The sequence below is a fragment of the Xanthobacter oligotrophicus genome (assembly GCF_008364685.1).
In the GTDB taxonomy this organism is placed as follows: Bacteria; Pseudomonadota; Alphaproteobacteria; order Rhizobiales; family Xanthobacteraceae; genus Xanthobacter; species Xanthobacter oligotrophicus.
Map to the genome: position 1 here is coordinate 170,609 of NZ_VTTL01000008.1, position 57,356 is coordinate 227,964.

At 68.4% G+C, this 57,356-nt stretch carries 51 protein-coding genes (1 of these 51 cut by a window edge); 27 read left to right on the forward strand and 24 right to left on the reverse strand.

The window, feature by feature from the left end:
- The first annotated feature begins 411 nt into the window (after positions 1-411).
- From ybaL to serA, 8 genes are all read left to right on the forward strand, one after another.
- Entirely contained in the window at positions 412-2,364 is a 1,953-nt protein-coding gene (ybaL, locus tag FZ033_RS14750; RefSeq protein WP_149576873.1) for a YbaL family putative K(+) efflux transporter, read from the forward strand.
- 99 nt (positions 2,365-2,463) lie between these two features.
- Positions 2,464-3,474, forward strand: coding sequence for a metal ABC transporter substrate-binding protein (locus FZ033_RS14755; protein WP_232847488.1), 1,011 nt, complete (start codon positions 2,464-2,466; stop codon positions 3,472-3,474).
- A complete protein-coding gene (locus FZ033_RS14760) occupies positions 3,471-4,373 on the forward strand; it encodes a manganese/iron ABC transporter ATP-binding protein (protein ID WP_149576875.1) in 903 nt (300 codons plus the stop codon). Before FZ033_RS14755 ends, FZ033_RS14760 begins: the two co-directional genes overlap by 4 nt.
- A complete protein-coding gene (locus FZ033_RS14765; RefSeq protein ID WP_188079499.1) occupies positions 4,373-5,233 on the forward strand; it encodes a metal ABC transporter permease in 861 nt (286 codons plus the stop codon). The genes FZ033_RS14760 and FZ033_RS14765 overlap by 1 nt, the downstream gene beginning before the upstream one ends.
- Positions 5,233-6,063, forward strand: a complete 831-nt coding sequence (locus FZ033_RS14770; RefSeq protein WP_149576877.1) for a metal ABC transporter permease — start codon at positions 5,233-5,235, stop codon at positions 6,061-6,063. Before FZ033_RS14765 ends, FZ033_RS14770 begins: the two co-directional genes overlap by 1 nt.
- Before the next feature lie 502 nt (positions 6,064-6,565).
- Complete coding sequence (locus FZ033_RS14775; protein ID WP_232847499.1) at positions 6,566-6,973, forward strand: DUF6968 family protein; 408 nt, start codon at positions 6,566-6,568, stop codon at positions 6,971-6,973.
- A gap of 158 nt (positions 6,974-7,131) precedes the next feature.
- A complete protein-coding gene (locus tag FZ033_RS14780; RefSeq protein WP_149576878.1) occupies positions 7,132-8,307 on the forward strand; it encodes a phosphoserine transaminase in 1,176 nt (391 codons plus the stop codon).
- A gap of 411 nt (positions 8,308-8,718) precedes the next feature.
- Positions 8,719-10,305 (forward strand): phosphoglycerate dehydrogenase, encoded by a 1,587-nt coding sequence (gene serA, locus FZ033_RS14785; protein ID WP_149576879.1) that lies wholly within the window; start codon positions 8,719-8,721, stop codon positions 10,303-10,305.
- A 108-nt stretch (positions 10,306-10,413) separates the two neighbouring features.
- Here the strand turns inward: serA and FZ033_RS14790 are convergent, their stop codons facing one another.
- From FZ033_RS14790 to FZ033_RS14810, 5 genes are all read right to left on the reverse strand, one after another.
- Positions 10,414-10,941: a GlcG/HbpS family heme-binding protein gene (locus FZ033_RS14790; RefSeq protein ID WP_149576880.1), complete on the reverse strand. Its 528-nt coding sequence runs from the start codon at positions 10,939-10,941 to the stop codon at positions 10,414-10,416.
- A gap of 107 nt (positions 10,942-11,048) precedes the next feature.
- The gene (locus FZ033_RS14795) at positions 11,049-11,984 is read right to left on the reverse strand and encodes a DMT family transporter (RefSeq protein WP_149576881.1); all 936 of its coding nucleotides are present in this window, start codon (positions 11,982-11,984) and stop codon (positions 11,049-11,051) included.
- 173 nt (positions 11,985-12,157) lie between these two features.
- A complete protein-coding gene (locus FZ033_RS14800; RefSeq protein WP_149576882.1) occupies positions 12,158-13,036 on the reverse strand; it encodes a VOC family protein in 879 nt (292 codons plus the stop codon).
- A gap of 263 nt (positions 13,037-13,299) precedes the next feature.
- On the reverse strand, positions 13,300-15,273 hold the full coding sequence (locus FZ033_RS14805; RefSeq protein ID WP_149576883.1) for a protein meaA: 1,974 nt from the start codon (positions 15,271-15,273) through the stop codon (positions 13,300-13,302).
- Positions 15,274-15,468: 195 nt separating this feature from the next.
- Positions 15,469-15,705 (reverse strand): GlsB/YeaQ/YmgE family stress response membrane protein, encoded by a 237-nt coding sequence (locus FZ033_RS14810; RefSeq protein ID WP_012113216.1) that lies wholly within the window; start codon positions 15,703-15,705, stop codon positions 15,469-15,471.
- A 266-nt stretch (positions 15,706-15,971) separates the two neighbouring features.
- On the opposite strand from FZ033_RS14810, the gene ccrA reads away from it, so the two are divergent.
- Entirely contained in the window at positions 15,972-17,255 is a 1,284-nt protein-coding gene (gene ccrA, locus FZ033_RS14815; protein ID WP_149576884.1) for a crotonyl-CoA carboxylase/reductase, read from the forward strand.
- Between the two features lie 145 nt (positions 17,256-17,400).
- Here the strand turns inward: ccrA and murC are convergent, their stop codons facing one another.
- The 4 genes from murC to FZ033_RS14835 form a co-directional block, all read right to left on the reverse strand.
- Positions 17,401-18,813: a UDP-N-acetylmuramate--L-alanine ligase gene (murC, locus tag FZ033_RS14820; RefSeq protein WP_149576885.1), complete on the reverse strand. Its 1,413-nt coding sequence runs from the start codon at positions 18,811-18,813 to the stop codon at positions 17,401-17,403.
- Positions 18,810-19,943 carry an undecaprenyldiphospho-muramoylpentapeptide beta-N-acetylglucosaminyltransferase gene (murG, locus tag FZ033_RS14825; protein WP_188079500.1) on the reverse strand — a complete coding sequence of 378 codons (1,134 nt, stop codon included), beginning with the start codon at positions 19,941-19,943 and terminating at the stop codon, positions 18,810-18,812. The genes murC and murG overlap by 4 nt, the downstream gene beginning before the upstream one ends.
- 243 nt (positions 19,944-20,186) lie before the next feature.
- The gene (ftsW, locus tag FZ033_RS14830) at positions 20,187-21,386 is read right to left on the reverse strand and encodes a putative lipid II flippase FtsW (RefSeq protein WP_149576887.1); all 1,200 of its coding nucleotides are present in this window, start codon (positions 21,384-21,386) and stop codon (positions 20,187-20,189) included.
- 62 nt (positions 21,387-21,448) lie between these two features.
- Entirely contained in the window at positions 21,449-22,324 is an 876-nt protein-coding gene (locus FZ033_RS14835; protein WP_149576888.1) for a hypothetical protein, read from the reverse strand.
- A gap of 279 nt (positions 22,325-22,603) precedes the next feature.
- On the opposite strand from FZ033_RS14835, the gene FZ033_RS14840 reads away from it, so the two are divergent.
- From FZ033_RS14840 to nadC, 8 genes are all read left to right on the forward strand, one after another.
- Positions 22,604-25,372, forward strand: coding sequence for a ligase-associated DNA damage response DEXH box helicase (locus tag FZ033_RS14840; RefSeq protein ID WP_269152392.1), 2,769 nt, complete (start codon positions 22,604-22,606; stop codon positions 25,370-25,372).
- 601 nt (positions 25,373-25,973) lie between these two features.
- Complete coding sequence (locus FZ033_RS14845; RefSeq protein WP_149576889.1) at positions 25,974-26,414, forward strand: metallopeptidase family protein; 441 nt, start codon at positions 25,974-25,976, stop codon at positions 26,412-26,414.
- Positions 26,415-26,491: 77 nt separating this feature from the next.
- Positions 26,492-27,049 carry a cytochrome b gene (locus FZ033_RS14850; RefSeq protein WP_232847490.1) on the forward strand — a complete coding sequence of 186 codons (558 nt, stop codon included), beginning with the start codon at positions 26,492-26,494 and terminating at the stop codon, positions 27,047-27,049.
- A gap of 131 nt (positions 27,050-27,180) precedes the next feature.
- Positions 27,181-27,786 carry a 3-isopropylmalate dehydratase small subunit gene (gene leuD, locus FZ033_RS14855; RefSeq protein WP_149576890.1) on the forward strand — a complete coding sequence of 202 codons (606 nt, stop codon included), beginning with the start codon at positions 27,181-27,183 and terminating at the stop codon, positions 27,784-27,786.
- 399 nt (positions 27,787-28,185) lie between these two features.
- Positions 28,186-29,160, forward strand: a complete 975-nt coding sequence (locus FZ033_RS14860) for an NUDIX hydrolase (RefSeq protein ID WP_188079502.1) — start codon at positions 28,186-28,188, stop codon at positions 29,158-29,160.
- Positions 29,161-29,218: 58 nt separating this feature from the next.
- Entirely contained in the window at positions 29,219-30,262 is a 1,044-nt protein-coding gene (gene nadA / locus FZ033_RS14865; protein ID WP_149576891.1) for a quinolinate synthase NadA, read from the forward strand.
- Positions 30,259-31,815: an L-aspartate oxidase gene (locus FZ033_RS14870; protein ID WP_149576892.1), complete on the forward strand. Its 1,557-nt coding sequence runs from the start codon at positions 30,259-30,261 to the stop codon at positions 31,813-31,815. Before nadA ends, FZ033_RS14870 begins: the two co-directional genes overlap by 4 nt.
- Positions 31,816-31,826: 11 nt before the next feature.
- The gene (nadC, locus tag FZ033_RS14875; protein WP_149576893.1) at positions 31,827-32,678 is read left to right on the forward strand and encodes a carboxylating nicotinate-nucleotide diphosphorylase; all 852 of its coding nucleotides are present in this window, start codon (positions 31,827-31,829) and stop codon (positions 32,676-32,678) included.
- Positions 32,679-32,748: 70 nt separating this feature from the next.
- Here the strand turns inward: nadC and leuC are convergent, their stop codons facing one another.
- The gene (leuC, locus tag FZ033_RS14880) at positions 32,749-34,191 is read right to left on the reverse strand and encodes a 3-isopropylmalate dehydratase large subunit (protein WP_149576894.1); all 1,443 of its coding nucleotides are present in this window, start codon (positions 34,189-34,191) and stop codon (positions 32,749-32,751) included.
- Between the two features lie 105 nt (positions 34,192-34,296).
- The gene (locus FZ033_RS24055) at positions 34,297-34,467 is read right to left on the reverse strand and encodes a hypothetical protein (RefSeq protein WP_188079520.1); all 171 of its coding nucleotides are present in this window, start codon (positions 34,465-34,467) and stop codon (positions 34,297-34,299) included.
- A gap of 145 nt (positions 34,468-34,612) precedes the next feature.
- Between FZ033_RS24055 and FZ033_RS14885 the strand changes: the two genes are divergently transcribed.
- Positions 34,613-35,329 (forward strand): MgtC/SapB family protein, encoded by a 717-nt coding sequence (locus FZ033_RS14885; RefSeq protein ID WP_149576895.1) that lies wholly within the window; start codon positions 34,613-34,615, stop codon positions 35,327-35,329.
- 5 nt (positions 35,330-35,334) lie between these two features.
- On the opposite strand, the gene FZ033_RS14890 is transcribed toward FZ033_RS14885, so the two are convergent.
- Complete coding sequence (locus FZ033_RS14890; protein WP_149576896.1) at positions 35,335-36,141, reverse strand: TrmH family RNA methyltransferase; 807 nt, start codon at positions 36,139-36,141, stop codon at positions 35,335-35,337.
- A complete protein-coding gene (locus FZ033_RS14895) occupies positions 36,138-37,220 on the reverse strand; it encodes a LacI family DNA-binding transcriptional regulator (protein WP_149576897.1) in 1,083 nt (360 codons plus the stop codon). Before FZ033_RS14895 ends, FZ033_RS14890 begins: the two co-directional genes overlap by 4 nt.
- Before the next feature lie 105 nt (positions 37,221-37,325).
- Between FZ033_RS14895 and FZ033_RS14900 the strand changes: the two genes are divergently transcribed.
- Positions 37,326-38,234 (forward strand): NAD(P)-dependent oxidoreductase, encoded by a 909-nt coding sequence (locus tag FZ033_RS14900; RefSeq protein ID WP_149576898.1) that lies wholly within the window; start codon positions 37,326-37,328, stop codon positions 38,232-38,234.
- Positions 38,235-38,320: 86 nt separating this feature from the next.
- On the opposite strand, the gene FZ033_RS14905 is transcribed toward FZ033_RS14900, so the two are convergent.
- Both FZ033_RS14905 and FZ033_RS14910 read right to left on the reverse strand, forming a co-directional pair.
- Positions 38,321-38,860 carry a hypothetical protein gene (locus FZ033_RS14905; RefSeq protein WP_149576899.1) on the reverse strand — a complete coding sequence of 180 codons (540 nt, stop codon included), beginning with the start codon at positions 38,858-38,860 and terminating at the stop codon, positions 38,321-38,323.
- Between the two features lie 146 nt (positions 38,861-39,006).
- On the reverse strand, positions 39,007-39,435 hold the full coding sequence (locus FZ033_RS14910; RefSeq protein ID WP_149576900.1) for a Rieske (2Fe-2S) protein: 429 nt from the start codon (positions 39,433-39,435) through the stop codon (positions 39,007-39,009).
- Positions 39,436-39,675: 240 nt separating this feature from the next.
- Here FZ033_RS14910 and FZ033_RS14915 point away from each other — a divergent pair, with 240 nt between their 5' ends.
- The 3 genes from FZ033_RS14915 (at position 39,676) to FZ033_RS14925 (ending at position 43,093) form a co-directional block, all read left to right on the forward strand.
- Complete coding sequence (locus FZ033_RS14915) at positions 39,676-40,812, forward strand: OpgC family protein (protein ID WP_188079503.1); 1,137 nt, start codon at positions 39,676-39,678, stop codon at positions 40,810-40,812.
- Between the two features lie 83 nt (positions 40,813-40,895).
- Positions 40,896-41,507: a hypothetical protein gene (locus tag FZ033_RS14920; protein ID WP_149576902.1), complete on the forward strand. Its 612-nt coding sequence runs from the start codon at positions 40,896-40,898 to the stop codon at positions 41,505-41,507.
- A gap of 467 nt (positions 41,508-41,974) precedes the next feature.
- Complete coding sequence (locus FZ033_RS14925; protein WP_149576903.1) at positions 41,975-43,093, forward strand: site-specific DNA-methyltransferase; 1,119 nt, start codon at positions 41,975-41,977, stop codon at positions 43,091-43,093.
- Between the two features lie 18 nt (positions 43,094-43,111).
- Here the strand turns inward: FZ033_RS14925 and mutY are convergent, their stop codons facing one another.
- Positions 43,112-44,290 (reverse strand): A/G-specific adenine glycosylase, encoded by a 1,179-nt coding sequence (gene mutY, locus FZ033_RS14930; protein WP_232847491.1) that lies wholly within the window; start codon positions 44,288-44,290, stop codon positions 43,112-43,114.
- 72 nt (positions 44,291-44,362) lie between these two features.
- Here mutY and FZ033_RS14935 point away from each other — a divergent pair, with 72 nt between their 5' ends.
- Both FZ033_RS14935 and FZ033_RS14940 read left to right on the forward strand, forming a co-directional pair.
- Positions 44,363-44,860, forward strand: a complete 498-nt coding sequence (locus FZ033_RS14935) for a DUF721 domain-containing protein (protein ID WP_232847492.1) — start codon at positions 44,363-44,365, stop codon at positions 44,858-44,860.
- Positions 44,861-45,080: 220 nt separating this feature from the next.
- Positions 45,081-45,746 carry a DsbA family protein gene (locus FZ033_RS14940; RefSeq protein ID WP_232847493.1) on the forward strand — a complete coding sequence of 222 codons (666 nt, stop codon included), beginning with the start codon at positions 45,081-45,083 and terminating at the stop codon, positions 45,744-45,746.
- A 184-nt stretch (positions 45,747-45,930) separates the two neighbouring features.
- Here the strand turns inward: FZ033_RS14940 and FZ033_RS14945 are convergent, their stop codons facing one another.
- Positions 45,931-46,338 carry a tautomerase family protein gene (locus tag FZ033_RS14945; RefSeq protein WP_149576905.1) on the reverse strand — a complete coding sequence of 136 codons (408 nt, stop codon included), beginning with the start codon at positions 46,336-46,338 and terminating at the stop codon, positions 45,931-45,933.
- A gap of 96 nt (positions 46,339-46,434) precedes the next feature.
- On the opposite strand from FZ033_RS14945, the gene FZ033_RS14950 reads away from it, so the two are divergent.
- A complete protein-coding gene (locus tag FZ033_RS14950; RefSeq protein ID WP_149576906.1) occupies positions 46,435-47,310 on the forward strand; it encodes a LysR substrate-binding domain-containing protein in 876 nt (291 codons plus the stop codon).
- Between the two features lie 98 nt (positions 47,311-47,408).
- On the forward strand, positions 47,409-48,893 hold the full coding sequence (locus tag FZ033_RS14955) for a protein adenylyltransferase SelO (RefSeq protein WP_149576907.1): 1,485 nt from the start codon (positions 47,409-47,411) through the stop codon (positions 48,891-48,893).
- An 89-nt stretch (positions 48,894-48,982) separates the two neighbouring features.
- On the opposite strand, the gene groL is transcribed toward FZ033_RS14955, so the two are convergent.
- Both groL and groES read right to left on the reverse strand, forming a co-directional pair.
- Complete coding sequence (gene groL / locus FZ033_RS14960) at positions 48,983-50,629, reverse strand: chaperonin GroEL (RefSeq protein WP_149576908.1); 1,647 nt, start codon at positions 50,627-50,629, stop codon at positions 48,983-48,985.
- A gap of 63 nt (positions 50,630-50,692) precedes the next feature.
- Positions 50,693-50,983: a co-chaperone GroES gene (groES, locus tag FZ033_RS14965; protein WP_149576909.1), complete on the reverse strand. Its 291-nt coding sequence runs from the start codon at positions 50,981-50,983 to the stop codon at positions 50,693-50,695.
- A 357-nt stretch (positions 50,984-51,340) separates the two neighbouring features.
- Between groES and FZ033_RS14970 the strand changes: the two genes are divergently transcribed.
- Complete coding sequence (locus FZ033_RS14970) at positions 51,341-51,841, forward strand: hypothetical protein (RefSeq protein WP_188079514.1); 501 nt, start codon at positions 51,341-51,343, stop codon at positions 51,839-51,841.
- Between the two features lie 92 nt (positions 51,842-51,933).
- On the opposite strand, the gene glsA is transcribed toward FZ033_RS14970, so the two are convergent.
- The 5 genes from glsA to FZ033_RS14995 form a co-directional block, all read right to left on the reverse strand.
- Positions 51,934-52,914, reverse strand: coding sequence for a glutaminase A (glsA, locus tag FZ033_RS14975; protein WP_232847494.1), 981 nt, complete (start codon positions 52,912-52,914; stop codon positions 51,934-51,936).
- A 114-nt stretch (positions 52,915-53,028) separates the two neighbouring features.
- On the reverse strand, positions 53,029-53,211 hold the full coding sequence (locus FZ033_RS14980) for a YegP family protein (protein ID WP_149576910.1): 183 nt from the start codon (positions 53,209-53,211) through the stop codon (positions 53,029-53,031).
- 92 nt (positions 53,212-53,303) lie between these two features.
- Positions 53,304-55,109, reverse strand: coding sequence for a translation elongation factor 4 (gene lepA, locus FZ033_RS14985; RefSeq protein WP_149576911.1), 1,806 nt, complete (start codon positions 55,107-55,109; stop codon positions 53,304-53,306).
- A gap of 182 nt (positions 55,110-55,291) precedes the next feature.
- Positions 55,292-57,049 (reverse strand): heme biosynthesis protein HemY, encoded by a 1,758-nt coding sequence (locus FZ033_RS24555; protein ID WP_149576912.1) that lies wholly within the window; start codon positions 57,047-57,049, stop codon positions 55,292-55,294.
- Positions 57,046-57,356: the 3' end of a hypothetical protein gene (locus FZ033_RS14995; protein ID WP_149576913.1), read on the reverse strand. It continues 1,339 nt past the right edge of the window; 311 of the gene's 1,650 nt are visible here — the last part of the coding sequence; its start codon lies off the right edge, out of view; its stop codon occupies positions 57,046-57,048. The genes FZ033_RS24555 and FZ033_RS14995 overlap by 4 nt, the downstream gene beginning before the upstream one ends.

Below are 57,356 nucleotides of genomic sequence, written 5' to 3' on the forward strand. Positions count from 1 at the left end.
AGCCGGAGGGCGACGATAGCGAGAAGCGGCCCAGCCCCTCTCCCGCTTGCGGTAAGGACCTTTCGGTAAGGACAGGGTGGGGGCAGGCCCTCTCCGCCCTGCCGCCCCGTCGGGCCATGTCACCCAGCCGCTTTCCCCCTCCCCAACCCTCCCCCGCAAGCGGGAGAGGGAGTTAAAGCTGCGCTCCTTCCACTGCTCTGACGCTCCGCTGCAGCCGGCCGGGGCACGATCACCCGCCCCCCGAAAACGGAAAAACCTCCCCCATCGGCATCTGTGCCATGACAGTGCCGCGTTCCTGCGGGATACTGCGTCGGCTGGCAGGGGCATTCGCCTGAACTGCCCTCATCCCAAATCCGGGCTCCCGCGCGCATCCGGCGCGAGACGCCCCCTTTGCCTGACGGAGGACGACCCTTGCCCCACGAAACGCCGCTCATTGCGACACTCGTCGGGGCCTTCGTCCTCGCCTTCGTCTTCGGTGCCATCGCCCAGCGCTTCAAGCTGTCGCCGCTGGTGGGCTATCTCCTCGCCGGCGTCATGGTGGGGCCCTTCACCCCCGGCTTCGTCGCCGACCAGAGCATGGCGCTGGAACTGGCCGAGATCGGCGTCATCCTGCTGATGTTCGGCGTCGGCCTGCATTTCTCCCTGAGCGACCTGTTGTCGGTGAAGGCCATCGCCATTCCCGGCGCGGTGCTGCAGATCGGCGTCGCCACCCTCATGGGCCTCGGCCTCACCTATGCCCTCGGCTGGGGGCTGGGCGCCGGCATCGTGTTCGGCCTCGCCCTCTCGGTGGCGAGCACCGTGGTGCTGCTGCGGGCGCTTCAGGAGCGCCGGCTGGTGGAGAGCGAGCAGGGCCGCATCGCGGTGGGCTGGCTCATCGTGGAAGACCTCGCCATGGTGCTGGCGCTGGTGCTGCTGCCCGCCCTCTCCGGCGCCCTCGGCGGCCGCGTGGTGACCACCTCCACCGCCGCCTGGCTGGGCGGGGAGGATGTGTGGGTGACGCTCGCCATCACGCTGGCCAAGGTCGCCGGCTTCGTGGTGCTGATGCTGGTGGTGGGCCGGCGCGTCATTCCCGGCATCATGCACTGGGTGGCCCATATCGGCTCGCGCGAACTGTTCCGCCTTGCGGTGCTGGCCATCGCGCTGGGCGTCGCCTTCGGCTCGGCCAAGCTGTTCGGGGTGTCGTTCGCGCTCGGCGCCTTCTTCGCCGGCATGGTGCTCAGCGAATCGCCCCTGTCCCACCGTGCGGCGGAAGAGACGCTGCCCCTGCGCGACGCCTTCGCCGTGCTGTTCTTCGTCTCCGTGGGCATGCTGGTGGACCCGTCCATCGTCATCAAGAGCCCGATCCCGCTCATCATCACCGTGCTGATCGTGCTGTTCGGCAAGTCGCTGGCCGCCTTCCTGCTGGTGCGGGCGTTCGGCTACGGCAACATCACGGCGCTCACCATCTCCGCCTCGCTGGCGCAGATCGGCGAATTCTCCTTCATCCTGGTGGCGCTGGGCGTGGACCTCCAGTTGCTGCCGGAGGAAGGGCGCGACCTCATCCTCGCGGCGGCGATCATCTCCATTCTCATCAACCCCTTCTTCTTCCTGGCGCTGGACCGCTACCGGGCGAAGGCGGTGACGGCCCAGGCCGCCAAGGCGGCCGAAACTCCGAGCCCGGCGGCAAAGGCGCCGGCGCCGGCGGCCGCCCTGCCCCGCACCACCCAGCAGGCGCACACGGTGCTGGTGGGCTACGGCCGGGTGGGTCATCTGGTGGCGGACGGGCTGAAGGCCGCCGGCCTGCCCTTCCTCGTGGTGGAGGACCAGGACGACCGGGTGGAGGAGCTGCGGCGCAGCGAGATCGAGGTGATCGACGCCAACGCCGCCTCTCCCGCCGCCATCACCGCCGCCAACGTGGCGGGGGCGACCCGGCTCATCCTCGCCATTCCCGACGGCTTCGAGGCCAGCGGCGTGCTGCGCAAGGCCCGCCAGATGAACCCCGGCATCGAGATCATCGCCCGCGCCCATTCGGACGCGGAGGTGGAGCATCTGCGCCAGGGCGGCGCCAATTTCATCATCATGGGCGAGCGCGAGGTGGCGCGCGGCATGCTCGCCCATGTGCTGGACCGCAGCGACGCCGACCTTGCCGCCGCCGTCGAAGCCGCGGGGATCGTTGCTCCCGGCTCCGAGGCTGCGACGACCTCCCCGGACGCGCCCGTGGCCGAGGTCCGGGTGAGCGCGGTGACGCCCTCCCCCGCCACCGTGCCGACCCCAAGCGTGGCCCCTGCGGCAACGCAGCCGCCCCTTTCGGCGCCTGAATCCGCCACCAACCCGGTCCCCGCCCTTGCGGAGAGCGCTGCAGCGGAGCAAAACGACAAAGGCTAGGCCGACTTAAATGCGAATAAGTTGCAATTGCAGTTTGGTGGGCCTATTTTTGCAAATGGATCGCAAATTGATGCGATGATTGGATTGGAGCGCTGCTTCATGCGCTGCCCTGATGGTTTGGTGGCCGGTTCTTCGGCTCATTCTTTGGTTCGTCGCTTCGCCGGGTTCCCGGCCCGCTTGTTGGCCCGTCCCTTGGGCCGCGCATTTTCGCCGGCCGGCGCCGTGCTTCTCGCTTGCCTGGTGGCGGCATTGTCGTCCGCAGGCCCGGCCCGGGCCGCGGACAAGCTGAAGGTGGTCACCACCTTCACCATCATCGCCGACATGGCGAAGACCGTGGCCGGTGATGCGGCGCAGGTGGACAGCATCACCAAGCCCGGCGCCGAGATCCACAATTACCAGCCCACGCCGGGCGACCTCATCAAGGCCCAGGGCGCCAACCTCATCCTGTGGAACGGCCTGAACCTGGAACTGTGGTTCGAGAAGTTCTTCAGCCGCCTGAAGGGCGTGCCGAGCGTGGTGATCTCCGACGGCGTCGAGCCCATGGGCATCACCGAGGGCCCCTACAGCGGCAAGCCCAATCCCCATGCCTGGATGTCGCCCGCCGCCGCCATCATCTACGTGGACAACATCCGCGACGCGCTGGTGAAATACGATCCGGCCAATGCCGCCACCTACAAGGCCAACGCCGAGGCCTACAAGGCCAAGATCACCGCCACCATCGCCCCCATCCGCGCCGAGCTGGAGAAGGTGCCGCCGGACCAGCGCTGGCTGGTCACCAGCGAGGGCGCCTTCAGCTATCTGGCGCGGGATTTCGGCCTGAAGCCGCTTTACCTGTGGCCCATCAACGCCGACCAGCAGGGCACGCCCCAGCAGGTGCGCCGCGTGGTGGACCGCATGCGGGCGGACAAGATCCCCGCCATCTTCTCCGAGAGCACCATCTCCGCCGAGCCGGCGCGGCAGGTGGCACGGGAGACCGGCGCCCGCTACGGCGGCGTGCTCTATGTGGATTCGCTCAGCGACGCCGCAGGCCCGGTGCCCACCTATCTCGACCTCCTGCGCGTCACCTCCACCACCATCGCCGATGGCCTCACCGGAGGCGCCCCGCGATGAACGCGCCCCTTGATCCCGCCCTGTCGCATGTGGACGCCGCCGGCGCCGGCCTGCGCGTCGCCCACGTCACCGTCACCTATCGCAACGGCCACACCGCCCTGCGCGACGCGAGCTTCGAGATCCCCACCGGCACCATCACCGCCCTGGTGGGGGTGAACGGCTCGGGCAAGTCCACCCTGTTCAAGACCATCATGGGCTTCCTCTCGGCGTCGAAGGGGTCCGTGAGCATCCTCGGCATGAGCGTGCGCGAAGCCTTGAAGCGCAACGTGGTGGCCTATGTGCCCCAGGCCGAGGAGGTGGACTGGACCTTCCCCGTGCTGGTGGAAGACGTGGTGATGATGGGCCGCTACGGCCACATGAATTTCCTGCGCATGCCCCGCCGCGCCGACCACGAGGCGGTGACGGCAGCGCTTTCCCGCGTCAACATGCTGGAGTTCCGCACCCGCCAGATCGGCGAGCTTTCCGGCGGGCAGAGGAAGCGCGTGTTCCTCGCCCGTGCGCTGGCGCAGGACGCCCGCGTGATCCTGCTCGACGAGCCCTTCACCGGCGTGGACGTGAAGACCGAGGACGCCATCATCGCCCTGCTGAAAGCCCTGCGCGACGAGGGGCGGGTGATGCTGGTCTCCACCCACAATCTCGGCTCGGTGCCGGAATTCTGCGACCGCACGGTGCTCATCAAGGGCACGGTGCTGGCCTATGGGCTGACCTCCGAGATCTTCACCCAGGTCAATCTGGAAAAGGCCTTCGGCGGCGTGCTGCGCCATTTCGTGCTGGACGAAAGCCACTCCACCGCCGCCGGCACGCTGGGCGTGCTGACCGACGACGAGCGCCCCCTGGTGCTCTACAAGGACCGCCCCGCCGCCAGCGGCACCGCCGGCTCCTCGGAGGGGATCGGGTGATGTCCCTCCTCCTCGAGCCGTTCGGCTATTCCTACATGGTCAACGCCATGTGGGTGAGCGCACTGGTGGGGGCGGTGTGCGCGTTTCTCTCCGCCTTCCTCATGCTGAAGGGCTGGTCGCTCATCGGCGATGCGCTGTCCCATGCCATCGTGCCGGGGGTGGCGGGGGCCTACATGCTGGGCCTGCCGTTCTCGCTCGGCGCCTTCTTCTCCGGCGCGCTGGCGGCCGGGGCCATGCTGTTCCTGCAGGAGCGCACCAAGCTGAAGGAAGACGCCGTCATCGGCCTCATCTTCACGTCCTTCTTCGGCCTCGGCCTGTTCATGGTGTCGCTGTCGCCCACCTCGGTGAATGTGCAGACCATCGTGCTCGGCAACATCCTCGCCATCTCGCCGACCGACACGCTTCAACTGGCGCTCATCGGCTTTGTCTCGCTGGGGCTCTTGCTGGTGTTCTGGAAGGACCTGATGGTGACCTTCTTCGACGAGAGCCACGCCCGCTCCATCGGCCTCAACCCCACCTTCCTGAAGATCATGTTCTTCACGCTTCTGTCGGCCTGCACGGTGGCGGCGCTGCAGACGGTGGGGGCCTTCCTCGTCATCGCCATGGTGGTGACTCCGGGAGCCACCGCCTATCTGCTCACCGACCGCTTCCCCCGTCTTATTGCCCTGTCGGTGCTGATCGGCGCGGGCACGAGCTTCGTCGGCGCCTATCTCTCCTATTTCGTGGACGGGGCCACGGGCGGCATCATCGTGGTGCTCCAGACCCTCATCTTCCTCACCGCCTTCGTCTTCGCCCCCAAGCACGGGCTTTTGGCGGCGCGGCGGCAGGCGGCGCTGGCGCTGAGGGAAGGCGGGCTGTGATGGACACCCTGCTTGCCCCCTTCCAGTTCGATTTCATGCAAAGCGCGCTGGTGATCTCGGCGCTGGTGGCGGTGCCCATGGCGCTGCTCTCCTGCTTCCTGGTGCTGAAAGGCTGGTCGCTGATGGGGGACGCCGTCTCCCACGCCGTGCTGCCCGGCGTGGTGCTGGCCTATATGGCCGGCCTGCCTTTGGCAGTGGGCGCCTTCGTGGCCGGCATGGTGTGCGCGCTCGGCACCGGGTATCTCAAGGCCAACAGCCGCATCAAGGAAGACACGGTGATGGGCGTGGTCTTCTCCGGTATGTTCGGGCTAGGGCTGGTGCTCTACACCAAGATCCAGTCGGACGTGCACCTCGACCACATATTGTTCGGCGACATGCTGGGCGTGACCTGGGGCGACATCGCCGAAAGCGCCATCATCTGCGGCCTCGTGACTTCGGCGCTGCTGGCCAAATGGCGCGACCTGCTGCTGAACGCGTTCGATCCGGCGCAGGCGCGCGCGGTGGGCCTGCGCGTCGGGCTGCTGCACTACGGGCTCTTGGTGATGCTGTCGCTGACCATCGTGGCAGCGCTCAAAGCGGTGGGCATCATCCTCGCCGTATCGCTTTTGATCGCGCCGGGGGCCATCGCGTTTTTGGTGACGCGCCGCTTCGGCTGGATGCTGGTGGTCGCGGTGCTGGTGGCGGTGGGCTGCGCGCTCTGCGGCGTCTACCTCTCCTTCTTTCTCGACAGCGCGCAGGCGCCCACCATCGTGCTGCTGATGACGGCGGTGTTCATCGCTGCCTTCGTAAGGGTGCGGGTGAAGGCGGGGCGGGTGGAAGCGGTGGGCTGAAGAAAAGTGACGCAACGTCACATTTCTTGCAACAACGTCCAAATTTTGAATCGATTGCAAAGCCCGTTATAACTGGTCGATCGTCACGCGTGACGAAACCGCTCAAAACCCGGCTTGAAAAATGCCTTTCACCGTGGGCGAATTTCTAATGACTTCCGTTCCGCTACTTGTCTGGCTCTTGACAGGCAGAACGTTTGTTGGACGGGCAAAACAGAGAGTAGAGCACTGGACCCATCGACATACGTTTATTTTTCTATCAAATATATGCTATTATAAGCCGGATCAAAATAAAGCTTGGATCAAGATTGGAATAAATAGTGACGAAAATTTGGAATATTTGGTCGATTTACAATGGGAATATATGTTGATGAGTTTTATTTATATGATAATTAGCACTTTTGTGGCTTTAATTATTCTGAAATCGACTCATTTATTATGACGTATTCGCCGTGTTCCTACCCAACCTTTTTTTTCGGCGCCGGCCCCCACCATCGTGCTGCTGATGACGGCGGTGTTCATCGCCGCCTTCGTAGGGGTGAGGGCGGGGCGAATGGTGGGAAAGCATGCCATGATGATTGCGGAACGGGTGCTGATGCTCTTTGTGGGCGGCACCGAGGTGGGGGTCCCCATCCGCATCTTCGCGCCGGTGGAAGACGAGGAATGCTGGAGTTGCCGCGCCGAGATTCACTGGCCGGACGAGGTCCGGGGCGAAACCCTCTACGGCATCGATGCCGTACAGGCGCTCTATCTCACCCTGCTTGCAGTCGGTTGTCACCTCTACATGAGCGACGCTCACAAAGAAGGCCGGCTGCGCTCGGGCGAACCCGGCTCGGGATATGGCTTCCCCGTACTGAAGATGATGCGGGATGAGCTGATCGGCTACGACGCGCACTTCGACGGGAATGGGTGAGGCCGCGCCTTTCCCGCCCGCTTCCCGGTTGCCCGCACCTTGAGCACCACGCTCAGGCCTTCGGCATCACCCCTTGACGCCCCCGCCCCCTCGGGCGTAACCCCATCCGCGGGACACCTCCCCCCAACGGGAGGCGCCCATCTGTAAGGATGGACTAAATGACGACGAATCCTGCTCCGGCCACCCGTCCGGAGAACCCGAACTTTTCGTCCGGCCCCTGCGCCAAGCGTCCCGGCTGGACGCTGGAAGGCCTCTCGGATGCGCCGCTGGGCCGCTCGCACCGCGCCAAGGTGGGCAAGGCCAAGCTGAAAGAGGCCATCGACCTCACCCGCGACGTGCTGGACGTGCCGGCCGACTACCGGATCGGCATCGTCCCCGCCTCCGATACCGGCGCCGTGGAAATGGTGCTGTGGTCCATGCTGGGCGCCCGCCCGGTGGACATGCTGGCCTGGGAAAGCTTCGGCGAAGGCTGGGTGACCGATGTGGTCAAGCAGCTCAAGCTGACCGACGCCCGCGCGCTGACCGCCCCCTATGGCGCGCTGCCGGACCTCGCGCAGGTGGATTTCTCCCACGACGTGGTCTTCACCTGGAACGGCACCACCTCCGGCGTCATGGTGCCGGACGCGGAGTGGATCCCGGCCGACCGCACCGGCCTCACCATCTGCGACGCCACCTCGGCGGCCTTCGCGCAGAAGCTGGATTTCGCCAAGCTCGATGTGGTCACCTTCTCCTGGCAGAAGGTGCTCGGCGGCGAGGGCGCGCACGGCATCCTCATCCTCTCCCCACGCGCGGTGGAGCGGCTCGAGACCTACAAGCCGGCGTGGCCGCTGCCCAAGATCTTCCGCATGACCAAGGGCGGCAAGCTCATCGAAGGCATCTTCGAGGGCGAGACCATCAACACCCCCTCCATGCTGTGCGTGGAAGACTATCTCGACGCGCTGAAGTGGGCGAAGAACGTGGGTGGGCTTGAAGCCCTGCAGGAGCGCTCCAACCGCAACTTCGAGGCCATCGCCCAGTGGGTGCACCGCACGCCGTGGGTGGACTTCCTGGCCACCGACCCGGTGACGCGCTCCAACACTTCGGTGTGCCTGAAGGTGGTGGATTCCGACGTGACGTCGCTGCCCGCCGAGGCGCAGGCGGCCTTCGCCAAGGCCATCGCCTCCGGCCTCGAGAAGGGCGGCATCGCCTACGACATCGGCGCCTATCGCGACGCCCCTCCCGGCCTGCGCATCTGGTGCGGCGCCACCGTGGAACGGGCCGACGTGGAAGCCCTGACCCACTGGCTCGACTGGGCCTTCACCGAAGCCAAGGCCGCGCTGCCCAAGGCTGCATGAGGTCGGGCGGGGTGACTGAACCGCCCTGCCCCCTCTCCCGCCCAAACTCGGCTGTTGCCGAGTTTGGTTCCCAGCAGCCGAAGCCGGAAACACCCGGCTTCGGGCGGGGGAGGGCTGGGGTGGGGGCCTTCCGCCCTCTCCTATCCTGAAGCGCCTTCCGCAGCACGCCCGCCTTCCCCCTCCCAACCCTCCCCCGCAAGCGGGAGAGGGCTTTCATCGGCAAGAGCCGCGGGAGTGGCCCTCCCCCATAGCGATCGTCATGCCCGGGCTCGACCCGGGCATCCACGCCGAGCCGCCCGTGCACGCGGCCGAAAGCTGCTCCCGGCCTCCCCGCGTGGATGGCCGGGTCAAGCCCGGCCATGACGGCAGCAAGAGCGGCACGGCTTATCCGCGCAATTTCCGGAGCCCACCATGGCACCCCGCGTTCTCATTTCCGACAAGCTGTCGCCGGCCGCCGTCCAGATCTTCAAGGATCGCGGCATCGAGGTGGATTTCCAGCCCGACCTCGGCAAGGACAAGGACAGGCTGGCCGAGATCATCGGCAATTATGACGGCCTCGCCATCCGCTCGGCCACCAAGGTCACCCCGAAGATCCTGCAGAAGGCCGACCGCCTGAAGGTCATCGGCCGCGCCGGCATCGGCGTGGACAACGTGGACCTGCCGGCGGCCACCGCCAAGGGCGTGATCGTGATGAACACGCCGTTCGGCAATTCCATCACCACCGCCGAGCACGCCATCGCCATGATGTTCGCGCTGGCCCGCGAGATCCCAGCGGCGGATGCCTCGACCCAGGCCGGCAAGTGGGAGAAGAACCGCTTCATGGGCGTCGAGGTCACCGCCAAGACGCTGGGCATCATCGGCTGCGGCAACATCGGCTCCATCGTCGCCGAGCGCGGCGTGGGCCTGAAGATGAAGGTGATCGCCTTCGATCCCTTCCTCTCGGTGGAGCGGGCGCTGGATCTCGGCGTGGAGAAGGTGGAGCTGGACGACCTGCTCGCCCGCGCTGATTTCATCACCCTGCACACCCCTTTGACCGAGAAGACCAAGAACATCCTCTCGGCGCAGAACATCGCCAAGACCAAGAAGGGCGTGCGCATCATCAACTGCGCCCGCGGGGGCCTCGTGGACGAAGCCGCCCTGCGCGCCGCGCTCGACAGCAAGCATGTGGCCGGCGCCGCCTTCGACGTGTTCGCGGTGGAACCGGCGGAGCAGAATCCCCTGTTCGGCCATCCCAACGTGGTGTGCACGCCGCACCTCGGCGCCGCCACCAACGAGGCGCAGGAGAATGTCGCCCTCCAGGTCGCCGAGCAGATGAGCGACTATCTCCTCACCGGCGCCATCTCCAACGCGGTGAACTTCCCCTCCATCACCGCCGAGGAGGCGCCGAAGCTGAAGCCTTTCATCGAACTGGCGGAAAAGCTCGGCTCGTTCGCCGGCCAACTCACCGACACCGACATCAAGACCGTGCACATCGTCTACGAAGGCGCCGTGGCGGACCAGAAGGTGAAGGCGCTGACCTCGGCCGCGGTGGCAGGGCTGCTGCGCCCGATGCTCTCAGAGGTCAACGTCGTGTCCGCCCCCACCGTCGCCAAGGAGCGCGGCATCGTCATCGAGGAGACCACCCGCGCCGCCACCGGCGACTATGACAGCCTCATCAGCATCACGGTGGTGACGGACACGTATGAGCGCGCCATATCCGGCACCGTGTTCGCGGATGGCCGCCCGCGCATCGTGAACATCAAGGGCATCAATGTGGACGCCGAGTTCGCGCCCTCCATGATCTACGTCACCAACGAGGACAAGCCCGGCTTCATCGGCCGCTTCGCCGGCCTGCTCGGCGATGCGGGGCTGAACATCGCCACCTTCGCCCTGGGCCGCGACCATCTGGGCGGCGACGCCATCGCGCTGGTGGCGGTGGACGGCACGGTGCCGGCCGACGTGCTCGGCAAGGTGCAGGCTCTGCCGCAGGTGAAGGCGGCCAGGGCACTTGTGTTCTGAGGCGCTGGTGTTCTGAACAACCCGCAACGGCCGCCCCTCGGGCGGCCGTTTTCTTGTGTGCGTGATGCGTTCGGCGCTGGTCGAAAACCGGGCCCGCCCGCTCTTGCTTCAATGCGGCAGGCGGTCGGCGATCCTGGCAAGGCCGGCGGCGGCGCAGGCCTCGTCCTTCTCTCCGCCCGGCGCCCCGCCCACGCCGATGGCGGCCACGATCTCCCCCTTCGCCTTCACGCCGACGCCGCCGGCCAGAAGCAGGATATCCGGCAGGGAAGCGAGCGCCTGGGTGCTGGGCCCGCCGCGGGTCTTCTCCACGAAGGCCGAGAGGGTATCGAAGCCGAACACCGGCCCAAGGGTCGCGATCGTATAGGCCTTGCGGAAGCTGGAGGTGCGGGTGTGGGTGGTGGAATGGTCACCCTTCACCAGCACGCGGGTCTCGCCGGACACGTCCACCACCGCGACCGAGACCGGCCAGCCCTTCTCGGAGCAGGCGCGCACCGCCTCCAGCGCGGCCTCGTTGGCGAGCGTCAGCGGCAGCTCCCAGCCGGAACCGCGCACCTGCGCCGCCGCCGGCGCGGCCAGCCCCGCCAGCACCAGCGCCAGCAGCGCGCCAACACCCTTGGTCGAAATCCCCTTGCTCATGCTCATCACCTCCTGCCGGGTCATCCGGCAGGACCGCTCCTAGCAGAGGGGATGTAACCTCTTAATATCAAATTTATCGGTTTCACGCAGGCGTGACGGGACGGCCTTCAGGCTGGCGGCCGGCCCTTGGCCCGCGCGGCCAGCGTCGCCAGGGCGATGCCGGTGATGACCAGCGCATAGCCCGCCATATGGTACCAGGCCATGGTCTCGCCCAGGAAGACGATGGCAAGCGCGGTGCCGAACACCGGCATGAGATGCAGGAACGGCGCGGCGGCGTTGGCCCCCACCAGTTCCACCCCCCGGTTGAAGAACAGGTAGGCGACGATGGACGGCCCCACCATCACATAGGCCAGCACCCCCAGCGTCATGTGGTCGAACTGCAGGATGCGCCCCTGCGCCGCTTCCCACAGCGCGAACGGCGCCAGCAGCACCGAGCCCAGCGCCATGATCGCGACCAGGAAGGAGAGCGGCCCCAGCGCCGGCCGCTTGCGCAGGATGGCGGCATAGAAGGCATAGATGACCAGCGCGCAGATGATCCACACGTCGCCGATGTTGGGCTTCAGATGCAGGAAGGTATCGAGGCTGCCGTGGCTGATGATCACCAGCACGCCGACGAGCGAGGTGACGATGCCGGCCAACTGGCCAAGGCTCAGCCGCTCGCGGAAGATGAAGAAGGTCCACAGGGCCACCAGCAGCGGCGCGGTGGACTGCACCAAGAGGCCATTGAGGGCCTGGGTGTATTGCAAGCCATAATAGCTCATGGCGTTGTAGCAGGCGATGCCGGTGGCCGCGAGCAGCACCAGCAGCCAGAAATGGCGGCGGATGAGCGGCAGGTCGCGCCGCACCTGCCCGAGGGCGAAGGGCAAAAGGATAAGCGTCGCCCCGGTCCAGCGCACGAAGGCGAGCGTCACCGGCGGCACGTGGCCGGCGACGACGCGCCCGAGCACGATGTTGATGGCCCACAGCAGCGCCGTGACGGTGAGCAGCAGGTAGGGCGCGTCATACAGGGCAAATCCGGACGAGCGCGAGGGCCTCACCGACATCTTTCCTCCCGCATGATCCGATCCACGCCTTCGGCGCGGGCTTGGAGCCAACTCCGGTGGGAGCGGGCTCGGCAGGCGACCGCTGTAGCGTCATCCGACGCGCGGGGGAAATCGATTTTGTCGCACGCACCCATCAGCGGGCGTGATGGATCGCGCCCGCGCCGGCCCGCGCCTCAGGCCGGGCGGAACACCGCCGTGTTGCCGGAGGGATCGCGCACCGTGAGGCCGCCGCCCTCAAGCGCCGCGAATGCGACACCCGCTGCGGCAAGACGTTGGCCGAGGGCTTCGATGGAGGCCAGCGGCAGCCGCACGGTGAAATGATCCAGCCCCGCCGTGCCGGCCGCCGGCGCGGGCGCGCCCGAGGACTGCCAGGTGTTGAGGCCGAGATGGTGGTGGTAGCCGTCCGCGCTGACGAACAGGGCGCCGGGATAGCGCGCCATGATGGTGAGGCCCACCGTATCCACCCAGAAGCGCCGCGCCGCATCGAGGTCGGACACCTTCAGGTGCACGTGGCCCATATCCGTGCCCGCCGGCGCGGGTTGCGCGGCGGGCGGCGCCTCGCGGGCCAGATCGTTCAGGTCGAGGGGCAATGTCGCCATGGCGATGGTGCCGTCGGCGGAGCGCGGCCATTCGTCGGCGGGGCGGTCGCGATAGATCTCGATGCCGTTGCCGTCCGGGTCGTCCACGTAAAGCGCCTCGCTCACCAGATGGTCGGAAGCACCCATCCTTAGGCCCATGTGGTGGAGGGCGAGCAGCCGCGCAGCAAGGCTCGCGCGATCGGGCACGCGGATGGCCATGTGGAACAGGCCGGGAGCGCGGACCGCGGCGCGGGCCGCATCCGGCCGGCGCGCGATCTCCACCAGCGGGCGGCCGCCGGCGCCGAGCACCGTGGTCTCGCCGGTGGAGAGCACATCAAGGCCCACGCCATCGCGATAGAAGGGGATGAGGCGCTCAGGGTCGCGGCTCGACAGGGTCACGGCACCGAGGGCGAGGCCGTGGGGCGCGGTTTCAGGGGGCACGGTTTCAGGGGAAAGGGAGAGGGCGGCGGTCATGGTGAAGCTCCTTGCAGGGCGACGGGCTCCTTTCGGGGCCGTCGCCTGCGTTGCTTCAAATATGGTGGAAGTCGCAGGCCCACGCCATTGCACCAACGCAAGCAACGCGCAGCGCCGCCGCATGTCCGGCCCGATGCGCCACCGGCTCCGCTTCGACCATCGGCTGGCGATACCCCGCATGGCGCGCCGACCAGCCCACCGCACCCGTTGAAAACCCGGGCGGTTGATCCCCCGCCCGGGTTGAAGCCATAGGCACGCCCGGCTCAGGCCGCCTTCTGGCTCTGCCGGTCCACGATGGCGACGATGTCGGCCATGATGCGGTTCAGCTCGAAATTCTTCGGGGTGTAGACCGCGGTCACGCCAAAGCCCTTCAGCTGCACCTCATCCTCCGGCGGGATGATGCCGCCCACCACCACCGGGATGTCGGAAAGCCCCTCGGCCCGCAGCCGGTCCATCACGTCGCGCACCAGCGGCACGTGGGAGCCGGAGAGGATGGACAGGCCGATGACGTGCACGCTCTCTTCCAGCGCGGCGTTCACGATCTCGGCGGGGGTCAGGCGGATGCCCTCGTAGACCACTTCCATGCCGCAGTCGCGGGCGCGCACGGCGATCTGCTCGGCGCCGTTGGAATGGCCGTCGAGGCCCGGCTTGCCCACCAGGAACTTGATGCGCCGGCCGATCTTCTCGGACACCGCGTCCACGCCCTTGCGCACCTCGTCCAGCCCCTGCGTATCCACGCGGGCGGCGCGGCCGACGCCGGTGGGGGCGCGGTATTCGCCGAACACCTCGCGCAGGCAGGTGCCCCATTCGCCGGTGGTGATGCCGGCCTTGGCGCAGACGATGGAGGGCTCCATGATGTTGCGCCCCTCCTGCGCCGCGCTCTTGAGCGCCGCCAGCGCCGCCGCCGCCGCCTTGCCGTCGCGCGCCTCGCGCCAGGCCTGAAGGCGGGCGATCTGCTCCGCCTCCACGCCCTCGGGCACGGTGAGGATGGCGCCTTCGCCAGTGGTCAGCGGCGAGGGCTCGGTCTCGGTCCAGCGGTTGACGCCCACCACCACCTGCTCGCCGCGCTCGATGGCCTCCAGCCGGCGGGTGTTGGATTCCACCAGTTGCTGCTTCATGTAGGAATTCTCGATGGCCGCCACCGCGCCGCCCATGGCGTCGATCTGCGCCAGCTCCGCGCGCGCCTCTTCCTTCAGTTGCTCCACCTTCTTCGCGATCTCGGTGGAGCCGTCGAAGATGTCGCCGTAGTCGAGCAGGTCGGTCTCATAGGCCAGCACCTGCTGCATGCGCAGCGACCATTGCTGGTCGAACGAGCGCGGCAGGCCCAGCGCCTCGTTCCACGCGGGAAGCTGCACGGCGCGGGCGCGGGCGCCCTTCGACAGGGTGACGGCCAGCATTTCCAGCAGGATGCGGTAGACGTTGTTCTCCGGCTGCTGCTCGGTGAGGCCGAGGGAATTCACCTGCACGCCGTAGCGGAACAGCTTCTGCTTGGCGTCGGTGATGCCGTAGCGGTTGACGCAGATCTCTTCCCACAGATCCACGAACGCGCGCATCTTGCACATCTCGGTGATGAACCGCATGCCGGCGTTCACGAAGAAGGAGATGCGCCCCACCACCTCGCCGAACACCTTGCCTTCGGCCTCGCCCGACTTCTTCACCGTGTCGAGGATGGCGATGGCGTTGGCGAGCGCGAAGGCCAGTTCCTGCACCGGCGTCGCCCCGGCCTCCTGCAGGTGGTAGGAGCACACGTTCATCGGGTTCCACCGGGGCAGATACTCGGTGGTGAAGATGATGGTGTCCTTGGTCAGCCGCATGGACGGCGCCGGCGGGAACACATAGGTGCCGCGCGACAGATATTCCTTGATGATGTCGTTCTGCGTCGTGCCCTGCAGCTTGGTGCGGTCCGCGCCCTGCTCGTCGGCGGTGGCGATATAGAGCGAGAGCAGCCACGCCGCGCAGGCGTTGATGGTCATCGACGTGTTCATCTCGGCCAGCGGGATGCCGTCGAACAGGGTGCGCATGTCGCCGAGATGAGAGATGGGCACGCCCACCTTGCCCACCTCGCCGCGCGCCAGCGGGTGGTCTGAATCGTAGCCGGTCTGGGTGGGCAGGTCGAAGGCGACCGAGAGGCCGGTCTGGCCCTTGGCGAGGTTGGAACGGTAGAGCTTGTTGGACTCCGTGGCGGTGGAGTGGCCCGCATAGGTGCGGAAAAGCCAGGGTTTGTCGCGCGCCACCATTCCTGTTCCCCCATCTGGTCGTTCTGGATTGGACGCGATTGTGCGTCGCAATGGCCCGGACGTCGATGGGAAATTGGTGGAGGTCGATGGCCCCCCTCCACAAACGCGTGCCCCGATCGCGCATGCTGCGGCGCCGCGCGCGCCCCTCGCAACTTCAGGCGCTCGAAGGATCGCGCGCGGCCGCCGGCTGTGCCCCTACCGTTTCACCAGCGAGATGATGAACAGCAGGATGATGGCGCCGATGGTGGCCGAGATGATCTGGCCGATCATGCCGCCCACCACGAACACCCCGCCGAACAGGAAGCCGCCGATGAGGGCGCCGACGATGCCCACCGCGATGTTGCCGATGAGGCCGAAGCCATAGCCCTGGAAAATCTGCCCCGCCAGGAAGCCGGCGATGGCGCCGACGATGACCATCCACAAGATACCCATGTCCCGTCCCCTTTCGTTGTCGCTGCCCCGGCCCGTCCGCCCCGGCGGCCGGCCCATCCCGCAACGCCCCAGCCTAGCGCCTGTAGCGCGCCGCGTGAATGACAACGCGAGCGTGGCCTTGCGGTTCGCAGAACGCGGAAATTGTCCCCCGATGGTCCAAAGTGGGGGGTATCGCTTTGGAATTTTTCTCTGCTACGCTGCAACGCAAGAAGCCCCCAAAGACGCGACCGAACGGTCCGCAAAAATGCCAGGAGAGGACGAAAGCCATGGCCCAGACGGCAGCCGCCAACGCGAACGAGGGACCGGTGAAGGACCTTTATGAGCTGGGCGAGGTTCCCCCCCTCGGCCACGTCCCCGCGCAGATGTATGCCTGGGCCATCCGCCGCGAGCGCCATGGGCCGCCGGAAGACTCGTTCCAGCTCGAGGTGGTGCCCACCTGGGAACTGGGCGAGAACGACGTGCTGGTCTACGTCATGGCCGCCGGCGTGAACTACAACGGCATCTGGGCCGGCCTGGGCCAGCCGATCTCGCCGTTCGACGTGCACAAGGCGCCCCTCCACATCGCCGGTTCCGATGCCTCGGGCATCGTCTGGGCGGTGGGCTCCAAGGTGAAGCGCTGGAAGGTGGGCGACGAGGTGGTCGTGCACTGCAACCAGGACGACGGCGACGACGAGGAGTGCAACGGCGGCGACCCCATGTTCTCGCCGTCCCAGCGCATCTGGGGCTATGAGACGCCGGACGGCTCGTTTGCCCAGTTCTGCCGGGTGCAGGCGCGCCAGCTGATGCCGCGCCCCAAGCACCTGACCTGGGAAGAGAGCGCCTGCTACACCCTCACCATGGCCACCGCCTACCGCATGCTGTTCGGCCACCCGCCGCACACGGTGAAGCCGGGCGACTACGTGCTGGTGTGGGGCGCCTCGGGCGGCCTCGGCGTGTTCGGCGTGCAGCTTGCCGCCGCCTCCGGCGCCCATGTGATCGGCGTGATCTCCGACGAGACCAAGCGCGACTACGTCCTCGGCCTCGGCGCCAAGGGCGTGATCAACCGCAAGGATTTCAAGTGCTGGGGCCAGCTGCCCAAGGTCAACTCGCCGGAATACAACGAGTGGACCAAGGAAGCCCGCAAGTTCGGCAAGGCCATCTGGGACATCAGCGGCAAGCGCGACGTGGACATCGTGTTCGAGCATCCCGGCGAGCAGACCTTCCCAGTCTCGACCCTCGTGGGCAAGCGCGGCGGCATGATCGTGTTCTGCGCCGGCACTACCGGCTTCAACATCACCTTTGACGCCCGCTACGTGTGGATGCGGCAGAAGCGCATCCAGGGCTCCCACTTCGCCCACCTCAAGCAGGCTTCCGCCGCCAACCAGTTCATCATCGACCGGCGCGTGGACCCCTGCATGTCGGAAGTGTTCCCCTGGGACCGCATCCCCGAGGCGCACACCAAGATGTGGAAGAACCAGCACGCCCCCGGCAACATGGCGGTGCTGGTCAACGCCCCCCGCACCGGCCTGCGCACCCTCGAGGACGTGATCGAGGCTGGCGCGAAGAAGTGAGATTCGCCCCTCCGCGGGCATTCGCATCCCTAAAACGCAAAGCGGCGGCCCCCGGGCCGCCGCTTCTGTTTCGGAGCACGGTCCGATCAGCTTGCACGATAAGCCGATCGGCCTTTGCGACAGGTTGGCGGTGCGCGCCGCCGCCTCACGCCGCCGGCTCGAGGGCGGCCAGTTCCCCCGGCAGAGCATAAGCCCAGCCGCTGATGGAGCCGGCGCCGAGGCAGATCACGTAATCACCGGGCTTGGCCAGCGCGCCCACCACGTCGGCGAGCTTCTCCGGTCCGTCCAGCGCCGTCACCGAGCGGTGGCCGTGGGCGATGAGGCCCTGCACCAGATGGTCCCGGTCCGCGCCCTCGATGGGCGCCTCGCCGGCGGCATAGACCGGGGCCACCACCACATGGTCGGCATCGTTGAAGCAGGTGCAGAATTCGTCGAACAGGGAGGCGAGGCGCGAATAGCGGTGCGGCTGCACCACCGCGATCACCTGTCCCTCGCTCGCGGCCCGCGCCGCCTTGAGCACGGCGGCGATCTCCACCGGGTGGTGGCCGTAATCGTCGAACACGGTGACGCCGTTCCATTCCCCGGTGCGGGTAAAGCGGCGCTTCACGCCGCCGAAGCTGGCGATGGCCTCGATGATCTTGTCGTCCGGCACCTTCAGCTCGTGGGCCACCGCGATGGCGGCGGTGGCGTTGAGCGCATTGTGCTTGCCGGGCATGGGCAGCCTGAGGCCGGAAATCTCGTGCACCGTCTCCCCCGCCCGGTTGCGGAAGACGACGCCGAAGCGGGTGATGCCGCCCTTCAGGTCCACGTCCACCAGGCGCACGTCGGCCTGCGGGTTCTCGCCATAGGTGATGACGCGCCGGTCCTCGATGCGGCCCACCAGGGCCTGTACCACCGGATGGTCGATGCACATCACCGCGAAGCCGTAGAAGGGCACGTTCTCCACGAAGGCCTTGAAGGCGTCCTGCACCTTGTCGAAGGTCTTGAAATGGTCGAGGTGCTCGGGGTCCACATTGGTGACGATGGCGACTTCCGTGGGCAGCTTCAGGAAGGTGCCGTCGCTCTCGTCCGCCTCCACCACCATCCAGTTGCCGTCGCCGCGGCGGGCATTGGTGCCATAGGCGTTGATGATGCCGCCGTTGATGACGGTGGGGTCGAAATTGCCGGCGTCGAGCAGGGTGGCCACCAGCGAGGTGGTGGTGGTCTTGCCGTGGGTGCCGGCGATGGAAACGCAGCTCTTCAGCCGCATCAGTTCGGCCAGCATCTCGGCACGGCGCACCACCGGCAGGCGCTTGGCGCGGGCGGCCACCAATTCGGGATTGTCGCGCTTGATGGCGGAGGAGACCACCACCACGTCCGCGTCATCCACATTGGCCGCGGCATGGCCGATCATCACCTTGATGCCGAGGTCGCGCAGGCGCTTCACGTTGGCGCTGTCCGCCACGTCCGAGCCCTGCACCTCGTAGCCGAGATTGTGCAGCACCTCGGCGATGCCGCTCATGCCGATGCCGCCGATGCCGACGAAATGGATGGAGCCGAGGCCGGACGGCAACTTCATGCCAGTTTCCCCTGAAAGGTTGCGACCGCGCCTTTCGCCGCCAGATGCCGGACGAGATCGCCCAGTCGTTCCGCTGCGTCGAGCACGCCTTGGCTTCTGGCCTTATCCGCCATCTGCGTCAATGATCGAGGTTCGCTGGCAAAGCTGTGAAGCTCCAGCGCCACCCGGTCGGGATCGAACTCCACCTGCCGCAGCACCAGCGCCGCGCCCACGTCCGCCAGCGAGCGGGCGTTGGCCGCCTGGTCCTGGTCGAGGGCGTGGGGCAACGGCACCAATATGGAGGGCCGGCCGATGGCGGCCAGTTCCGCCACCGTGCCTGCGCCGGAGCGCGACACCACCAGATGGGCCTGCGCCATGCGCGCCGGCAGGTCGTCGAAGAAGGGCGCCACCTGCGCCCGCACGCCGAGGCGCGCATAGGTGGCCTTCACCCGCTCCAGATCCTCCTCCCGCGCCTGCTGGGTGAGGACGAGGCGCGATCGCAGGTCGCCGTCGAGCCGCTCGATGGCCTCCGGCACCACATCGGACATCACCCGCGCGCCCTGGCTGCCGCCGAACACCAGCAGGCGCAGCTCGCCCCCCGCCAGCGGCGGATCATAGGGCGTGGCTGCGGCGGCGATGGCGGAGGGACGCAGGGGATTGCCGGTCCACACCGCCTTGGGGGCAAGCGCCGGATCGGCCGCGACGATGCCGGGAAAGCCGGTGGCGATGGCGCTGACGCGCCGCGCCAGCATGCGGTTGGCCCGGCCCATGACGCCGTTCGCCTCATGGATGAGGGTAGGCACGCCCAGCAGCGCGGCTGCCAGCAGGGGTGGGACGGTGGGATAGCCGCCGAAGCCCACCACGGCCACCGGCTTCACCCGCCGGAGCAGCGCGAGGGAGGAGACAAGCCCGGAGGCGAGGGCAAATCCGGTGCGCGCCAGCGCCACCGGGGAGCGGCCGCGCACCGTGTCGGCGGGCAGCACATGGAGTTCGCGCGCGGGGAAATGGCCGGCATAGCGCGCGGCGCGGGCATCGGTGGCGAGATCCACGTCGAACCCGCGCCGGCCGAGCGACGCCGCCAGCGCCTCGGCCGGAAACAGGTGGCCGCCGGTGCCGCCGGCGGCGAGAAGAACAATCTGCGTCACATCCACCTCGCATGGCCGATGGAATCCGCCCCGCACCTGGAGCGGCCGCCCGGATCGGCCGGATCGGGGGCTTGCTGCCCCGCCAATGCGGCCATTCCGGGGAAGGAAGGGCTCTCTTGGCGGGATCGCAAGGATGCTGTCGCATCCCGCAATCCCCTTCGCTCAGGCGCCGCGCGGGCTTTTTGGGCCGGATCGCAAGGATGCTCACGCATCCCGCGATCCCCCTCGCTCAGGCGCCCCGCGGGCTTGTCAGGCCGGGTCCGGCATGGCGCCGGCGGGCGGCGCGACCGGCCGCGCCACGGGCTCCACCGCCGGCTTCTCGGTGAGGGCCGCCAGCGCCGCCGCGCCCGGCCGCTTGCGCGAGAGGGCCAGCAGCATGCCCATGCCGAAGGCGATGGAGATGAGCGAGGAGCCGCCATAGGAGATGAAGGGCAGCGTCATGCCCTTGGCGGGGGCGATGTGCACGTTCACCGCCATGTTGATGGCCGCCTGCAGCCCGAACAGCAGCGCAAGGCCGGTGATGGCGAAGCGGGAGAAGGGGTCGCTCTCCTTCGAGGCCCGCGACAGCGACCGCAGGATGATGAAGGCGAACAGGGCGAGGATGATGAGGCACAGGATGATGCCGAACTCCTCACCCGCCACGGCGAAGACGAAGTCGGTGTGCCCGTCCGGCAGCATGCGCTTCATGGTGCCCTCGCCCGGCCCCTGGCCGAACCAGCCGCCGTTGCGGAAGGAGTTGAGCGCGGCGTCGATCTGGTAGGTGTCGCCCGAATCGGGATTGAGGAAGCGGTTGATGCGCTTCTGCACGTGGGACACGGTCATGTAGGCGATGAAGCCGCCGCCCGCGCCCACGCCCACCAACCCCACCATCCAGATCCAGCGCAGCCCGGCGAGGAAGAATAGGGACGCCCACACCAGCGAGATCAAGAGGCTCTGGCCGAAGTCCGGCTGCTTGATCAGCAGGCCCAGCACGCTGCCGAGCAGGCCGAAGGCCAGCAGGGTGGCGGGCATCTCCGGCCGCCTTGTGCTCTCGGCGAACAGCCAGGCGGCGAGGATGACGAAGGCCGGCTTGATGAATTCGGACGGCTGCACGGTGACGCCGGCGATGGTGAGCCAGCGCCGCGCGCCCTTCACCTCCGGCCCCACCACCAGGGTGGCCATGAGCAGCACGAAGAAGATGGCGAACACCACCATGCAGATGCGCCTGAGCGCGCGTGGCGACAGGAAGGAGGTGGCGATCATCACCACCGCGGCGGGCACCAGGAACAGCACCTGCCGGTTCACGAAGTGGAACGGGTCGGCGATGCCGAGGCGCGCGGCCACCGCCGGGCTCGCGGCAAGGCACAGGATGATGCCGATCACCATCAGGCCGCAGAGGGCGGCCAAGAGGGCGCGGTCCACCGTCCACCACCATTCGCTCAAGACGGTGCGGTCGGCGCGCGACATCATGGGACGGGAACTCCGGTGCGGGACATCTGCCGCACCATGCGTCCGGGACGGTTGACGAGCGATTAAGACCCCATCCCCTTGCCACGGACGAAGCGCCACAGGCGCCGCGGCAGCGACCGCCGCGGCAGAGGCGGGGGTGGCGGCGGGGGCGGCAAAAGCGGCATGTCCGGCTTGACCGGGTGGAACAGCCAGTCGCCCTGCGGAAAGTCCTCGGGGCGCTCCGCGAAATACTCGGAGCGCCAGGGGCGACAGACGAATGAGCCGGGCCTGAGACCTGGATCGAGCGGCGTGTTTGAATAAAGCGTTCCGCGCCGTTCGGGGGGACAGAACGGCCCCTCGCCGCCCATATCCTCGATCTTGAGGCCGAGATGGCGGGCGACGGTGGGCAGCACGTACTCGAAATGGCCCTGCCAGCCGGGATCGCGCACCTCGTCCGCATAGGCCTCCATGAGCCGCCGCGACATGCGCATCAGCGGGTTGAACGACCGCATGCGGCAGGCCGGGTCCACATGGGCCGGCGCCAGGGCCGTGTCCATGAAATACCAGTCCGGATCATCGGCGAGGGGCAAAAGCGTGGTGGTCAGGAGGTCGGCGTCGTTGGCGGCGAAGCGCGCGAACAGGGTGCGCCAGTCGCCGGTGTAATCCACGTCGAATTCCATGATCCAGGTATGGTCATGGGGCAGCGGCCAGGCGGCAGCCATGACGAGAACGTCCACATGGCCGGGAACGAGGCCGCCATTGCGTTCCAGCTGGCGCAGGCGCTCTGGCAGCACCTGATCCGGCGGCGGATCGAGGCGTGGCTCCACCGGGATCACGTGGTTGCCCGGATTGTGGACCAGGCGCCACTCCACCAGCCCCTCGGTCTGCCGACGCACCCGCTCGAAATGGGCCCTGATGCGGTCCGTGCACTGGGTGGTGATGAAGAGCCCGTTCGCCAAGCGCCCTGCGCCGTCTTGCACCGCGCTGTCTTGCGGCACTGCTGAAGCTTCACCTGCAACGTGAACCGTCATCCATGCCCTTCCCTCCGCCCCAGATCGCGACGCCCCCATCGAAACGGGCCGCACTATAAGGCGACCGCCCCCTGACGTAGCGTCCTCCTGATACCGCCGCCCACCAAGGCGCGGCATCGCCGATGCCGGTTCCCAAGCCGCGCCGCCATCGCGCAATCGGCCCGGAATGCCTATCTTGAGACGGTGCCGCGCTCCCCCAAAAAGCCCCTGCCCCCCGCGCCCAAATCTAAAGCGCGCCCTTCCCACACCGCGGATGCTGCGCTGCCGGAGGTGTTCCGCCGCTGGTTCCGCGCGCGGGGCTGGACGGCACGGGCGCACCAGATCGATCTCGTCACCGCCGCCCAGGCCGGGCGCTCGGTGCTGCTCATCGCCCCCACCGGCGCCGGCAAGACCCTCGCCGGCTTCCTGCCCACGCTCATCGAACTGAGCGGCGGGCGCGCGAAACGCGGCGCTGGAAGCAAGCAGGGAAGCAGCTCCGCCGCCGGGGCTTCTCCCCCTCCAACGTCCGTGCCCCATCCGGACTCCGTTCCCCCTCCCCAGCCCTCCCCCGCAAGCGGGAGAGGGAGCAAGCCGGCGCGGGATGTCGGCAAAGGGCAAACGGTCAGTGCCGACATCACAGCGGACCCGACCGACACCGCCCCCCTGCCCTTCGCCCGCTGGCAGGCGACGCAGCCGGCCTCGCCGCTGCACACACTCTATATCTCTCCGCTGAAGGCGCTGGCGGTGGACATCGCGCGCAATCTGGAGACGCCCATCAGCGAGATGGGACTGCCCATCCGCGTGGAGACCCGCACCGGCGACACCCCCTCCTCCCGCCGCCAGCGGCAGCGGCGCGACCCGCCCGACATCCTGCTCACCACCCCCGAGCAGATCTCCCTGCTGCTCGCCTCGAAAGATGCCGAGCACCTGTTCAGCGGCCTCAAGCGCGTGGTGCTGGACGAGTTGCACGCCCTCGTCACCTCCAAGCGCGGCGACCTGCTGGCGCTGGCGCTGGCGCGGCTGCGGGCCATCGCGCCGGGGCTGCAATGTGTCGGCCTCTCCGCCACCGTGGCCGAGCCCGACGACCTGCGCCGCTATCTGGTGGCCCAGGACGAAGGCGCCCCCGCCCCCCTTGCCGACCTGGTGGTGGCGCAGGGCGGCGTCGCGCCCGACGTGCGCATGCTGGAGACGGATGTGCCCATGCCGTGGGCGAGCCACATGGCGCTCCATGCCGTGCGCGACATCTATGCGCTGCTGAAGGTGAACCGGCTCAGCCTCGTCTTTGTCAACACGCGCCGGCAGGCGGAATTCATCTTCCAGGAGCTGTGGCGCATCAACGACGACAACCTGCCCATCGCCCTGCACCACGGCTCGCTGGCGGTGGAGCAGCGGCGCAAGGTGGAGGCGGCCATGGCTGCCGGCCGGCTGAAGGCGGTGGTGGCCACCTCCTCCCTCGACCTCGGCATCGACTGGGGTGACGTGGACCTCGTCATCAACGTGGGCGCGCCCAAGGGCTCCTCGCGGCTGCTCCAGCGCATCGGCCGCGCCAACCACCGGCTGGACGAGCCTTCTCGCGCCGTGCTGGTGCCGGCCAACCGGTTCGAGGTGCTGGAATGCCGGGCCGCGCTGGAGGCGGTGGCGATCGGGGCGCAGGATACCCCGCCGGAGCGCCTCGGCGCGCTGGACGTGCTGGCCCAGCACATCCTCGGCATGGCCTGCGCCGCCCCCTTCGCCGCCGACGCGCTGTTCAAGGAAGTGCGCTCGGCCGCGCCCTACCGGACCCTGCCCCGGGAAGACTTCGACGCCGCCCTGGAATTCGTCGCCACCGGCGGCTACGCGCTGAAGGCCTATGAGCGCTACGCCAAGATCCGCCCCACCCGCGACGGCCTGTGGCGGGTGGCCAACCCCATGATCGCGCAGGCCTACCGGCTCAACGTGGGCACCATCGTGGAATCCACCATGCTGAAAGTCCGCCTGGTCTCGGCGCGGGGCGCGGCCAAGACCGGCGTGACCGGGCGGGTGCGCTTCGGCGGGCGGATGCTGGGCGAGGTGGAGGAATATTTCGTGGAGACCATGGTGCCCGGCGACACCTTCGTCTTCGCCGGCGAGATCCTGCGCTACGAGACATTGGTGGAGGACGAGGTCTATGTCTCGCGCACCACCGCCACCGAGCCCAAGGTGCCGGCCTATGCGGGGGGCAAGTTCCCCCTCTCCACCTTCCTCGCGGCGGGGGTGCGGGCGCTGCTCGCCGCCCCCGAGCGCTGGGCCGCGCTGCCGAAGCAGGTGCGCGAGTGGCTGGAGCTGCAACGCCTGCGCTCGCGCCTGCCGGGCCGCGACGACCTGCTGGTGGAAAGCTTCGTGCAGGGCGGGCGCCATTATCTCGTCACCTACCCATTCGAGGGGCGCCTCGCCCACCAGACCCTCGGCATGCTGCTGACGCGGCGGCTGGAGCGGGCGCGGCTGAAGCCGCTGGGCTTCGTCGCCAACGACTATGCCCTCGCCGTCTATGCCGCCGGCGACATGGGCGCCGCCATCTCCCAAGGCCGGCTCACGCTGGCGGACCTGTTCGACGAGGACATGCTGGGAGACGATCTTGAGGCGTGGCTGGCGGAAAGCGCTCTGATGAAGCGCACGTTCCGCTATTGCGCGGTGATCGCCGGGCTGATCGAGCGGCGGTTTCCCGGCAAGGAGAAGACCTCGCGGCAGGTCACCGTCTCCACCGACCTGATCTATGACGTGCTGCGCCGGCACGAGAGCGACCATCTGCTGCTGCGCGCCGCGCGGGCGGACGCCGCCACCGGCCTGCTCGACGTGAAGCGTCTTGCGCAGATGCTGGCGCGCATCAGGGGGCGCATCGTGCACATGGCGCTGGAGCGGGTGTCGCCGCTGGCGGTGCCGGTGCTGCTGGAGATCGGCCAGGAGAGCGTGGGGGGCGAGGCGAGCGAGGCGCTGCTCGCGGAGGCGGAAGAGGAACTCATCCGCGCCGCCACGGGTTGATCATGGGTTGGTCAGGCGGATTGAACCGCGAACGGCTGATTCGCCGATCTGCGGCGGGTATCCGGAAACAGGGCGCGCCGAAACGCTCCCGCGGCACTCTCACAGAGCGCGGCGAAAGGTCTGGTGACCCATTTCGCAAGTGCGAATGCGCCAACTCAGCTGTTGCACTTCGGAAACGGGCAACTTTGAATGGCCTCCATTCCCATCACGATCACGTGATCAGACGGCGCGCAAAAAGCTCGCCGCCGAACCCGGATATCAGAACATCACGCCGCCGAGCATGCCGAGCGTGGCGGCATTGGCCTCGTGAGGGGCAAAAAACGCAGCAATTCCAAGGATGGTCACCAGAGCGCCGGTGACAGCAAGCTTCCGAACCATGGCCACTCTCCAAATTCGTCGTCTACAGGGTTAACGATGCAGGTCGATTAAGAGTTCCTTAACCAAGTCTCCCTGAACCCCCTTTGATGCTCCCGTTCAGAAAGTGTTCAGGAAAGTCACGGCTGCGTGACGATTGCCCCCCGGGGAGGGTCAGGACGATTGACCTTTGCCCCGCATGATGTTGCATCGCAGCAGCAAGGGTTCCGCCGAAGGAGGTACAGGCATGTCGCAGAAGAGCGCGGGGGAAAGCGAGGCGCTGACGGTCTGGCGCGATCTTGAGGCGCCCGGCATCGCCGTGTTCGAGGAACTGGCCCGCGACGCCTTCTCCCGCCTGCCCGATTCCTTCCGCGCGCTGTGCGAGGGCCTCGTCATCCGCATCGAGGATTTTCCCACCGACGAGGTGCTGGACGAGATGGACGCCGAGACGCCGTTCGACCTGCTCGGCCTGTTCCAGGGCGTCGGCCGCGCCCAGGCGGATGCGGTGGCCCACACCGGGCAGATGCCCAACATGGTGTCCCTCTATCGCCGCCCCATCCTCGACTACTGGGCCGAGAACGAGGAAACCCTCGGCGACGTGGTCACCCACGTGCTGGTGCACGAGATCGGCCATCATTTCGGCCTCTCCGACGGCGACATGGAGGCCATCGAGGACCGGGCCAATTGACCGCAGGGCAAGCTGCGCCTTCGCGCTGGACCTGGGCGGCACACATTTTTAGAATTAATCAAAACAAGGAGGCTCATGTGGCCGTCGATCCCAAACTGTCGCGCTATGGGGCGCCGTTGCGCGCCATCCACTGGCTCACCGTTCTGAGCATCATCGTCGTCTTCGGCATCACCTATTTGGAGGGTTTCTTCGCGCGCGGCACGCCGGCGCGGGGCCTCATCTGGTGGACCCACATCTCGGTGGGCCTCCTCCTCATCGCCCTGGTGGCGGTGCGCATCCCGGTGCGGATCTTCGGGCCCACGCCGCCCGCCTCGACGCAGATCAGCCGGCCGGTGGCCATCGCCTCGCACATCGTGCACGGGCTGCTCTACCTGCTTTTGATCGCGACCCCGTTTGTGGGCATCTATCTCGCCTTCCTGCGCGGCAACGAGGTGAGCTTCTTCTCGCTCTTCACCATTCCCTCGCCCATCGCGCCGGACCGCCCCACGGCCCGGCAGGTGCAGGAGGTGCACGAATGGCTGGCCAACGCCCTCGTCATCCTCGCTTTCCTGCACGCGGCCGCCGCCGTGGCCCACCACGTGCTGCTCAAGGACGACGTGCTGAAGCGCATGCTGCCGGAACGCGTCGCCCCCTGATCGGCAGCCCCCTCGGGCCGGCGCGCGGGCTTTCGCGCGCCGGTCTTCTTGACTGGGCAAGGGCGGATGCGCCTGTTATGGAGGGGCCTCAGGCAGGAAGCCTATAAAGACAAGCCGAGGCTCAAGGTCCCATGGAGAAGTTCACCGTCCTGGAGGGCGTCGCCGCCCCGCTGAAGCTGGTCAATGTCGATACCGACATGATCATCCCCAAGCAGTACCTCAAGACCATCAAGCGCACGGGCCTGGGCACCGGCCTGTTCTCGGAGATGCGGTACAAGGACGACGGCTCGGACAATCCCGACTTCGTGCTCAACCAGAGCGCCTACAAGTCCGCCAAGATCCTGGTGGCCGGCGACAATTTCGGCTGCGGCTCGTCCCGTGAGCATGCGCCGTGGGCGCTGCTCGACTTCGGCATCCGCTGCGTGATCTCCACCTCGTTCGCCGACATCTTCTACAACAACTGCTTCAAGAACGGCATCCTGCCCGTGGTCGTCTCCAAGGAGGACCTGGACAAGCTGTTCGACGATGCCGACCGCGGCGCCAACGCCACCCTCACCATCGACCTGCCGGCGCAGGAAATCCGCGGGCCGGACGGCGGCGTGGTGAAGTTCGAGATCGACCCGTTCCGCAAGCGCTGCCTCATCGAGGGGTTGGACGACATCGGCCTGACCCTGGAGAAGGCCCCCGCCATCGCCGCCTACGAGACCGCCAAGAACGCCGAACAGCCCTGGCTGTGAGTGGCGCCGGCCTCCTGCGGGGCTGATCGCGAGACGGGCGGACCAGAACCACCGCACCCCCTCTCCCGCTTGCGGGCCACAGTGTGTGGCCGTCGTTACGCCGAGACCTTGAACCAGAGCCACCGTGCCCCCTCTCCCGCTTGCGGGGGAGGGTTGGGGTGGGGGCTGGTCGGCTGGGTTCCGCCCCATCATAGGGTTACAGATGGAGAGGGCTTCCCCCTCCCTGCCCTCCCCCGCAAGCGGGAGAGGGTTCCCGCCTGCTCCAAGTTCTTCTGGCAGGGCTTCAAGACAACAGGCATCGAGCAAAGTGCTTCGAGCCGGGACGCAAAGACCCGCCCCACTCCCCCTTTTGCCGCGCTTCCGTCCCGCGCGGTCGGCGTGCTATCGGGGGCGCAGCGGATGGCATCGCTATTCCGCGAGGCCTTCCCCCCTGCCGTGAGCATCATGCCGGGTTCCCAGCGCGCCAGCCGATCCGTTGTCGTGGATCTCATCGCCGTGCTCGCGGCGGTGACCGCCGGCGAGCCGCGGGTGATGACGGTGACAAAGGGCAGCGCCCTGCCCTCCGGCCCGTTCGAACTGGCCCACCGCTCGCTCCAGCAGGGCCTGCGCGACTGGGTGGAGCAGCAGACCCACCATCCGCTCGGCTATGTGGAGCAGCTCTACACCTTCGCCGACAAGGACCGCGCCGATGCGGATACCGCGCCCCGCACCATCTCCATCTCCTATTTGGGGCTGACGCGGGAGCACGATGCGGCCGAGGCAGGCTGGCACAGCTGGTATGAATACTTCCCGTGGGAGGACCACCGCGCCGGCCCGCCGGCGGTGATCGCCAGGGTGCTGGCGCCCGCGCTGTCCGCCTGGGCGGAGGATGCCTCCACCGCCGGCATGCGGAGCGAGCGGCGGCTGCGGGCGGCGGCCACCTTCGCCCTCGACGGCGCGCGCTGGAACGAGGAGCTGACCCTCCAACGCTACGAGATGCTGTACGAGGCCGGCATCGTCGCCGAGCGCCTGCGCCGGGAAGGCCACAGCGAGGAAGGGGGCGCCGGCCGCCCCATGATCGCCGACCACCGGCGCATCCTAGCCACCGGAATTGCGCGGCTTCGGGCCAAGATCAAGTATCGCCCGGTGGTGTTCGAGCTGATGCCGCCCACCTTCACCCTACTCCAACTGCAACGCTGCGTGGAAGCCATCGCCGGACGCACCCTGCACAAGCAGAATTTTCGCCGGCTCATGGAACAACAGGAGCTGGTGGAGGAAACCGGCGGCACCACCTCCGAAAGCCTTGGGCGGCCAGCGAAACTCTTCCGTTTCCGCCACGCCGTGGTGGAGGAGCGGGCGCTGGCCGGAACGAAATTGCCCCTCGCGCCCACTTGACAGTGCTTATGCTCAGTATAAGCATATGCCGGACATATGCTCAAACTGAGTATAGACAATGGTCTCACTTGCACAGCCAGCCTTCCGCCAGCCTGCCCCCCAGGATGCCGCTCTCCGAGAGGCCGCCCTTTCCGAGGCATTCGCCCGCACCGCCTCGCTCTATGAGCGCGTCCGGCGCGTGGTGCCGCCCGCCGACTGGGCCTTCTTCGCCGAGGATGCCGAAGCCATCCTGCGCCTGAAGCGCGAACGCAACGCGGTGATCCTGGCGCACAATTACCAGACGCCGGAAATCTTCCACTGCGTCGCCGACATCGTGGGCGACAGCCTGGCGCTGGCCCGCGAGGCCATGCGGGTGGATGCGGACGTGATCGTGCTCGCCGGCGTCTACTTCATGGCCGAGACGGCGAAGCTGCTCAATCCCGGCAAGACCGTCCTGATCCCGGACCAGGGCGCCGGCTGCTCGCTGGCCGATTCCATCACGGCGGAGGACGTGCGCCTCATGCGGCAGGCCTATCCCGGCCTGCCCGTCATCGCCTATGTGAACACCTCGGCTGCCGTGAAGGCGGAGGTGGACGTGTGCTGCACCTCGGGCAACGCGGCGCGCATCGTGAAAAGCTTCGGCGTGCCGAAGGTGATCATGCTGCCCGACCAGTACCTGGCCAAGAACGTGGCCGCCGAGACCGGCGTCGAGATCATCTCCTGGGCCGGCCAGTGCGAGGTGCACGAGCGCTTCACCGCGCAGGACGTGCGCGAGCTGCGCATAGCCAATCCCGGCGTCACCGTGCTGGTGCATCCGGAATGCCCGCCGGAGGTGGTGGCGGAGGCGGATTTCGCCGGCTCCACCGCCGCCATGAGCGATTATGTGGGCCAAAAGCGCCCGCCCCGCGTGGTGCTGCTCACCGAATGCTCCATGAGCGACAATGTCGCCGTGAACTATCCGGACATCGACTTCGTGCGGCCCTGCAATCTCTGCCCGCACATGAAGAAGATCACGCTGTCCAACATCCGCAAGGCGCTGGAAGGCAATTTGCACGAAGTGACCATCGCGGCGGACGTGGCGGACCGCGCCCGCGCCTCGGTGGAGCGGATGCTGGCGCTGTGACCGGCTTCGAGCGGCTGGAGGGCCGACCCGTCATCGTCGGCGGCGGCATCGCCGGGCTTGCCGCCGCCCTCTTCCTCGCGCCCGAGCCGATGGTGCTGGTCACCCGCGCGCCGCTGGGCGCGGACGGCTCCAGCCCGCTGGCCCAAGGCGGCATGGCCGCCAGCGTCGGCACGGATGACGATGCCGACCTCCACCTCGCCGACACGCTGAAGGCCGGCGACGGCCTGTGCGATCCTGAAGTCGCCCGCCGCATCCTTGCCGATGGCCCCGCCGCCGTGGCGGAGTTGGAGCACCTCGGCGTCGCCTTCGACCGGGCCGCCGACGGCAGCCTCGCCCTCGGCCTCGAGGCCGCCCACAGCCGGCGCCGCATCGTCCATGCGGACGGCGACGCCACCGGCCGCGCGCTGGTGGATGCCCTCACGGCTGCCGCCCGCGCCTGCCCGTCCATCACCGTGGTGGAAGCCGAAGCCCGCCGCATCCTCATGGAGGATGGCGCGGTGGCGGGCCTGCTGGTGGCGGGCCGCGAGGGCGGCGCTGTGCTGCGCACTCGCCGCCTCATCCTGGCGACGGGGGGCGTGGGAGGCCTGTTCGAGCACACCACCAATCCCGCCTCGTCCTTCGGCGTCGGCCTCGCGCTTGCCGCCGAGGCCGGGGCGGAGCTGGCGGACCTCGAATTCGTGCAGTTCCACCCCACCGCGCTCGCCACCTCCGCCCGCCCGCTCTCCCTCATCAGCGAGGCGGTGCGCGGCGAAGGCGCCCTCATCGTGGATCGTGCCGGCCGCCGCGTGCTGGAAGCCGTGCCCGGCAAGGAGCTTGCCCCGCGCGACGTGGTCGCCCGCGCCGTGTGGCGGGAACTGGTGGCAGGGCGCGAGGTGTTCCTCGACGCCCGCGCCAGCCTCGGCGCGCGCTTTGCCACGCGCTTTCCCTCGGTCGCCGCCGGATGCCGGGCGGCGGGCATCGACCCCGCCACGGATCTCGTACCCATCCGCCCGGCGGCCCACTACCACATGGGCGGCATCAGCGTGGATGCGGACGGCCGCAGCTCCGTTCCCGGCCTGTGGGCGGCGGGCGAAGTGGCGGCCACAGGCCTCCACGGCGCCAACCGGCTCGCCAGCAATTCCCTGCTGGAGGCGGTGGTCTGCGGCCGCGCGGCAGCCCTGAGCGTGGCTGGAACCCCGGCCCGCGCCCCCGCCCGCCGAATGGCCGTGCACCTTTTGGCCGCGCATCTGCCGGCGGCGCCGGATGCGACCTCAGTCCGTCCCATCGTCTCCCGTCATCTCGGCGTCACCCGCGATGCGGCGGGCCTTGCCACCGCCATCGGCCGCCTGCTGCCGCTGGCGGAAGGCGCGGGACCGGCCTCGGCGCCCGCGCGCGTGGGGCTCATGATGGCGGTGGCGGCGCTTTCCCGGCAGGAAAGCCGTGGCGCCCATGCGCGCACCGATTTCCCCGCTCCCGCCGCCGTGGCCCGGCGCTCCCGCACCACCCTTGAGCGCACCCTTGCCGAGGCCCGCCGCCACGCCGCGCCGGCCCTCGCCCTCGCCTCATCCAGCTGACGGACCGCATCATGCCTCTCGACCCGCTCCCCGAGCTGATGGTGGAGCCCATCGTGCGCGCCGCCCTGCTGGAGGATCTCGGCCGGGCTGGCGACATCACCACCGACGCAGTGGTGCCGCCCGGCCATGAGAGCCGCCTCGTGCTGGCCGCGCGGCAGCCCGGCGTGGTGGCGGGCCTCGATTGCGCCCGCCTCGCCTTCCGCCTGCTGGATGGCGCCGTGCGCTTCACCCCGCGCGTGATGGACGGCACGGCGGTGGAGCCCGGCACGGTGCTGGCGGAAGTTGAAGGCTCGTCCCGCGCTCTGCTCACCGGCGAGCGGACGGGGCTGAACCTCGCCTGCCGCCTCTCCGGCATCGCCACCGCCACGGCGGGGCTGGTTCAGGCCATCGCCGGGCACCGCGCGCAGATCGTCTGCACCCGTAAGACCACGCCGGGGCTTCGGTCGCTGGAGAAATACGCGGTGCGGGCCGGCGGCGGTGCCAACCACCGCTTCGGGCTCGATGACGCGGTGCTCATCAAGGACAACCATGTGGCCATCGCCGGCTCGGTGCGCGAGGCGGTCAGCCGGGTGCGAGCCCGCGCCGGCCACATGGTGAAGGTGGAGGTGGAAGTGGACACCCTCGCCCAGCTGGAAGAGCTGCTCACCATCGGCGCCGACGCGGTGCTGCTCGACAACATGACGCCGCAGACGCTGGCGGAAGCCGTGCGCATGGTGGGCGGGCGCATGCTCACCGAGGCCTCCGGCCGGGTGAACCGCGACACGGCGCCAGCCATCGCGGCGGCGGGCGTGGATCTCATCTCCGTGGGCTGGCTGACCCACAGCGCCCCCATCCTCGACATTGGTCTGGACTGGGTGGGGTAACGGACCCCCAAACGAAAACGGCCGGGCGAGAGGCCGGCCGTTTCGTATTAAGAGTTGGGACGCGTAACCCTCACGCCGCCTTGGGCCAGTGGCGCACGTCCACGAAGCGGCCGGCGATGGCCGCTGCCGCCGCCATGGCGGGCGACACCAGGTGGGTGCGGCCCTTAAAGCCCTGCCGGCCCTCGAAATTGCGGTTCGAGGTGGAGGCGCAGCGCTCTTCCGGAGCGAGGCGGTCGGCGTTCATGGCAAGGCACATGGAGCAGCCCGGCTCGCGCCACTCGAAGCCGGCGGCGAGGAAGATTTTGTCGAGGCCTTCCGCCTCGGCCTGCTCCTTCACGAGGCCCGAGCCCGGCACCACCATGGCGTTGACATTGGCATTCACCGTATGCCCCGCGACGATGGCCGCGGCCTGCCGCAGATCCTCGATGCGGCCGTTGGTGCACGAGCCGATGAAGACGCGGTCCAGCGTGATGTCGGTGATCTTGGTGCCCGCGGAAAGGCCCATGTAGCCCAGCGCCCGGATCTTGGCGGCACGCTTGCCCTCGTCGGTGATGAGGGCCGGGTCGGGCACGAGGCCTTCCACCGAGATCACGTCCTCGGGGCTGGTGCCCCAGGAGACGATGGGCGGCAGGTTGGCGCCGTCGAGCTGGATCTCGGCGTCGAAATGGGCGCCCGCGTCGGTGCGCAGGGTCTGCCAGAAGCGCAGGGCGGCATCCCAGTCGGCGCCCTTGGGGGACTTGGGGCGACCCTTGAGATATTCGAACGCCTTCTCGTCGGGGGCCACCAGGCCGGCGCGGGCGCCGCCCTCGATGGACATGTTGCACACCGTCATCCGCCCTTCCATGGACAGGGAGGTGATGGCGTCGCCCGCATATTCGATCACGTAACCGGTGCCGCCGGCGGTGCCGATGGTGCCGATGATGGCGAGCACCACGTCCTTGGCGCCGACGCCCTCGGGCAGCGGCCCGGAGACGGTGACGCGCATGTTCTTCGCCTTCTTCTGGATCAGCGTCTGGGTGGCGAGCACATGCTCCACCTCGGACGTGCCGATGCCATGGGCGAGGGCGCCGAACGCGCCGTGGGTGGAGGTGTGGCTGTCGCCGCAGACGATGGTGGTGCCGGGCAGGGTGAAGCCCTGCTCGGGACCCACCACATGGACCACGCCCTGGCGCTTGTCGAAGCCGTCATAATATTCGACGCCGAACTCGCGGGTGTTCTCCGCCAGCGCGGCGATCTGCGCCACGCTTTCGGGGTCGGGGTTCGGCAGGGTGCGGTCGGTGGTGGGGACGTTGTGGTCCACCACGGCCAGGGTCTTGTGCGGCGCGCGCACGGTGCGCCCGGTCATGCGCAGGCCCTCGAAGGCCTGGGGGCTGGTCACCTCGTGGACCAGGTGGCGGTCGATATAGAGGAGGCAGGTGCCGTCCTCCTGCCGCGCCACCACGTGGTCGTCGAAGATCTTGTCGTAGAGGGTGCGGGGGCCGTTCGCGGGTGCGGCGTTCACGGGTGCGGTCATGGCTACGTCTCGGGTCCTGTCCTGAGGAGAGGCCGGCGCGCGCGAGGGGCGGCCGGGCCGGTATCTGGAATGCGAGCTGTCTCGACGACGAGACTTAAAGGCGCGTCAGCCGCAAAGCTGGGCCGAGGCCGCCGTGGTGAAGCGGCCGAAGAAGCGGCCCGGCAGGCGGACATGATCCGGCACCGCCGCGAACTCCATGGTCGTGCGCGCGAACGGGCCGGCGGCGCAGAGGGCCACCCGGCTCAGGATCGAAAGAGGCGCACAGGCATGATGCATGGGCGGTTTGTAGCAGTTCCATCGAGCCGCGACAATCCGGCGCGCGAGACTGTGAAAACGTCTTCGGCCGGCTTTTTCCCTTGCCCGCCCGCCACGGGAACGCGAGGAAGAAGGCGCCCGGAACCAGCCCAGCACGGGGACCCGCGTGAGCTTCCTGAAGACCTTCGAACTGTGGTCCTTCCTTGATTCCGTCCTGAGCCTTGGCGCCGCCTTCGTGCTCGGCACGCTCATCGGCGCGGAACGCCAATACCGCCAGCGCACCGCCGGCCTGCGCACCAACGTGCTGGTGGCCGTGGGCGCCGCCGCCTTCGTGGACCTTGCCGCCCGCATCGCCGGCAACCAGGAGGCCATGCGCGTGGTGGCCAACGTGGTCACCGGCGTCGGCTTCCTCGGCGCCGGCGTCATCATGAAGGAAGGCCTCAACGTGCGCGGCCTCAACACCGCGGCGACCCTGTGGTGCTCGGCAGCGGTGGGCTGCTTCACCGGGGCGGACATGCTGGCGGAAGCCATGCTGCTCACCTTCATCGTCATCGCCGGCAACACTTTGCTGCGCCCGGTGGCCAACTTCATCGACCGCATCCCGCTGGACGAGCGCCATTCGGAAGTGAGCTACGAGGTGCGCCTGACGGTGGACACCGAAGCCATCCCCGACCTGCGCGAAAAGCTCATCGAGCTGCTGGAGCAGGCGAAATATCCGGTGAGCGACGTGGACGAGGGCCCCGCCGCCGACGACACCTCGCTTCTGGTGGCCAAGCTCATGAGCACGGCGGTGGAGCCTTCCGAGCTGGACGCGGTCACCGACCGCCTCGCCGCCCTGCCCGGCGTGCGCCATGCCACCTGGGAGAGCACCACGGAGGAGTGAGGCCCTCACACCCCGGACAGATGATGCAGGACGATGCCGCTGGTGGTGGCCACGTTCAGGCTGTCGAAGCCGGCTGCCATGGGAATGGCGACGGTGCGCGTCATGGCCATCACCGCGTCCGGCAGGCCCGGCCCCTCAGTGCCGAACAGGGCCGCCACCCGCGGCGGCCGCACGAGTCGGGACAAGGGCTCGCGCCCGGCCGGCGACAGCGCCACCACCTCGAAGCCGCGCGCCTTCAGCAGGTCCACCGCGCTCGCCCCGTCCGCCACCCGCGCGAACGGCACCACCAGGCTTGCCCCTACCGACACCCGGATGGCCTTGCGATAGAGCGGATCGCAGGAGGCGGCATCGATGAGCACCGCGTCAGCGCCAAAGGCCGCCGCGTTGCGGAAGATGCCGCCCATGTTGTCGTGGTTGGTGAGGCCGAGGGCCGCCACCACCAGCGCCCGTTCCCCGAGCCGGTCCAGCAGCGCCGCCGGCTCCGGCAGCGGCCGCGCCGCCCCGAGCGCGAGGATCCCGCGATGGATGGGAAAGCCCACCACCTGGTCCATCACCTTCTGCCCCGCCACATAGACCGGGACATCGGGCGGCAGGGCCGCGATGACATCGGCGAGCCGCATCGCCTGCGCTTCGGACAGCAGCAGCGCGCGCAGGCGGTGGCTATCCGCTCCACCGAGGCGCGAGACGAGGAGGCGCAGCACCACCTCGCCTTCCGCCATGAAGGAGCCCTGCCGGCCCACGAGGTCGCGCTCGCGCACGTCCCGGAAATCCGCGATGCGCGGATCGTCGGCCTCAGCAACCGGAAGGATCATAGGGGCCGGCGCTTCACCGGCACGGGCGGAGCGGTGGTGGCGCGCACCACCAGCTTGGGCGCCATCTCCACCCGCTCCACCGGGCGCGACGGATCGGCGATGCGCTTCAGGGCAAGGTCGGCGGCGGCCCGGCCGTATTCGGGGATGAAGGTGTGCACCGAGGTCAGCCCCGGATGCCAGACCTTGGCCTCGCCGATGTCGTCATAGCCCACCAGCGAGAAGTCCCGGCCCACGGTGAGCCCCGCCGCCTGCAGCTCCATGAGGGCGCCGAAGGCGGAGAGGTCGTTGAAGCTGACGGCGGCGGTGGGCGGCTCCTCCAGCGCCAGCAGGCGCGCCAGCTGGCGGCGGCCTTCTTCCCGCAGGCCCGGCCCTTCCATCACCAGGGTGGGATCGAACGGCAGGCCAGCGGCGGCGAGGCCAGCCTTGTATCCGGCAAGGCGCTTGCGGCCGGTGGAAATCGCACCGAAACCGCCCAGCATGCCGATGCGGGTATGGCCCAGCGCCACCAGATGGGCGACGCCGAGCGCCACCCCGGTCACGTCGTCCGAGCCGGCGAAATCGAATCCCGAGCCCTCGATCTCGCGCGTCACCTGCACCACGGCGATGCCGGTGGAGGCGAGCGCCTTCAGGTCCGCCACCGTGGAATGGGCGGCGGGCGATACCAGGAAGGCGTCCGGGCGGTATTCGGCAAGGGTCCCGAGCGTGCGGGTCTGGCGCGCCACATCCTCCTGGCTGACGCCAAGCAGCACCGTCTTGCCGGCGGCGGTCAGCGCGTCTTCCACCGCCGCGAGCAGCTCGGTGAAGGAGGGGTTGACGATGTCGTGCAGGCCCAGCGCCACGATGTTGGTGCGCGCCGTGCGCAGCGCCGCGGCGCCACGATTGGCCACATAGCCGCGGGCGCGGGCCACTTCCTGCACCTTGAGGCGCGTCGCCTCCGCCACCATGGGGCTGTCGCGCAGGGCCAGCGAGATGGTGGCGGTGGACAATCCAAGCTCCCGGGCAAGGCCCTGGAGCGTCACCTTGCCGATGGAAGTGGGCATCTGACCGGCTGGGGCCTGAGCGGGGATCGTGTCATCCATGGGCCTTCCCTATAACCGGATCTGTCGCGTCTCGCGCCGTCCTTTCGTTCATGTTAAACGATTTAACGGCAACGACCAATGGTAATTGGCACAGGGACGAAAGACATGACCGAGGGTACGACCAAGGCGCGGGTAGGCTTCATCGGCGTGGGCCTGATGGGGCACGGCATGGCGAAGAACATCCTCGCCAAGGGTTTTTCGCTTGCAGTGCTGGGCCATCGCAACCGGGCGCCGGTGGAAGACCTCCTCGCGCGGGGTGCCACCGAGGTGAAATCGGCGGCCGAGCTGGCGCAGGTGAGCGACATCATCGTCCTGTGCGTCACCGGCGCGCCGCAGGTGGAAGCGGTGCTGCGCGGGGAAAACGGCATCCTCTCCACCGCGAAGGCCGGGCTCCACATCATCGATACCTCCACCTCCGAGCCGACCCTGACCATGGCTCTGGCGGCGGAGTTGGAGGCGCGCGGCATCTTCTTCTGCGATTCGCCCCTCGGCGGCACCCCGGTGCAGGCGGACGAGGGATCGCTCTCGGCCATGGTGGGCGCGCAGGATTCCGCTTTCGCGGTGATCGAGCCGGTGGTGGCGGCCTATGCCAGCCGCATCGTGCGGGTGGGCGCGCCGGGGGCGGGGCACACCATGAAGCTGCTGAACAACTTCCTGTCGCTGGGCTATGGCGCCATCTATGCGGAAGCGCTGGCGCTGGCGGCCAAGGCGGGGGTGACGCCGCAGGTGTTCGACGCCGTGATCCGCGGCGGGCGCATGGATTGCGGCTTCTACCGCACCTTCATGGGCTATGCGCTGGACGGCGACGTGAACGCCCACCGCTTCACCATTACCAATGCCCACAAGGACATGCGCTATGTGACCAACCTCGCCACCAACACCGGCGCGGCGGCCTTCATCAGCGCCACCGTGAAGAACCTCTACGCCACCGCCGAGGGGCTGGGGAACGGCGAGAAGAACGTGCCGCTGCTGGTGGATGTGGTGGGGCAGATGAACGGGGTTCATAAGGGCTGATCCAGCCCCGGAGCACGTGACGATCCGGCATGACGTGGTCGGTACGTGCTCCGGCGGGCTGTGTGGGCAGTGGGTCGGCTCGGGGCTCAGGCGGCGTTCTTGATCGCCAGTCCGTCCGCGTACGACACTTCCTTGTAGTCCGACGGCGAGGAATACTTCAGGCCCACGTCGGCGAGCGCATCGAGCTTGGCGGCGGTGTCGTACTTCTTCAGCTTGACCTTGTCCACGTAGAACGTGTCGATCAGCTCGTTGTAGACCGAGGTGCCGTCGATGAAGATCGCGAAGATCTTCACATCGCCGAACTGGATCGACAGGCGATTGCCCTGCGGCAGGTCCGCGATATAGATGAGATACTTGCCATCGGCGTTCAACGCCGACCCGAAGGTCTCGACCAGCTTGGGCAGGGATTCAAATTCGGCGATGGAGCCGGCGAGGAATCCGATGGCCGGCTGGCCGTCTTCGGAAACGGCGAAGACCTCCTTCAGGAGGGTCTCCGGGCCGTCATAGGAGATTTCGCCGCGAAAGCCGAAGCGGCCGGCCACGTGGGTGTCGGCGTTCAGGCTGGGCTTCAGCAGCCGACCCTCGGTTTCGAGCTTGGCAAACGGCGTATCTGCAATGGCAGTCATAAGGATTGGTCCTTTATGGAGGTCGTGGTGGGCTTGCCTTCGGTGCGCTCGCCCGCGTCGGCAGGTGTTGCCGCGCGAACCGCACCGTCGCGGTCTGCCGCGCCCAAAGGGCGCGACCTCTGGTCGGCGGGCCGTTGCGGCCCGCGTCAATCGCCCGTGATCAGGACCTCGGGGACCTCGTGGGGGTCCTCAATGTCTAGTCCGTCTTCTTCAGCCAGCTCGACATCCACCAGGCACACGTCGCCGTCGTCGATGACGAGCTTGATCGGCGTCAACGCCTTGCCCTGGCAGGGGCCGATGAAGCAGTGGCCGGTATCGAAATCAAACTTCGCCCCGTGCCGGCCGCACGCGAGGAAGTTGCCCTCCCTGTCGAGGAACTCCCCCGGCACCAGGTCCAGGCGCGTTCCCTCATGGGGGCAGGCATTCTCGTAGCCGTAATAATTCTTTGACTGGCGCGCGATGAGGATGGGCCACCTCTTGACGGCGCCATTCTCATCCAGCCGCGCGAGCACGAAGCCGCGCGCGTCGCCGTCATCGACCTCATAGGTGGCACATACGGCGAAAAGCTCACTCATGGACCGCGCCTTCCCCGGACGTGCGAGACGCCCCCCTGTGGCGGGAAGCGGACATGGACCGGGTACAAGCAAGATCGGCGCCACGGGGAATTGTCGGGTTTCGGCGGGCGCCGTTCCGGGGCCTGGTGCGGTTGCACGACTTGACGCAACGTCATCATCGGAACTACCCATGCCGCCGGGCGTTTCGATGATGCGCAGGCCGGCGCGCCGGGGGCAGCTGCCAACGGGAGGATGGATGACGTGACCGGGGCCGAAGGACGGTTGCTGAGCATCGACTTCTGGCGCGGCTTCGCCCTGCTGACGATCTTCGTCAACCATGTGCCCGGCCATGTGCTGAGCTTCTACACCCACCGCAATTTCGGCGTTTCGGACGCGGCCGAGCTGTTCGTGCTGCTTGCCGGCATCTCCGCCGCCTTCGCCTATCTGCGCCCGTTTGCGCCCGGCGGGCGGGTGCGCACCACGGCCCGCATCGTGCTGCGCGCCTTCAGCCTCTATGTGGCCCATCTCGCGCTGGTGATCATGGCCATCGTGGTGGTGGGTGGCTTCGTGGTGCTCACCGGCGATAGCCGCATGCTGGACTGGCTGCATCTCGACCTGGTGCAGGCCAGCCCCATTGAGGCGCTGGTGGGCATGGGGCTCCTGACCTACCAGCCGGCCTATCTCAACATCCTGCCGCTCTACGTGGTGGTGCTGCTGATGGCGCCCGTCCTGCTGCTCATCGCCCGGTTCAGCCTGCGGCTGATGCTGGCGGTGTCCTTCGCCTTCTATCTCCTCGCCCAGTTCGCGGACCTGAGCCCGCCGGTGTGGCCGGACTCCGGCTGGTGGTTCTTCAATCCCTTTGCCTGGCAATTGCTGTTCGCCTGCGGCCTCGCCCTCGGCGCGCTGATCGACCGGGGGCTGAAATCGGCCGCCCATCCGGTGGTGGACATCCTCGCCCCGCTCTATCTCGTCGCCACGCTGGTATGGGTTCTGCTCGGCTTTCCGGCGAGCCTCGAAATCGAGCCCCTGCCGGCCTTCGTGTGGGATTTTGACAAGACCAACCTCGCCCTGCCCCGCATCCTGCATGTGCTGGCGCTCGCCTATTGCGTCTCGCGCCTGCCGGTGGAGCGCTGGCTGAAGGCGAGCGGGCATGGCGCGCCGCTGATCCTCATGGGGCGGCATGCTTTGCCGGTCTTCTGCCTCGGCAGCGTGCTGAGCCTTGCCGCTCAGGTGACGCGGCCGCTCTTCGATGGTGCGCTCGCCTTCGATTTGCTAATCCTTGTCGTGGCTTTCACGCTCCAATGGTCGCTCGCATGGGTACTCGAATGGCAGGGTCAGGGCCGCGCACGCGCCCCGCAGGGCGCCATGGCGCGCTCCGCCCCTGCACGCACCGCCTGAGGCATGCGGCACGAGCGACGGCGCTGCTGGCCATTCTGCTGCTGGCGCCGCCCGCCGGGGCCGAAATCTCCGGCGCGTGCCGCGTGCCGGAGATCTTCCTCGCCTTCGACAGCGACCTGACCCGCACCGAGCGGCTCGTGGACCGTTCCGCGCCCGTGCGCATCCTGCTCATCGGTCCGCAGCCGGACCGGCAGGCCTTCTCCGACAAAAAGCGCACCAAGCTCGAGGTGGAGCTGAACCGCCGCCTGCCGGACATTGCCTTCACCATTCTCGACGAGGGGGCCGCGCCCGGCCTTGCCCGCGACGATTTCGGCCGCATCCGCGGCGCCGTGGAGCGGCTTTCGCCGGATCTCATCATCTGGCAGGTGGGCGCGGGCGACGCGCTGGCCGCCACCGACCCGGACGACTTTGCCCGCACCCTGGAGCAGGCCGCCGATTGGCTGAGGGGCCGCGACATCGACCTCGTGCTCATCGATCCGCCCTTCGTGGCCAACGTTTCCCACGAGCATCTCTACGGCCGCATCGTGAAGCAGATCGACGCCGTGTCCGACCGGGAGCGGATGAACGTGGTGCAGCAATATGGCGCCACCAACTACCTGTCCTCCGCGAAGGACCCGGCCGGCGCCCTCAAGGACGGCCGGACCTGCCTGCCGGAGCTGGTGGCCGAAGCCATCGTGCGCGCGGCGACGCGGTAGGACCAACGGCGCCAGTCTTCAATCGACGTCGGGAGGGTTGCGGATCTCAAGCCCGGTTCCGGCAACGGCAGGAACCGGGCGCCGCGTGGCCTTGACCCAAGAGTTTGCGCCCGCACGTCAAAATGCTCGCAAAGACAAGTTGCAGAAAAAGCCCCGCCCAAAATGCCGGCGTGGAAAAGTGATCTCGAAAGCAAGTTGAAACACCCGTTTCCCCTTCACCCCGCCTTAACCCCTGCCGGCCACACTCCTGCCTGTTCGTAAGCGTTGCGTAGGGTTGCGTCATGCGTAGTGTGGCCAAGGGGGCAGCCGGACGGACGGCGCGCCAGTTGGGCGTTTGTCCGGAGTATGCCGAGCCTGCCCCCTTGGCGGCCCCGCGGGCCGTTACGGTGCCGGGTACGGCCCCGCGGGCCGTCGAGCCAGTGCTTACGGCACCCAGGGCCGCGCGTGCCGTCTCTTCGGCGAAGCGGATGCGGGAAGCGGCCGGCGCCGTGCCGGGCGAGCTGCCCCTCGACCAGATCCTCCTCGGCGACAGCGTCCAGATGATGGCCGGCCTGCCCGCCGGCAGCGTGGATCTCGTGTTCGCCGATCCGCCCTATAATCTCCAGCTTGGCGGCGAGCTGAAGCGGCCCGACGAGAGCCTCGTCGATGCCGTGGACGACGACTGGGACCGCTTCGACAGCTTCGCCACCTACGATGCCTTCACCCGCGCCTGGCTGCTCGCCGCGCGGCGGGCGCTGAAGCCAAACGGCACGCTGTTCGTCATCGGCTCCTATCACAACATCTTCCGCGTCGGCGCCATGATGCAGGATCTGGGCTTCTGGATCCTCAACGACATCGTGTGGCGCAAGGCGAACCCCATGCCCAACTTCCGGGGCCGGCGCTTCACCAATGCGCACGAGACCCTGATCTGGGCCGCCCGCAGCGCGGACGCCAAATACACCTTCAATTACGAGGCGCTGAAAGCCGGCAACGAAGACGTGCAGGTGCGCTCGGACTGGCTGTTTCCCCTGTGCACCGGCCAGGAGCGGCTGAAGGACGGGGCGGGCAAGAAGCTCCACCCCACCCAGAAGCCCGAGGCCCTGCTCGCCCGCATCCTGCTCTCGGCAACCAAGCCGGGCGACGTGGTGCTCGACCCCTTCTTCGGCTCCGGCACCACCGGTGCGGTGGCCAAGCGCCTGCGCCGCTCCTTCATCGGCATCGAGCGGGAAGAGGCTTATGCCGAGGCCGCCCGCGCCCGCATCGACGCGGTTGAGCCGCTGCCGGAGGACGCCCTCGTCGCCCCCCCCAGCGCGCGGGAAGCCCCGCGCGTCGCCTTCTCCGTGCTGGTGGAGCGCGGGCTGGTGACGCCCGGCGCCGAGCTTACCGACGCCAAGGGTCGCTTCCGCGCGGTGGTGCGGGCGGATGGCACGCTTTCGCTGGCCGGCGGGCAGAATGTGGGCTCCATCCATCGAGTCGGCGCGCTGGCCCAGGGGGCGGAAGCCTGCAACGGCTGGACCTTCTGGCACGTGGAAGAGGAAGGCCGCCGCCACCCCATCGATATGCTGCGCGCCCGGCTGCGGGCCGAGATGGGCATCGCGGCGGAATAGGCCGGGAGCAACGTCTCCCTACTCGATCCCGCCGTGGGCCAGCACCTTGCGCATGAGCGAGGGCAGCGCCTCACGCCCGAAGCCATCGGGCCGCACCCAGCGATGGCCGTCCGGGGCCGGCGTGGCGGCGGGCAGGTCGGCGCGATGCACCTTCAGCGTCAGCGCGAAATGGGTGAAGACGTGCTCCACCGCCCCCGGCAGGGCGCGCCAGCGGGTCGGGAAGGGGGCGTGATCCTCGATACGCGCCGGCGCCTTCGCCCCCGCCCGGCTGTCCCAGGGGGTGGAGGGCACTTCCGTCATCTTCGCCAGCAGGCCCTTGTCGGGCCGGGTGCGCAGCAGCACAGCCCCATCCGCCCGCACGGCGACGAAGGCCGTGCCCTCCCGCCTCGGCTTCTCGCCCTTGGGCGCCTTCACCGGATAGCGGGCTGCATCGCCCTCGGCGCGCGCCACGCACGGCTCCATCCAGGGGCAGAGCGAGCAGGCGGGGGATTTCGGCGTGCAGATGGTGGCGCCGAGATCCATCATGGCCTGGGCGAAATCCCCCGGCCGCTCCGGCGGCGTCAGCGCGGCGGCGCGGGCCTTGATGGCGCCCTTGGCCCCCGGCAACGGCTCGCCGATGGCATAGAGGCGAGAGATGACACGCTCGATATTGCCGTCCACCGGGCTCGCCGGCCGGTCGAAGGCGATGGCGGCGATGGCGGCTGCCGTATAGGGGCCGATGCCGGGAAGATCGAGCAGCGCCGCCTCGGCATCCGGGAAGCGTCCGCCGTGGCGGGCGACCACCGCCTTGGCGCAGGCGTGCAGATTGCGGGCGCGGGCGTAATAGCCGAGCCCCGCCCAGGCGGAGAGCACCTCCTCCAGCGGCGCGTCGGCGAGATGCGACACACTGGGCCAGCGGGCGAGGAAGGCCACGAAATACGGCCCCACCGCCTTCACCGTGGTCTGCTGCAGCATGATCTCGGAGAGGAACACGTGGTAGGGGTCGGCACGCCGCCCCGGCTCGGCCCGCCAGGGCAGGCGGCGGCGATGGCGGTCGTACCAGGCGAGCAGCGCCGCCGGCTCAGGCCCGCCGGCGCGCGATGCGGCAGCTGGGGCGCCGGAGCTTGCGTCGGTACTTTCTACGGCCCGCGCGGACGCTCTTGCAGCTGCTCTCGTTGCGGCTCTTGCCGTGGCTCTTGCGGCGGGGGAGGATGTCATGCGGCCAAGGTGGCCGCGTCGGCGTCGCAGGACAAGAGGCGCCGCGCCCTCTTCCCCATTCAGAGAATCCCCGTGTCGAACCCGCCCCGCATGCTCCGCCGCCAGTCCGGCCCCCGGCCGCTCGCCGACTTCGTCGCGCCGAGCATCTCGGACCTGTGCGGCAAGGCGGGCTTCTCCGTGGTGGAGGTGGTGACCCACTGGGACGAGATCGTGGGTCCGGACCTCGCCCCGCGCTGCATGCCGGTGCGCCTGCAATGGCCCAAGGAGGACGGCGCCGCCGCCACTTTGGTGGTGCGGGTGGAAGGCGCCTATGCCATCGAGCTGCAATATGCCGCCGGCGTGGTGGTGGAGCGCATCAACGCATATTTCGGCTGGCGCTGCGTGGGCCGCCTCGCCTTGCGCCAGGGGCCGGTGCCACAGCGCCACGCCCGCCAGTTGCCGCCGCCCAAGCCCGAGCCGGCGACCATCGCTGCCGTGCGCGGCGAGATCGGCGCCTTCGAGGACGAGGCGCTGGCCGCCTCCCTCGCCCGGCTCGGCGCGCTGGTGCGGCGGGAACGCGGGCACGGCTGAACGGCGTCCGGCCGGCGCGCGAGCGCACTGAACAAGCTGTGATCGGCGCATGGTTTGCCGCCATAAGGGCGACATGTTAGAGCGCCATGGAGTTCACTGGCGCGGCGCCCTGCCCCGCCCTTACCCGTGCTTTGCGCCCAATAGCTTCGGCGATATGGCGCATCTGGCCCCCGTCCGCGCGGGACCGCCGGATCCGACGCCGGACCTTTCGGAGATGTCCATGATTCTCGATCGCCGCCGTTTCCTGGCCGGAGCCGGACTTGCCGCCCTCGCCGCCGGGCTTGGCCTCGGCCTCACCGTTCCGTTCGAGCCGGCCGCCGCGCAGACCGTCGAGCAGGCCAAGCTCATGGCCCCCGCCGCGAGCCCCCTGCCGGAGAAGGCGATCGGCAGCGCCACGGCGCCGGTGACGGTGGTGGAATACGCCTCGGCGACCTGCAGCCACTGCGCCGCCTTTCACACCACCACCTTCCCTGAGCTGAAGACGAAATATATCGACACCGGCAAGGTGCGCTTCATCTTCCGCGAATTCCCGTTCGAGCCGGTGGCCACCGCCGCGTTCATGCTGGCCCGCTGCATGCCGGACGACAAATATTTCCCCATGGTCTCGACCCTGTTCGAGACGCAGAAGGCCTGGGCCTACAGCCAGGACCCGGCGGCGGGCCTGCTGGCGGTGGCCAAGCAGGCGGGCATGAGCCAGGCCGATTTCGAGAAGTGCCTCACCGACCAGACCCTCGGCGAGAAGGTGCAGGAAAGCGCCCTCTACGCCAATAAGGAACTGGGCGTGAACGCGACCCCCACCTTCTTCATCAACGGCAAGAAGGTCTCCGGCGCCCTCGGCATCGCCGAGTGGGACAAGGAACTGGCCCCGCTGCTCGCCGGCAAGTGAGACGGGTCAGCGCGAGGCTCGCAGCTTGACGCCCCCTCTCCCGCTTGCGGGGGAGGGTTGGGGGGGGGGCAGGCCCCTCTCCCTTTGCACCGGTGGTGCCGGGAAAAGCCCCGGTAGCCCCCACCCTGCCCTCCCCCGCAAGCGGGAGAGGGTTCTCACAGTACCCCGCCCACGGCCCCCGCCCTCACGCCACCTTCAGCTTCTTCTCCACATAGCGACTTTCCTGGGTGCGCCCGCCGTAGCCATAGGCGTCGGCCTTCACCTCGCGCACCAGGATGTAGCTTTCGGGATCAAGGTCCGGCAGCAGGCCGTCCATGGCGGCGAACACCGCTTCCAGATAGGCCGCCTTCTCGTCCTTGGTGTTGGTGCCGTCCACCACCTGAATGTCGAGGGAGAAGGACGAGGCGGCCGTCTGAGCCAGCGACGCGCCGCCCACTAACCACTGATCGCGCGGCACGAAGGAGATGGCGACCGCCGTCACCTGCGGATCCTTGCGCAGGATGCGGGCGGTGAGGTCCGACAGAGTGGTCGCCACCGTGGCGGCGAGGGCGGCATCGGGTGTACCGGACAGCTTCACATCGAGAAGGGGCATAAGGGTCTCCATCGGTTGGATGGCGTCACCCTACGCCGCACCTTCGCATGAGAAAATTTGAATTCTAAAATCCGAGAAATCGGATAAGCTCATATCATGATCCGTAATCTCGATCTCGATCTCCTGCGCAGCTTCGCGGCCGTGGCCGATCTCGGCTCCATCTCGGCGGCCGCGCGCAAGGTGGGGCGCAGCCAGTCGGCGGTGAGCCTGCAGATGGACCGGTTGGCCGAATCCCTCGGCTTCCAGGTGCTGGAACGGCGCGGCCGGGCGGTCTCCCCCACCCCGCGCGGCGCCGCCTTCCTCGAGGATGCCCGCCGCCTCCTCGACCTCAATGACCGGGTGCTCACCCAGCACGTCCACGGCGCCTTCGCCCAGCCGCTGCGGCTCGGCTTCGTGCAGGATGTGGGCGAAGGGGTGATGCAGCGCATCCTCTATCGCCTCGCCGCCAGCTTTCCCCAGGCCCCCATCACGGTGCGCGTGTGCACCACCGTGACCATGCTGGACAAGCTGAAGGCGGAAGACCTCGACATCGCCGTGGGCCTGCGCAACGAGAGCGACCTGCCCACCACCCTGCTGCTGCGCGAGCCCATGGTGTGGATCGCCGCCCGCCACCTGCGCCTCGACCGGGAGGCCCCGGTGCCGCTGGTGCTGTTCGAGAACCCCTGCGTCTGCCGCAGCGCCGCCATCTCGGCTCTCAATGCGGCGGGGCGCTCTTTCCGCATCGCCTTCACCAGCCCCAGCCTGCCAGGGCTGATGGCGGCGGTGGGCGCGGGCATCGGCGTCACCGTGCGCTCGCCCCGCGCGCTCAGGCCCGACCTTGCGGTGGTGGCGGACCTCGACCGCGCCAGCCTGCCGGACATGGAATTCGTGCTCTATGGCCGGCCCGGCACCCGCCCGCCGGCCCTCGCCAAGGTGGAGGAGATCCTCATGGAGGAGCTGCGCCGCGAGCATCCGCTCTACGCCGTGGCGTGACGCCGGCTGGACATCGCCGGGGGGAGACCCCACCTTTTCCTCATCGTTGACGGCCCGGGGGGTCTGCCCCTTTCCGCCCCGGGGGAGATTGCCGCGCCATGCCTGCCCCTTTCCCCTTCGACAATTCCTATGCCCGCGACCTGCCGGGCTTCTACGCTCCCGCGACGCCCACGCCGGTGACCGCGCCCGGCCTGGTGAAGGTCAATGCCCCCCTCGCCGAGGAGCTGGGCCTCGACCCCGATGCGCTCGCCACCCCGGACGCGGTGGAAATGTTCGCCGGCCAGCACGTGCCGGAAGGCGCCGAGCCCATTGCGCTGGCCTATGCCGGGCATCAGTTCGGCCAGTTCACGCCCCAGCTCGGCGACGGGCGGGCCATCCTGCTCGGCGAGGTGGTGGACCGCGCCGGACGGCGCCGCGACATCCAGCTCAAGGGCTCCGGCCCCACCCCCTTCTCCCGCCGCGGTGATGGGCGGGCAGCGCTGGGCCCGGTGCTGCGCGAATATATCGTCAGCGAGGCCATGGCGGCGCTGGGCATCCCCACCACGCGGGCGCTGGCGGCGGTGACCACCGGCGAGCCGGTGCTGCGCGACCGCCCGCTTCCGGGCGCCGTGCTGGCGCGGGTGGCGGCAAGCCATATCCGCATCGGCACCTTCCAGTTCTTTGCCGCCCGCAAGGCCACAGACGCGGTGCGCCAGCTGGCCGACTACACTATCGCCCGGCATTATCCCGAGCTTGCCGGCGTGCCGGAACCCTATCTGGCGCTGCTGAATGGCGTCATCGGCCGGCAGGCGGCGCTGGTGGCGCGCTGGCTGCTCGTGGGCTTCATCCACGGGGTGATGAACACGGACAACATGTCGGTCTCCGGCGAGACCATCGATTACGGCCCCTGCGCCTTCATGGACGCCTATGATCCGGAAACGGTGTTCTCCTCCATCGACCAGATGGGCCGCTATGCCTATGGCAACCAGCCGGATATCGCCCACTGGAACCTGGCGCGCCTCGCCGAATGCCTGATCCCCCTGCTGGGCGAGGACAAGGAGGCCGCCATCGCCGCCGCCAACGGGGTGCTGAAGGAGTTCCCGACGCGCTTCAGGGCCGCCTACCATTCCGGCCTCGTCGCCAAGATCGGCCTTGCGGGGCCGGACAGGGAAGCGAGCGAGGAGGACACTACCCTCGCCCTGGAGCTGCTGTCGGTGATGGCCGCCTCCAAGGCCGACTTCACCCTCACCTTCCGCCGGCTCGGCGCGCTGGCGGAGGATGCGGACGCGGGCGGGCCTGTGCGCGACCTGTTCCTCGACCGGGAGGCCTTCGACGCCTGGGCCACCCGCTGGCGTGAGCGGCTCGCCTCGGCCGGCCGCGACGGCGCGGCGACGCGCGCGGCCATGGACCGTGTCAACCCCCTCTTCATCCCGCGCAACCATCTGGTGGAGCAGGTGATCGCGGCCGCGAGCGAGGGCGACTTCGCGCCGTTCGAGACGCTGAACACGGTGCTGTCGCATCCGTTCGAGGAGCAGCCGGCCTTTGGCGCTTATGCCGGCCTGCCGCCGTCCATGGAGGGCTACCAGACCTTCTGCGGGACGTGAGCGGGAGCGCTCGCAAAACGAGCCCGCAAAACGAAAAGGGCGCGGCCGAAGCCGCGCCCTCTCGCAAACTTGGAGACGAAAAGACTTCCTCAGAAGTCCATGCCGCCCATGCCACCCATGCCGCCGCCGGGCATAGAGGGGCCGCCGGCGTCACGCTTGGGCAGCTCGGCCACGAGGGCTTCGGTGGTGACGATCAGGGCGGCGATGGAGGCCGCGTCCTGCAGGGCGGTGCGCACCACCTTCGCCGGGTCGACGATGCCGGCGACGATCATGTCCACATATTCCTCGCTCTGGGCATTGAAGCCAAAGTTCGGATCGTTGGACTCCTGCACCTTGCCCACCACGATGGAGCCTTCCACGCCGGAATTCTCGGCGATCTGGCGGATGGGGGCCTCGAGGGCGCGCAGGACGATCTTGATGCCGGCGGTGATGTCGGGGTTCTCCGAGGTCACCAGCTCGACCGCCTTCTTGGCGCGCAGCAGGGCCACGCCGCCGCCGGGGACGATGCCTTCTTCCACCGCAGCGCGGGTGGCGTTGAGGGCGTCGTCCACGCGGTCCTTCTTCTCCTTGACTTCCACTTCCGTGGAGCCGCCGACGCGGATCACCGCGACGCCGCCCGCGAGCTTGGCCAGGCGCTCCTGGAGCTTCTCGCGGTCGTAGTCCGAGGAGGTCTCCTCGATCTGCGCCTTGATCTGGTTGACGCGGGCCTCGATGTCGGCCTTCTCGCCGACGCCGTCCACGATGGTGGTCTTCTCCTTTTCGAGAATCACCTTCTTGGCGCGGCCGAGCTGGGCGATGGTCACGTTCTCGAGCTTGATGCCGAGATCTTCCGAGATCACCGTGCCGCCGGTGAGGATGGCGATATCCTCCAGCATGGCCTTGCGGCGATCACCGAAGCCGGGGGCCTTCACGGCCGCGACCTTGAGGCCGCCGCGCAGCTTGTTGACCACGAGGGTGGCCAGCGCCTCGCCTTCCACGTCCTCGGCCACGATGACCAGCGGACGGCCGGTCTGCACCACGGCTTCGAGCACGGGCAGGATGGGCTGGAGGCCGGAGAGCTTCTTCTCGAAGATGAGGAGATAGGGCTCTTCCAGGTCGGCGATCATCTTCTCCGCATTGGTGATGAAATAGGGAGAGAGATAGCCGCGGTCGAACTGCATGCCCTCGACCACTTCGAGCTCGGTCTCGGCGGTCTTGGCTTCCTCGACAGTGATGACGCCTTCATTGCCCACGCGCTGCATGGCGCCGGCGATCATCTCGCCGATGGAGGCATCGCCGTTGGCGGAGATGGTGCCGACCTGCGCCACTTCGGCGGAGGAGGAGACCTTCTTGGCGCGGGCGCGGATGTCGGCGATGGCGGCGGCCACGGCGAGGTCGATGCCGCGCTTCAGGTCCATGGGGTTCATGCCGGCGGCGACCGACTTGGCGCCTTCCTTCACGATGGCCTGGGCCAGCACGGTGGCGGTGGTGGTGCCGTCGCCGGCCAGATCGTTGGTCTTCGAGGCGACTTCACGCACCAGCTGGGCGCCGAGGTTCTCGAACCGGTCTTCCAGCTCGATCTCCTTGGCGACGGTGACGCCGTCCTTAGTGATGCGCGGGGCGCCGAACGACTTCTCGATCACCACGTTGCGGCCCTTGGGACCGAGGGTGACCTTCACGGCGTTGGCGAGGATGTCGACGCCGCGCAGCAGCTTTTCGCGGGCGTCGCCGGAGAACTTTACTTCTTTGGCAGCCATTACGGCCTCCTAAATTTGGGGATTATTGGTGCGTTCAGGCCGCCATCAGTTGGGCGACGACACTCACTTGGCGATGACGCCGAGGATGTCGCTTTCCTTCATGATGAGAAGGTCCTGGCCGTCGATCTTCACTTCGGTGCCGGACCACTTGCCGAACAGCACACGGTCGCCCGCCGTCACGTCGAGGGGAACCAGCTTGCCGGCCTCGTCGCGCGCGCCGGGACCGACCGCGATCACCTCGCCCTCCTGGGGCTTTTCCTTGGCGGTGTCGGGGATGATGATGCCGCCAGCGGTCTTCTGCTCGGCTTCGATGCGCTTGACCACGACGCGATCGTGCAGGGGACGGAAGGACATGTTTTTACCTCTCGGAGGGACGCGAGCCTCTGGCCCGCCGGTTCTGGCACTCTCCAAGGTGGAGTGCCAAGCTCGCAGCGGAGATAAGCGGGCCACCCCGCCCCGTCAAGGCGCGCTGCAGCATGAGATCGGGCCGCGGCCCCAAAGGGCAGCTAGGAAAGCCGTAACCCGCGTGGTCTAGCTTTGCTGCACACTGGCGTCGATCCTTCGCGATTCGCGGGGCGCGGCGGCATCGACGCGGGCGGCGCCAGCCATTATGGTCGGTGCAACCGGCTGGCATGGCGGGCAATCGGGTAACGGATCCCAATGGATCTGAGGGTCGTGGCGGCGGGAGGCCTCGGAAATCACATGACGAAGATGTTTGCGGGATCAAAGTCGCATGTGGGCGCCGCGCGGCGCGCCGGCCTGCTGGGCATTGCCGTAACCGGACTGGCGCTGACCCTCGCCGGGTGCGCGAGCGGCCCCACCGAGCCGCCGCCCCCGGCCCGCCCGCAATTCACCAGCCCGATCCCGCCCGACCGCCTGGTGGGCCGCTGGGGCCTTGCCGCCTATCACCGGCCGGACGACGCCACCCGGACCGAGAACCAGGCGCGCGCCCAGTGCTCCAACCCCTACGTCATCACCGCCGGCACCAATGGCGGCGTCATGATGTATCTCGCCGACGACAACAAGCTGACCGAAGTGGTGTCGAAGCAGGTGGCCGGCGGCCCGACCTATATCGGCCCGCCCGAGGACCCAGCGGGCGGCGAGCGCGACCGGCAGGTGGTGCGCTTCGACGGCAACGTGCTGGTGCTGAAGTGGCTGGACCCCGAGGTCTCCCGCCGCTACGGCACCATGGTCTACGTGCGCTGCTCCTGAGCCGGCGCGCCTGACCTCTCCGGCCGGCTTCCAGCCGGCCGTTCTTCCCCCGCCAGTTCGTCCCCGCGCCGCCCCGCAGCGCGAAAGCCGGTTCAGCGCCGATAGGCGCTGAGCAGGGACGAGCCGCGGTTGGTGGGGTCGAACACGTGCAGCCCCATCTCCTCGGTGAGGTCGCGGAAGGCGGCGATGCCGCGCACCGAATTGCCCTTGGCGTCGAGCCGTGGCGAATAGGTGCCGATGCCCAATTGCCGGTTCACCACGCCGAGGATGCCGCCGCCCACCCCGCTTTTCGCCGGCACGCCCACGTCGAAAGCCCAGTTGCCGGCAAAATCATACATGCCGCAGGTGAACATCACCGACAGGGTGTTGCGCACCGCCTCCACCGCGAACACGGCGCTGCCGGTGAGCGGATTTTCCCCGATATTGGCCAGCGTCGCCCCCATCACCGCGAGGTCGGTGGCGGTGACGAGAATGGAGCACTGGCGGAAATAAAGATCGACGGCGTCGTCCACATCGGCGCCGAGCGCGCCCGCGCATTTCAGCAGATGGGCGATGCCGCGGTTGCGGTGGCCGGTCTGCGCCTCCGAGCGGAACACGGTCTCGTCCATCACCAGCCGGCGGCCGGCGGCGGCGGAAAAGCGGTCCAGCACCACCTCGAACGCCTCCGCTCCGAACGCCTCGGCGAGGAGGCCGGACACGGTGATGGCCCCGGCATTCACCATGGGGTTGAAGGGACGATTGGAGAGCGCATCGAAGACGATGGCGTTGAAGGCATCGCCGGACGGCTCGACCCCCACATGGGCCAGCACCTTGTCCCGGCCCAGCGCTTCCAGCGCGATGCAATAGGCCAGCGCCTTAGAAATGGACTGGATGGTGAAGGGCACGTCCACGTCGCCCACGCCCAACACGTGGCCGTCCACGCCGGCGAGCGCGATCCCGAAGCGATCCGGCACCACCCGCGCAAGCTCGGGGATGTAGGTGGCGAGTTCCCCGCTTTGGTCATCCCGCGCACGCTCGAAGGCGGCGCGCGCGGCGGTCTCGAGGCCGGAGGCAAGACCCGTGTTCGGCGACATGAGCCCTCCCCTTCCCGCTGCGGCCCGCACGTCACGCCCGCCAGAGCTCTACTCAAGCACGGACCATGCCATGCCTGCGAATGGGCTGGGAGCGAGGACCGGCACCGGCCGCGCTCAGCCCTTGTCGAGGTCGTCCACCGGAGCGCCAGGAACGTTCTTCTTGATGGATTCGATGGCGTCCAGCGCCGACTTCTTGGCCTTGTAGCCCTCGGAGGAGAACATGATCTCTCCGTTGGACGCCTTATAGCGGAAACGGAACTCTCCCGCCTTGTCCTTGTAGACCTCGAACTTCGCCATGGCTTGCCTCCCTGCGGCGCGACGCGGCGGCCGGACCGGCTCAGGCAAAGGTGCAGTGATTCGCGACTGCGCGCAAAGCGGGTGCCCGCGCCTTATTCGTCCATCTTCAGCGCGGCGATGAAGGCCTCCTGCGGGATCTCCACCTTGCCGAACTGGCGCATCTTCTTCTTGCCTTCCTTCTGCTTGTCCAGAAGCTTGCGCTTGCGGGAGATGTCGCCGCCGTAGCACTTGGCGGTCACGTCCTTGCGCAGGGCTTTGATGGTTTCGCGGGCAATGATCTTGGCGCCGATGGCCGCCTGGATCGGGATGTTGAACAGATGCTGGGGGATCAGGTCCTTCAGCTTCTCGCACATCACCCGGCCGCGTGCGTCGGCGCGCGCGCGGTGCACCAGCATGGAGAGGGCGTCCACCGGCTCCGAATTCACCAGAATGGACATCTTCACCAGGTCGCCGGGACGGTACTCGGTGATCTGGTAGTCAAAGGAGGCGTAGCCCTTGGAGATGGATTTCAGCCGGTCGTAGAAGTCGAACACCACCTCGTTGAGCGGCAGGTCATAGGTCACCATGGCCCGCGCGCCCACATAGGTCAGCTCGATCTGGTTGCCGCGCCGGTCCTGGCACAGCTTCAGCACCGAGCCGAGATACTCGTCCGGCGTCAGGATGGTGGCGCGGATCCAGGGCTCGCGGATCTCCTCGATCTTCACCACGTCCGGCATGTCCGCCGGGTTGTGCAGGTCGATGACCGAATTATCGATCATCTGGATTTCGTAGATGACCGAGGGTGCGGTGGCGATGAGGTCGAGGTTGAACTCGCGCTCCAGCCGCTCCTGGATGATCTCCAGGTGCAGCAGCCCGAGGAAGCCGCAGCGGAAGCCGAAGCCCAGCGCGGCGGAGGTCTCCATCTCATAGGAGAAGCTGGCGTCGTTGAGGCGCAGCTTGCCCATGGCGGCGCGCAGATCCTCGAACTGCGCCGCATCCACCGGGAACAGGCCGCAGAACACCACCGGCTGCGCCGGCTTGAAGCCCGGCAGCATGTCGGCGCAGGGGCGCTTTTCCTCGGTGATGGTGTCGCCGACGCGGGTGTCCGCCACTTCCTTGATGGAGCCGGTGAGAAAGCCGATCTCGCCGGGGCCAAGCTCGGCCATGGCCACCATCTTGGGGGTGAAAACGCCCACGCGGTCCACGTCGTTCACGGCGCCCGAGCCCATCATCTTGATGCGCTGGCCCTTCTTCAGCACGCCGTCGATGATGCGCACCAGCACCACCACGCCGAGATAGGTGTCGTACCAGCTGTCCACCAGCAGCGCCTTCAGCGGCGCGGCGCGATCGCCCATGGGCGGCGGCAGGCGGGTGACGATGGCTTCCAGCACCTGGTCCACGTTGAGGCCGGTCTTCGCCGAGATGCCGATGGCGTCGGAGGCGTCGAGGCCGATCACGTCCTCGATCTGCGCCTTCACCTTTTCGGGTTCCGCGGCGGGCAGGTCGATCTTGTTGAGGACCGGGACGATGTCGTGGTTGTTGTCGATGGCCTGGTAGACGTTGGCCAGCGTCTGCGCCTCCACGCCCTGGGAGGCGTCCACCACCAGCAGCGAGCCCTCCACGGCGGCGAGCGAACGGTTCACCTCATAGGCGAAGTCCACGTGCCCGGGGGTGTCGATCAGGTTGAGGATGTAGGTCTCGCCGTCCTGCGCCTTGTAGGACAGGCGCACGGTCTGGGCCTTGATGGTGATGCCGCGCTCGCGCTCGATGTCCATGCTGTCGAGCACCTGATCCGTCATCTCCCGCTCGGTGAGACCGCCGGTGATCTGGATCAGGCGGTCGGCGAGGGTCGATTTCCCATGATCGATGTGGGCGACGATGGAGAAGTTGCGAATGTTCTTCTGGGCGCTGGCGGTCATCCGCGCCGCATAGCATCGGCGCGGGTTCGCCACAAGGCGGGAGGGCCGGCGCGGGGCGGGAGAAGGGGCGGCACGAACCCCGCCCGAACGGGCTCGGCGACGATAACTCTCGCAGGGGCGCGCACCACCGCCGTTTGGCGAACGCGCGCGCCCGTCTCAACGCGATCGGGACAAGACGGCCCTCAAAGCCCCATCAGGCGGCGCTTCTTGCCTGGGGTCTCCGGCTCGTCGGGGGTTTCCCCGTCCGGTCCCGGATCATCCGGCAGGGGCGGCAGGGCGACGATGGGGGCGGGACGCGACGGCTTCCCCTTCCCGTTCGCGGCTGTTGCGGGAGCGGGAGCGGGAGCGGGGGTCGGCTCCGGGGAAACCGGCGCCGGTGCCGGCTTCGTCGGTGCTGGCGTGGAAGGGGCCGGTGGGGCGGCGACCTCCGTCGGCTCCTGCGCCTTTTCCGCCACCGGCTCAGGGGGAGGCGCAGGCACGAAAATGTCCACCTGCGCGCCGGAGCGGGCGGAGGCCTCCGCAACCGCCGCGGCGAGAGCTGCTTCCTGGGCCTTGGCCTCCGAAGCCTTGGTCTCCAGCGCCTTGGCCTCCTCGCTGGCGCGGACGGCGGCGATGGCCGCTTTCACCCGCTCGGCCTCATGCTCAAGGATCGGGGTGGCGGAGACGCCGGGGGGCACCTCCCACACGAAGGCGTCGAGCTTTCCGGACACCGGCGACACCGCCGCCCAGGCATCCGACACCACGCCGTCGGCGATCCAGGCCGGGTCGCGATGGGCGCGCACGGCGCGCGCGGTCCATTCGCGAGCCTTGCCGATATCGGCATGTTCGGCGGCTTCAAGTTCGGCCATGAGCAGGCAGACGCGCTGGCTCGGCTCGGCGAGCAGCGGCTCCAGCACCAGGCGGGCCTGCCGGAACTCCTGCGCGTCGATGGCGGCGCGGGACAGGGCGATGGCGCTCTCGCGGTGGCTGGGCGCCCGGTTCACCAGGGTGCGGATGCGCTTCAGGCGATCCTGTGCCGCGTCGCCGGGCCGCAGATAGGCCTCCACGTCCGCCAGCTCGGGATGGGGATTGGTGGCGAAGGCGGTCTCCACCACCTTGGCCGCCTTGCGCAGCTCGCCGGCGGCGCCCAGCAGGCGGCCGGCGCAGGCGGCGGCGGGCACCAGGGTGGGGGCGAGGCGCACCGCTTCCACCGCCTTCTCCCGCGCCACCAGCGGATCGGAATGCTCCAGCGCGATGGCCTCGGCGGCCAGGAGCACCGCCTTGCGGCGGCGGTACTGGGCCTTGTCGATGCCCTTGAGCGCCATCTGGCGCTCCAACACGCCCCGCGCGCCGGCATAGTCGCCGGCGGCGCAGCGCGCCTCGATGACGGCATCCGCCGCCCAGCCCAGCGTCGGCGCGGCCGAGGCGGCTTCCTCGGCGATGGCGTAGGCCGCCGCCTTGTCCCCCGCCTTGCGCGCCTCCATGTGCAGGCCGCGCAGGCCGAGCAGGCGGGTCTCGGGCTTGTCCACCATGGCGCGGAAGGCGGCGACCGCCACCTCGTGCTTGCCATCCAGCTGCGCCGCCTGGGCGGTGAGCAGGTGGGTGAGCGGCTCGTGGGGCAGCAGGCGGGCGGCATCGTGCCGGGCCTGGCGCACGGCGGCATTGTCGCCGATGCCCACCGCGAGCAGGCCGCGCGTCACCGCGTTCCAGCCCTTCTCGCGCCGGCGGCGGCGGGAGAAAGCGGCGATGATCTTCGGCGAGCGCACCAGCAGGGACAGGATGCGCCACAAAATCAGGATGAGGCCGGCGACGACGGCGATCACCGCCAGCGCCACGGGCACGGTGGTGCCATAGGCTACGCCTTCCCACACCACCGTCACCTCGCCCGGCCGGTCGGCCAGCCAGGAGACGCCGAAGGTGATGGCGACGAGCAGGAGCAGGAATAGGACGAGGCGGATCACGGCACCTTCCTCGAAATGGCGGCGAGCTGCTGCTGGTAGAGCGTCCCGGCGACACGCACCGCAGCGGTGCGCGCCTCGATCTCGCGGATCACGGCAAGGCGGGCCTGCACGGGTTCCGGCAGCTTCTTCAGTGTGATGAGGGCGTCATCCAGCTGGCCGGCCTTCACCTGACCGACAGCGGTGGCGATGAGGCCTTCCAGATCCACCGAGCCGGGACCTGTGACCGGGCGCACCTTAACCAGGCTCTCGGCCGAGGCCAGGAGCCGGTCCACCAGCGAGGTTGACGCGTCCACCGGGGCGGCCGCGG

Bases quoted from the DNA above. Each gene is read 5' to 3' on its own strand.
- FZ033_RS14905 (WP_149576899.1), bottom strand. From the start codon at position 38,860: ATGACTGCCATTGCAGATACGCCGTTTGCCAAGCTCGAAACCGAGGGT.
- nadC (WP_149576893.1), top strand. From the start codon at position 31,827: ATGCCTCTCGACCCGCTCCCCGAGCTGATGGTGGAGCCCATCGTGCGC.
- FZ033_RS14795 (WP_149576881.1), bottom strand. From the start codon at position 11,984: ATGTCGGTGAGGCCCTCGCGCTCGTCCGGATTTGCCCTGTATGACGCG.
- FZ033_RS14945 (WP_149576905.1), bottom strand. From the start codon at position 46,338: ATGCCCCTTCTCGATGTGAAGCTGTCCGGTACACCCGATGCCGCCCTC.
- FZ033_RS14770 (WP_149576877.1), top strand. From the start codon at position 5,233: ATGGACACCCTGCTTGCCCCCTTCCAGTTCGATTTCATGCAAAGCGCG.
- FZ033_RS14900 (WP_149576898.1), top strand. From the start codon at position 37,326: ATGACCGAGGGTACGACCAAGGCGCGGGTAGGCTTCATCGGCGTGGGC.
- FZ033_RS14775 (WP_232847499.1), top strand. From the start codon at position 6,566: ATGACGGCGGTGTTCATCGCCGCCTTCGTAGGGGTGAGGGCGGGGCGA.
- FZ033_RS14970 (WP_188079514.1), top strand. From the start codon at position 51,341: ATGTTTGCGGGATCAAAGTCGCATGTGGGCGCCGCGCGGCGCGCCGGC.
- lepA (WP_149576911.1), bottom strand. From the start codon at position 55,109: ATGACCGCCAGCGCCCAGAAGAACATTCGCAACTTCTCCATCGTCGCC.
- FZ033_RS14845 (WP_149576889.1), top strand. From the start codon at position 25,974: ATGTCGCAGAAGAGCGCGGGGGAAAGCGAGGCGCTGACGGTCTGGCGC.
- FZ033_RS14955 (WP_149576907.1), top strand. From the start codon at position 47,409: ATGCCTGCCCCTTTCCCCTTCGACAATTCCTATGCCCGCGACCTGCCG.
- FZ033_RS14760 (WP_149576875.1), top strand. From the start codon at position 3,471: ATGAACGCGCCCCTTGATCCCGCCCTGTCGCATGTGGACGCCGCCGGC.
- FZ033_RS14780 (WP_149576878.1), top strand. From the start codon at position 7,132: ATGACGACGAATCCTGCTCCGGCCACCCGTCCGGAGAACCCGAACTTT.
- FZ033_RS14910 (WP_149576900.1), bottom strand. From the start codon at position 39,435: ATGAGTGAGCTTTTCGCCGTATGTGCCACCTATGAGGTCGATGACGGC.
- glsA (WP_232847494.1), bottom strand. From the start codon at position 52,914: ATGTCGCCGAACACGGGTCTTGCCTCCGGCCTCGAGACCGCCGCGCGC.
- FZ033_RS14805 (WP_149576883.1), bottom strand. From the start codon at position 15,273: ATGGTGGCGCGCGACAAACCCTGGCTTTTCCGCACCTATGCGGGCCAC.
- FZ033_RS14980 (WP_149576910.1), bottom strand. From the start codon at position 53,211: ATGGCGAAGTTCGAGGTCTACAAGGACAAGGCGGGAGAGTTCCGTTTC.
- nadA (WP_149576891.1), top strand. From the start codon at position 29,219: ATGGTCTCACTTGCACAGCCAGCCTTCCGCCAGCCTGCCCCCCAGGAT.
- FZ033_RS14950 (WP_149576906.1), top strand. From the start codon at position 46,435: ATGATCCGTAATCTCGATCTCGATCTCCTGCGCAGCTTCGCGGCCGTG.
- groES (WP_149576909.1), bottom strand. From the start codon at position 50,983: ATGTCCTTCCGTCCCCTGCACGATCGCGTCGTGGTCAAGCGCATCGAA.
- FZ033_RS24055 (WP_188079520.1), bottom strand. From the start codon at position 34,467: ATGCATCATGCCTGTGCGCCTCTTTCGATCCTGAGCCGGGTGGCCCTC.
- FZ033_RS14790 (WP_149576880.1), bottom strand. From the start codon at position 10,941: ATGAGCAAGGGGATTTCGACCAAGGGTGTTGGCGCGCTGCTGGCGCTG.
- FZ033_RS14800 (WP_149576882.1), bottom strand. From the start codon at position 13,036: ATGACCGCCGCCCTCTCCCTTTCCCCTGAAACCGTGCCCCCTGAAACC.
- FZ033_RS14940 (WP_232847493.1), top strand. From the start codon at position 45,081: ATGATTCTCGATCGCCGCCGTTTCCTGGCCGGAGCCGGACTTGCCGCC.
- murC (WP_149576885.1), bottom strand. From the start codon at position 18,813: ATGAAGTTGCCGTCCGGCCTCGGCTCCATCCATTTCGTCGGCATCGGC.
- leuD (WP_149576890.1), top strand. From the start codon at position 27,181: ATGGAGAAGTTCACCGTCCTGGAGGGCGTCGCCGCCCCGCTGAAGCTG.
- FZ033_RS14810 (WP_012113216.1), bottom strand. From the start codon at position 15,705: ATGGGTATCTTGTGGATGGTCATCGTCGGCGCCATCGCCGGCTTCCTG.
- FZ033_RS14860 (WP_188079502.1), top strand. From the start codon at position 28,186: ATGGCATCGCTATTCCGCGAGGCCTTCCCCCCTGCCGTGAGCATCATG.
- ccrA (WP_149576884.1), top strand. From the start codon at position 15,972: ATGGCCCAGACGGCAGCCGCCAACGCGAACGAGGGACCGGTGAAGGAC.
- FZ033_RS14755 (WP_232847488.1), top strand. From the start codon at position 2,464: ATGCGCTGCCCTGATGGTTTGGTGGCCGGTTCTTCGGCTCATTCTTTG.
- FZ033_RS14925 (WP_149576903.1), top strand. From the start codon at position 41,975: ATGCGGGAAGCGGCCGGCGCCGTGCCGGGCGAGCTGCCCCTCGACCAG.
- serA (WP_149576879.1), top strand. From the start codon at position 8,719: ATGGCACCCCGCGTTCTCATTTCCGACAAGCTGTCGCCGGCCGCCGTC.
- leuC (WP_149576894.1), bottom strand. From the start codon at position 34,191: ATGACCGCACCCGTGAACGCCGCACCCGCGAACGGCCCCCGCACCCTC.
- FZ033_RS14895 (WP_149576897.1), bottom strand. From the start codon at position 37,220: ATGGATGACACGATCCCCGCTCAGGCCCCAGCCGGTCAGATGCCCACT.
- groL (WP_149576908.1), bottom strand. From the start codon at position 50,629: ATGGCTGCCAAAGAAGTAAAGTTCTCCGGCGACGCCCGCGAAAAGCTG.
- mutY (WP_232847491.1), bottom strand. From the start codon at position 44,290: ATGACATCCTCCCCCGCCGCAAGAGCCACGGCAAGAGCCGCAACGAGA.
- FZ033_RS14765 (WP_188079499.1), top strand. From the start codon at position 4,373: ATGTCCCTCCTCCTCGAGCCGTTCGGCTATTCCTACATGGTCAACGCC.
- ftsW (WP_149576887.1), bottom strand. From the start codon at position 21,386: ATGATGTCGCGCGCCGACCGCACCGTCTTGAGCGAATGGTGGTGGACG.
- FZ033_RS14890 (WP_149576896.1), bottom strand. From the start codon at position 36,141: ATGATCCTTCCGGTTGCTGAGGCCGACGATCCGCGCATCGCGGATTTC.